The sequence below is a fragment of the Haloarchaeobius salinus genome (genome assembly GCF_024464185.1).
Classification (GTDB): domain Archaea; phylum Halobacteriota; class Halobacteria; order Halobacteriales; family Natrialbaceae; genus Haloarchaeobius; species Haloarchaeobius salinus.
Genome location: NZ_JANHAU010000002.1, coordinates 716,735 through 771,487, shown reverse-complemented (window position 1 = coordinate 771,487; position 54,753 = coordinate 716,735). Strand labels below are relative to the sequence as shown.

Sequence of the window (54,753 nt, the reverse complement as noted above, 5' to 3'; positions counted from 1 at the left end):
GGGGGCGAACGGGGACGAAGCCGGCGCGACGGGTGACGAGCAGGTCGCCGACGCTGGCAACCCGCTCCTCGACGAATCCGGCGGAGGCGACGGTGGGAGTATCATGGGGGCGGTCGGAGCCATGAGCACACCGGTCGAGGACCCGACGATGCGCACCGCGGACCCGGCGTTCTGGGTGGTCGCCGGCTTCGCGGTCGTCTCGCTCCTCCGGCGGCGGGTCCGGTAGCTCTCGACCGGTTTATCTCCCCGGCGGTCCGACCCGCAGGTATGGACGCAGACGTCTGCATCGTCGGCGGCGGAGTCGCCGGGCTGGCCGCGGGCATCTTCACCTCGCGGGCCGACCTGGCGACCGTCGTCGTCGACGACGAGGAGTCGATACTGCGGCGGAACGCGCATCTGGAGAACTACCCGGGCTTCCCGTTCGGTGTCGACGCGCGCCGCCTGCTGGAGCGGACCCGCGAGCAGGCCCGAATCGCGGGCTGTTCGTTCCGCGACGGGCTGGTGACCGACGTGGGAGCGGGTGACGACGGTGGGTTCACCGTGACCGTCGACGAGGACACGGTGTTCACGGCCGAGCGCGTCGTCGCTGCCTCGTGGTCCGACGCGTCGTACCTCGACGGGCTCGGCGTGGAGACGGAGACCCGCGGGAGCAAGACGTACGTCCTGGCCGACCGGGAGGGCCGGACGAACGTCGACGGCATCTACGCGGCGGGTCGGCTCGCCGACCAGTACCATCAGGCCATCGTCTGTGCGGGCCACGGCGCGACCGTCGGGCGGACCATCGTCCACGACTCCGACGTGAACTTCTACCACGACTGGGTGACGCCGGAGGGCTACTTCACCGGCAGGGGCCGCGAGGTGCCGCCGGGCTGTGCGGAGATCGACGACGCCGAGCGCATGGAGCGCGACGAGCGCGCCCGGGAGGCGCTCCGGCCGTACACCGAGATGCTGGACGACGAGCCGACGATGCACCCGAGCGTCGTCGCGGCCGACGACGAGGAGAACTGACGGAACACACATGAGCCGGGACCACGAAGCCGGGGCTATGCTGGACGGAGTGAACGTCGCGCTCGGCATCACGGGGTCGATAGCCGCCGTCAAGACCGTCGAGTTGGCCCACGAGCTGCGCCGGCGTGGCGCGAACGTCCGCGCGGTGATGAGCCACAGCGCGGAGGGCATCGTGCACCCCTGGGCGGTCGAGTTCGCCACGGAGCACGACGTCGTCACCGAGATAACCGGGAAGGTCGAGCACGTCGAGCTCTGCGGCCGCGAGGGCTGGGCGGACGTGCTCCTGATCGCGCCGGCGACGGCGAACACGGTCGGCAAGATAGCCGCCGCGGTCGACGACACGCCCGTCACGACGTGCGCGACGACCGCGCTCGGGGCCGACGTGCCGGTCGTCGTCGCGCCGGCGATGCACGAGCCGATGTACGACCACCCGGGCGTGCTGGAGGCGATGGACACCCTGCAGTCGTGGGGCGTGGACTTCGTCGACCCCCGCGTCGAGGAGGGCAAGGCGAAGATCGCGACGGAGGACGCCATCGCCCTCGGCGTCGCCCGGGCGACGGGCGACACGCCCCTTTCGGACCGCCACGTCGTCGTCACCAGCGGCGCGACCGTGGAGGCCATCGACCCGGTACGCGTGCTGACGAACCGTGCCTCCGGGCGGACGGGCCGGGCCGTCGCGCGGGCCTGCTACGTCCTCGGCGCGGACGTGACGCTGATCCACGGGGCGGTCGGCCCGCACGCGGTGACCGACGGCGACCCCGTTACCGGGGTCCCCTACGCCGACCTCGTGAGCGTCGAGAGCGCCGAAGAGATGACGGCGGCGGCGCTCTCGGCGGTCGACGGTGACGACGACGGCGGGACGGCAGCCGACGCGCTCGTCTCCGTCGCGGCAATCGGCGACTACACGGTCGACCCCGCCGACGAGAAGATCCGCTCCGGGCAGGACGAGCTCTCGCTGTCGCTGTCACCCACCGCGAAACTGCTCGACACGGTCCGCACAGAGCACCCCGACCTCCGCATGGTCGGGTTCAAGACCGAGACGAGCGGCGACGACGACGCGATGGTCGCGGCGGCGCGGGAGACGGCAGCACGGGCCGGCCTCGCGTTCGTCGTCGCCAACGACGCGAGCGTGATGGGTGAGGAGTCGAGTCGTGCGTTGCTGGTGCACGAGGAGGGGTACTCGGAGTTCGAGGGCGCGAAGTCCGTGCTCGGGCTGGAGGTCGCCCGGGCGCTCGCGGCGACGTTCCCCTCAGAGTAACAGCGCCGCGAGGACGCCGACGAGCACGATCGCGACGAGCAGCAGGCTCATCGTGAACGCCGAGCGCTCCCGGAGGTACTCGGAGGTCGACGCGACGTCGGCGCTCGCGCCGTCACCGGCCGTCCGCGCGACCGCGACGTTCGCGGTGGCGACGGCGGCCCGGTCGACAGCGGCGTACAGCTCGGTCGTGGCGACGACGAGCCAGCGCGTGCCGTACATGGCGAGCGGGTTGTAGAGGCTATCGACGTCGGGAACACGCCCGAGGCGCTTCAGGGGCTTCTTTATCAGGGCGAAGCCGACCAGTCCGATGACCGCCAGCACGAGTCCCTCGACGACGTGGTCGACGGTGTAGGTCACGTAGGCGTGGGAGACCACCGACTCGGAGGTGACGTCGTACGGGAGGATGGCGAACAGCGCCGAGTCGAAGACGCCGAAGCCGACACAGAGCGCGGCGACCGACACCATCGCGACGGTCTGCCCCCGGTTGGCGTCGGGGACGCTCCCGTCGTACTCCCCGTGGTAGAACGCGTAGTAGCCGAACTTGATGAACGAGAGGAACGTCCCGACGCCGCCGAGGAGCAGCAGCAGTTCGAGCGTGGTGAAGCCGCCGACGGCGAGCGGCCCCTTCGGGAAGTCGTAGTGACTGGCCGAGACGACGATGCCCTTGCTGACGAAGCCGTTGAACAGCGGGAAGCCAGCGATCGAGAGCGCCGCGACCGTGAACGTCCCGGCGGTGATCGGCATCTCCCGCGCGAGGCCGCCCAGCTTCTTCAGGTCGGACCTGCCCGTCCGGTAGATGACGACGCCGGCGGTCATGAACAGCAGGCCCTTGTAGAGGATGTGGTTGAAGACGTGGGCCATCGCCCCGGCCTGGGCGAGCGTCGACCCGATGCCGACCCCGGCGACCATGTACCCCACCTGCGACTGGATGTGGTACGACAGCAGCCGGCGCATGTCGTTCTGGAAGAGGGCGTACGTGGCCCCGAAGACCGCCATGATCCCGCCCATGTAGGCGATGGCGAGCTGTCCCTCGGGGAACGCACGGTACATCCCGTAGACGCCGGTCTTCGTGGTGTAGACACAGAGGAAGACGCTGGCCGCGATGTGCGGACGCGGGTACGTGTCGGGCAGCCAGGCGTGCAGGCCGACGAAGCCGACGTTGACGCCGATACCGATCGCCGCGAGGACGGGCGCGACGGCACCGGCCATCCCGTCCGGCGCGGCGGTGAAGAGGAACGAGTCGACCTCGACGTAGTGCCAGACGACCGCCCCGAGCAGCAGCGTGCCGCCGATGCCGTGGAGCAGTGCGTACCGGAAGCCGGCCCGGACGGCGCGGCCGCCGTAGTGCCAGACCAGCAGCGTGCTGGTGACGGCCATCAGCTCCCAGAAGAACACGAGCGTCAGCCAGTCGCCGCCGAACACCGCACCGAGGCTCGTGCCGACGTAGCCGAGCGCGAACGCCGTCTGGACCGAGTCGGCGTTGCTCGCCCACGAGTACAGCACCGCGACCGCACCGATGAAGCCGAAGACGAGCCCCATCAGCGTCGAGAAGGCGTCGACGTTGAACAGCACCACGTCGAAGCCGAACAGCTCCGTCGGGAGGTGCTGTCCATCGGCGACGAGCCAGACGTACGGGACGACCGCTCCGGTGGCGACGACGCCGACCGCGTGGCCGACCCGGCGGCTCACGAACGGCAGGACGAGCGCGGCGAGCAGCACCGGGACGAACGGCGGGACGACGGGGTCGACCATCAGACCACCACCCCCGTCAGTCCGGAGACGATCAGGTCGACGATGCGGAGGAACACCGCCTGCGTCGGGACCAGTCCGAGGACGACCGAGCCGGCCGCCGCGAAGAGGATGGGTCCGAGCATGAACCAGGTGGACTCGGAGCCGTTCGGTGCGCGGTGCTCCCAGTCGAGACTGCTGGTGGGGCCGTGCTCGGGGGCCAGCTGCTCGCTGACCTCGATATCGTCCTGGACGCCCTGGCCCTCGTGGTCCGGCGCGAAGCCGTGGTCGTCCGTGCCGTTGGCGTCCTCCTCGTCGGGCTCCCGTCCGCCGTCGGTCGCCGGCGTCTCGCCGCCGAAGCGACCGCCGAGGGGGCCCTCGACGACAGGCTTCGTGTCGCTCCGGCCGGGCGACTCGAAGAAGGCGGTGTAGACGACCGGCCAGAAGTACGCGATGTTGAGCACGCCCGAGACGAGCAGTGCGGCGGTGAACACGACCTGTCCGGTCGAGACGGTGCCGATGAGGATGTAGTACTTGCTGACGAAGCCGGCGACGAGCGGGATCCCCGCCATGCCCGCGGCGGCGACGGTGAACGCCCCCATCGTCAGGGGCATCCGCGCGCCGATGCCGGCCATGTTCGGGATGTCGTCGGTGTGGGTCTCGACGTGGATGGCACCCGCACAGAAGAACAGGGTGAGCTTCATGAACGCGTGGGCGGGGATGTGGAGCAGTCCGCCGGTCGTCGCCATCGGGTCGAGCACCGAGAGCCCGAGCACGATGTAGGACAGCTGGCTCACCGTCGAGTACGCCAGCCGCCGCTTGAGGTTCTCCTGTCTGAGCGCGATGACGCTCGCGACCACGAGCGTGAAGGCTGCGACCGACGCCAGCACCACGTCGAGGCCGAGCGCGCCGACGAGGTCGAGGCCGAACACGTCGAGCAGCACCCGCGCGATGCCGAAGACGCCCGACTTGACGACGGCGACGGCGTGGAGCAGCCCGGAAACCGGCGTCGGCGCGACCATCGCGTCGGGCAGCCAGGAGTGCAGCGGCATCAGCGCGGCCTTCACGCCGAACCCGCCGGCGAGCAGCGCGAAGGCGGCCCGGGCGACGGTCGGGTCGGCGTCGGCCAGCGCCCCGATGCCGCCGGCGGTGAACGCGGTCGTCCCGGTCGCCCAGAAGACCAGCACGGTGCCGGCGAGCACCGCGACGCCGCCGCCGAACGTGTACGCGAGGTACTTCCGGCCGGCGGCGCGTGCCTCGTCCGTCTCGTCGTGGGTGACCAGCGGGTACGTCGCCACGGTCAACAGCTCGTAGAAGACGAACAGCACGACCAGGTTCGACGCGAAGGCGACGCCGACCGCCGAGGCGACGCTACCGGCGAACGCCGCGAAGTAGCGGGTCTGTGCGTGCTCGTCCAGCCCGCGCATGTAGCCGATGCTGTAGAAGCTCGTCACCAGCCAGAGCAGGCTGGCAAGCAGGCCGAACAGCAGGGCGAGCGGGTCGACCCGGAGCGCGAAGCGTACGCCCGGGACGAACGTCCCGAAGTCGGTCACGTAGACCTGCCCGTCGAAGACGACGCCGGGGACCATGCTGGCGACGATGGCCAGGTTGGCCGCGGCCGCGAGCAGCGTCCAGCCCTCACGGACGTTCGGTCGACCGCCGGAGGCGAGTATCGGTACTGCCGCACCGCCGGAGACGAGCACCGCTGCGAGTGGGAGTAGTGAGTCAGTCATGCGAGGAGTCGTTCGATGGTTGGTTCGAGGAGCTGTCCGTACTCGAAGCCGACGACGCCGAGTCCGACCGCCAGCAGGGCCGCGACGACGACCGTCGCCCGCATGCCCGTGGAGACGCTGGCGACGTCGGCGACCGTCGCCCCGTCGGCCACCAGCCCCCGGTCGTCGGGCGCGCTCTCGGGAGCGTCGCGGAAGAACATCCGCTCGATGAGCCTCGCGAAGTACGCGAGCGTGAGCAGCGTGCTCAGGAGGATGACGACCGCCAGTGGCCACGCCTGGGCCTCGACCGAGCCCAGCGCGATGTACCACTTCGCGACGAAGCCGACCGCGGGCGGGACGCCGACCATCCCCAGCGCGAGGACGCCGAGGGCGGCGCTCCCGAGGGGGACGCGCTCGCTCAGGCCGTCGTACTCGTCGACGCTCCGTGCGCCGGTCGCGCTGGCGACGAGACCGGCGGTCAGGAACAGCCCGCCCTTCATCACCGCGTGGCCGACGAGGTGGATGAACGCGCCGGTGAGCGCGGTCACGTTCGCGACGGCGATGGCGACGACGACCAGCCCGAACTGCGACACCGACGAGTACGCGAGGACGCGCTTGATCTCGGTCTGTGTCACCGCGAGGACGCTGCCGACGACGATGCTGACCGCACCGCCGACCGCGAGCACCGTCCGGGCCGCCGGGTTCGCGAGCAGGAAGTCGACGGTGAACACGGTGAACACCATGCGCACGAGCGCGTACGTGGCCACCGTCGAGACGAGCGCGGAGATGAGCCCGCTGACGACCGGCGGTGCGTCCGCGTAGGCGTCGGGCTGCCAGGTGTGCAGCGGGAAGACGGCGATCTTGATGAACAGCCCGACGACGACCAGCGCGAACGCGGTCTGGACGAGCGTCGTGTCGTGCCCGACGGCCGCGAGTTCGTTCGAGAGGTCGGCCATGTTGAGCGTCCCCGTCGCGACGTAGGCGTAGGCGACGCCGAGCAGGTACAGCGACGCGCCGACGGTGCCGACGATGAGGTACTTCAGGCCGGCGATGGCCGACTCGGCGGTCCGCCCCCCGGCGACGAGCACGTACGCCGCGAGCCCCATGATCTCGATGAAGACGTAGAGGTTGAACGCGTCGCCCGTGACGCTGACCCCGGTGAGCCCGGTGACGAGCAGGAGGTACGTCGCGTAGAACGGGTTCGACCGGGGGCCGGCCCGGCGTGCGTAGGCGAGCACGCCCAGCGAGACGACCGCCACGAGGACGGCCATCGTCGCGGAGAGCCCGTCGACGACGAGTTCGATGCCGTAGGGGGCCTCAAACCAGCCGACGACGTACGTGACCCGCTCGTCGAACGCCCTCGCGGCGAGTGCGACGGTGAGCACGACCTGCCCGGCCATCGCGAGCACCGCGACGTGCCAGCCCGTCCGCTCGCGGACGAGCCCCGCGAGCAGGGCCGCGACCGAGCCGAGGATGGGCAGCGCGACGACCAGCGCCGGGAGGTCACTCATCGCCACGCACCTCCCGGAGCGTGTCCTCGTTCAGCGTGCCGTACTCGTCGTAGGCACGGACGATGAGCGCGAGCGCGACAGCCGTCAGGCTCACCCCGACGACGATGGCCGTCAGGATGAGCACGTGCGGGAGCGGGCTGACGTACGGACCCTCGCCGCCCACCACCGGCGGCTTCCCCCCGTCGACGAACGCCGACGTGATGAGGAACAGGAAGATGCCCGTCTGGAACAGGTTCATCCCGATGACCTTCTTCACGAGGTTGCGACTCGCCAGCAGCATGTACGTTCCCACGCCGAGGAGCAGGACGCTCGCGACGTAGTACGACCGGTCCAGGAACATCTCGATCACGCGTCCTCACCTCCCTTCGGGGGCATGCCGGCCGCGAGGGCGAAGAACAGCCCGATGCTGACGCCGGCGACGATGAGCCCGATGGCGAGTTCGACGAGTTCGACGCTGTACTTGCTGGCATCTTTGATCCCGTAGATCGGGTAGTCGAGGAAGCCCCCGCCGAGGGCGACCGAACCGAGTCCGATGCCGAGGAAGACGAGCACGCCGAGGCCCATCAGCATGGCCGGGACCCGCGTCCCCACCCAGTCGCGGGTGACACGGATGCCGAAGGCGACCCCGAGCATGATGACGACGGTGCCGACGGTGACCCCGCCCTGGAAGCCGCCGCCGGTGCCGTCCGCCCCGTGGAACATCATGAACGCACCGAACGTGAGGACGAACGGGGCGAGCACGCGGACCGTCGCCATGATGACGGAGCTCTCGACGTACTGCGGCCCGGGGATCCGGGGTACATCGTCGTCGTCGTCCGCCTCACTCATCCGAGCTCACCCCCTGTCGCAGCGCGACGAGGATGCCGACACCGGCGGTGTAGACGACGACGGCCTCCCCGAGCGTGTCGAATCCACGGTAGCCCGCGAGGACGGCGGTCACGGCGTTCGTGACGCCGATCTCCTCGTAGGCGTTCTCCAGGTAGTACGTCGAGACATCGCCCGTCGAGGACGGTGCCTCCGCCCCGACCGGGGGGAGCGCCCCGACGGTCGAGAGCAGCACGGCAACGAGCGCGACCGAGACGACGACGGCGGGGACGTCGATCCGTTCGATGACGCGCTCGCCCGTCGGTCGGACCGTCTTCGCGATGGTGATCAGGTAGAGCACGATGACGAGTCCGGCCCCGACTGCTGCCTCGGTCAGCCCCACGTCGGGGGCCTGGAGCAGCACCCAGATGGCCGCGAGTCCGAGGCTGTACGCCCCGAAGGCGATGACGGACCCGAGCACGTCCCGCAGGACGGCGGTGGCGACCGCGCAGGCCAGCACGAACGCCAGGAGCACGAGGCCGATCGCCGTGCTCATGACTCGCCCTCCTCGTCGGTCCACGGTTCGATTCCCTGGTCGTATGCGGCCCGGGCGACGGCGTGGGCCGCGGTCGGGTTGGTGATGAACATGAACAGCAGCAGGAGCGCGATTTTCACCGTCGTGATGTCGAAGCCGAACGCGACGGTGACGGCGGCGAACGTCAGCACCGCCCCGAGCGTCTCGCTCTGTGACGCGCCGTGGATTCGCGAGTAGACGTCCGGGAACCGGACGAGACTGACCGCCGCGATGAGCACGAAGAAGCTCCCGCTCCCGGCGAGCACGAGCACGGCGACCTCGCGCGGCGTCACTCCGAGAACACCTCCCGTTCGATGGTGAACTTCGAGAACGCGATGCTCAGCAGGTAGTTGAGCAGCGCGAACACCAGCGCGATGTCGAGCGCGCCGGGGTCCTCGAAGATGGCCGCGAGCAGCACGATGACGACCACGATGTTCGAGCCGGCGTTGTTGAGGGCGATGATGCGGTCAGGTATCGTCGGGCCGACGACGATACGGTAGACGGCGACGAGCGATGCCAGGACGAACGCGCCGGCAGTCGCCGTGAGCACGTCGGTCACCAGCGTCATCTGTCATCCCCCTCCTCCGCCCGTCGCATTGCGGGGGTGACCCGCCGGGCGGCCGACAGCCCGTAGAAGACGAATCGGACGGGCCGTTCCAGCGTACCGGCGAAGAGCCCCTCGCGGTCGGATTCGGTGAGGGAGTGGATGACGAGGTCGTTCTTCGTGACGCTGACGGTGAGCGTCCCCGGGGTGAGGGTGATGCTGTTCGCCAGCGTCGCCACCGCGAGGTCGGACCAGACAGCCACCTCGTACTCGACCAGTTCGGGCTCGATCGGGAGCTTCGGGTGCAGGACGATCCTGGCGAGCTGGACGTTCGCCTTCGCGATCTCCCAGAGCAAGAACGGCGTGTACAGCACGATCCGTCCCGACTGGCGGAGCAGCCGGACCGGGTCGAACGGGGCCCGGAAGGGGACCTGCCAGAGGACGCCCGCCGTCACCGCCGCCGTCGCGAACCCCGTCACGAGCTCGTAGGTGGCGAGCGAGCCCGCCAGCAGGAGGTAGAAGACGTACGACACGCCGAACAGCGCGAGGAACTGGCCGACCGTCGCGGGCGTCGTCAGCGAGCCGCCCCGGTGTTCACGCTCGACCGGTGCCTCCGCGATGTCGATCCCTCGACGCTGCAGCTCCGCCTCGATGGGTGGGAGCAGCGGTGACGTCCCACCCGGGTTGTAGTCCGGGTCGAAGACCACCGTGTCGACGTCGTTCTCGCGGACGTACTCGGCGAGTATGTCCGCGTAGTCGGTCGGGCTGAACAGGTACCGGTCGGCCCCGACGACCGCCGTCTCGACGATGACCTCACCGTCCTCCTCGTCGCCGATGTCCTCGGCGGCCCAGACGGACACCTGTTCGAGGAGTTCGGTCACCGCACCCGGCGGCCCGTCGTCCGAGAGCCGCTGGGAGAGGGGATAGACGAAGTGGACCGTCGGGCGGCCCTCGCCGTCCTCGCCGCGTTCGCGGGCGGTCCGGATGGCGTACGAGACCGTCCTCCGGAGACCGTCCGACTCCGAGACGGGGACCAGCAGTCGTGCTCCCGTCATCACGGGGTTCCGATGGCTGGTGGGTCGTTCCGGATGTGGATCGGCCGGGGCTGGACATCCCTACCACCGGGGTCCGCCGACGGCCGGGAGGGTCGAGCCGTCGGCTCGGACGGCCGTTGGCGTCGGCGGGGAGTCCAGTGTGGCGACGGAGTGCGAGAACGGGCGAGGCGACCGGCGGACGAGACCGTCTTCGTGAACTCCCTGTACATACCTACCTGAAGGTACCATGGCCAACTTAAGCGTAGTGGAATCCGTCGATTCCGTCGGCTTTGCCGCCACTTCGGAGCGACCCGTCGGCGGGGTCGACCACCCACCCGAACGGCGTTTCGTCGGGGTGGCCTGGTGGCACCCCGGTAGGGGTTCCCTACGCTCCCGTCCGCCGAACGGGGGCGGGACACTCCGGCCGCGGCGGGCAGTACGAAACGTTATGTACGCTCCGGTTACACGGTATGGTAAGATGTACGGCGGAGGGGACGAAGCGCGAGTATTCCGAAATTCGTCACGATATCCGCAGAACAATGTCTGAGGACCCCGCCGACGCAGACGACACGACGGCCCTGACGGACGGGGGGCTGTCGAAAGGCGAGATATTCGACGTGCTCCGGAACCAGCGCCGACGGTTCGTCCTCCAGTACCTCAAGCGCGCGGACGAGCCAGTCGAGCTCGGCGACCTCGCGACACAGGTCGCCTCCTGGGAGTACCGCACGCCCTGTGACGAGGTGAGTTCGGAGCAGCGAAAGCGCGTGTACACGACGCTCCAGCAGACACACCTCCCGAGGATGGCCGAGGCACACATCGTCGACTACGACTCGGAGTCGGGGCTGATCCAGCCCACGGCGCGCACGCGCGACCTCTCTATCTACCTCGAGATCGTCCCCGGAAGCGAGCTCCCCTGGCGGGAGTACTACCTCTCGCTCGGCGCGGTCAGCACCGCACTCTGTGCGGCGGTCTGGGGTGGGATATACCCGTTCTCGCTCCTGCCGGACGTCGCCTGGGCGACGCTCATCGCGCTGACGCTGACGGTCTCCGCCTCGGTCCACATCTACTACGAGCGCAACATGCGCCTCGGCGATCTGGAGGTCCCGCCGGAGCTCGACTTCGAGTAAGGACCACCAGCCCGTCCCGGTCGCTTCGAGAGAACTACCCGGGAGCGACTGTCTCACGGATTCGTGTCCACGCCAGTTGGCCACTTGGCTTATCATGCCCCATCGACAACTCACGACCGATGAACTTCAGGGGGATGCTGGCGGACGAGGACGCGCTGTCGCCTGTCATCGGCGTCGTCCTCATGGTCGCGCTGACGGTCGTGCTGTCGGCGTCGGTCGGCGTGTTCGTACTGGATATCGGGTCACAGGTGACCGAGCAGACGCCGAACGCGGTCGTCGAGTACGATTTCGACGTCGACGGTACCGGGGCCGAGACGATGACGCTCACGCAGGAGGGTGGCAACCCGGTCGAGGCGCAGTACGTCACCGTCTACGTCGACGGCGAGATCGCCTGGGAAGCCGGAAGCAACAGTTCGGATTACAACATCGTCGGGGCCGACGAGTGGGCCGACGGACTCGAGGGCGGTGACAGTCTCACGCTGACTACGGGGTCGAGCAACGTCTCGGTCGGTGACACCATCCGTGTCGTCTGGCAGAAGGGCGAACAGTCCGCCATCCTCAGCGAGCAGCAGGTCGGCTGAACGGCCGTGACACCCCGGCAGTCGGCGGTCACAATCGCCAGCTTTTATTGCTGGTTCGTGTAGCTACGACATGGACAGACTCAGCCAGTCCCTGCGCGATGCGCCCATCATCGAGAAAGACGGCTACCATTACTTCGTCCACCCGATAAGCGACGGCGTGCCGCAGCTCGACCCGGGACTCCTCCGCGAGATCGTCATCCGCATCATCCGGAAGGCGGACCTGGAGGAGGTCGACAAGATCGTCACACCGGCGGCGATGGGCATCCACATCTCGACGGCGGTGTCGCTGATGACGGACATCCCGCTGACGGTCATCCGGAAGCGCGAGTACGGACTGGCGGGCGAGGTGTCGCTCGCCCAGCAGACCGGCTACTCGGAGAACGAGATGTTCATCAACGACGTCGAGGCGGACGACCGCGTGCTCGTTCTCGACGACGTGCTCTCGACGGGTGGGACGCTCGCGGCGGTGCTCGGCGCGCTCGACGAGATAGACGCGGAGGTCGTCGACTGCGTGGCGGTCATCAAGAAGGTCGGCGGCGAGAACAAGATCGACGAGTCGCCCTACAGCGTGAAGACGCTCATCAACGTCGACGTGGTCGACGGCGAGGTCGTCATCGTCGACGAGGACGGCGACGACTAGTCGGTGTCGCTGCCGACGCGCGGGTCGAGCAGCGTGTAGGCGATGTCCTGGAAGAAGTTCCCGACGATACCGACGAAGGCGACGACCATCGTCACCCCGAGGATGAGCGGCATGTCGCGGGCCCCGACCGCGCTGAGCATGAGGCTGCCGAAGCCAGGGATGTTGAACACCTCCTCGATGACGAGGATGCCCAGCACGAGCACGCTGAGCATCTCCGTGAGGAACAGCGAGAGCAGCGGGATGGCCGCGTTCCGGAGCACGTGTCGGGCGACACGGAGCGGACCGGCCCCTTTCGCTCGGGCGATTTTCACGAACTCCATGTCGATGTACTCGAGGGACTCCGACCGCGTATAGCGGAGCTGCCCGGCGAGGAGCGCCGTCGTGAGCACGATGATGGGCAGCGCGAAGAACGCCTGCGTCGCGTTCGCGTCGAGCCAGGGGACGAAGCCGTAGGCGAGCGTGAAGTCGAACGACCAGAGCTGTGCGGACTCGAGCGGGAGTCCCGGGAACTCGATGACCTGGTGGTCCATCACGGCCGCGCTGAACAGTACGGAGGCCAGCCAGAAGTTGGGGATACCGAGCCCGACGTACGCGGCGGTCGTGACGAATCGGTCGCTGAACGTGTGCCGTCTGAACGCGGCGAACAGCCCGAAGCTGATGCCCGTGACCGTCGCGATGACGACAGACGGCACGAGGTAGAACAGCGTGTACTTCATGCTCTCGCGGATCGAGGTCAGCACCGGCTGCCCGGTCGAGTAGGCGATGCCCCAGTCACCCGTGGAGATGCCGACGACCCACCGCAGCCAGCGCTGGAGGATTGGGTCGTTCAGGTTCCGGGCCTCCCGGTACGCCTGGATGGCCTCGGTGACGTTCCCGCCGGTGGTCGAGGCACCGTACGCGACCGACCCGACGTTCGGATCGTTCGTGAACGCGATGACGGCGAACGCCGCCGTCATCACGATGTACGCGGAGACGACCGCGAACACACCCCGCCGCACGAGCCGCCAGACCATGCTCACGGCCGCACCACCGACCCGTGGCCCTGTCGTAGCATTCGAGATGGACTGTCGTACCAGAGCTAATAAATGCGGGGGACCGCCGCTGGAAATGTGGTCGAAATCGATAGACGTCGCCGCGGGGATATGTAAAGCCGCGATTTGAGCAACTATCACCTTTTTTGTTCACCTACGCGAATGGACCGAGCAGCATGGACTCTGGGTGGTACGAACGCGGTCGTCGACAGGTGGGTGGCGAATAGATGGCGACGAGTGACGCCGACGAGGGGGCACGGTTCGAGCAGGTCGACTGGGACGCCGTCGAGCCGTCGGGTGGTGGGCTCGGTCGGCGCTCGGCGCTGTTTCTCGTCAGTCTGGCGGTTCTCGCCGTGACGTTCTGGTACGACTTCGCCGTCGCGTCGCCGGACCCGCTGTTCCGCAACGTCGGGCTCGCCGAGGGGCTCCAGAGCCCGTTCACGTGGGACGTTCGTGGTATCGACTGGCTGTTCGCCGTCTCGCTGCTCGTGTTCGTCTTCTACGTGCTCTACCCGATGTACGAGAACCGCGACCGGACGAGGGCGTACTTCGACGAGCTGACGAACGACAGGGCCGCGACGTTCGCGCTCGGCTACGTGACGCTGTTCTTCTTCGGTGGGGTGTTCGGCCCGCTGTTGGTCGGCCAGCCGGACCCGGACCTCGCGGCGACCTCCCGCCCGCCGGTGTCGTTCGCGACGCCGCTCGGGCGCGTCGACCTGTTCTCGCTGCTGGTCGTCGGCTCGCTCGCTGCGCTGGCGACGTGGGCGCTCCTCGACAGACTCGGACGGGACCGGGAACTCGGCGGGTTCGGTGACGTCGCCCGCGTGGTCGTCCGTGTCGGGCTCGGCTTCCTCGCGACGTTCACCCTGTTCGGGACGGTCTTCAACGTGTTCTCGGTGGCCAGCTTCCGTGTCGCCGCCGGCATCGGTGCGCTCGTCGGGCTCGTGTGGGGGCTCCGCTGGGTGGTCCGCTCCGACCGTTCGTTCGGCAGCGAGCACCTGCGCGGGACCGCCGTCGTCCTCGCCGCGTTCCTGGGCGTCCTCGTTGTCGGCGTCGAGCTGCTCCAGCTCGTCGTCTACGACCTGCTGCAGTTCGACCCCATCGCCAGCGGGGTCAGCTCGACCTCCTGCCCGGCGTCCGCCGCAGCGCCCGGACGCGGGACCAACTGCTACGGCACCTGGGACTACCCGCTCGGGACCGCCCGCTACGGGCAGGGGATGATCCCGTTCGTGTTCAGCGGGATGCGTGTCTCGCTGCAGGTGGCGCTCGTCTGCTCGATGCTCATCGTCCCGCTCGCGACGTTCGTCGGGACGGTCGCGGGCTACGTCGGCGGCGTCGTCGACGACCTGCTGATGAGCTACACCGACATCCAGCAGACGGTGCCGGCCATCATCGTCTACATGATCACCATCCACGTCTACGGACGGAGCCTGTTCGTCCTCGTCGTCGTCTTCGGGCTGTTCTCGTGGGCCGGCGCAGCACGGCTCGTCCGCTCGGAGGTCATCCAGCGACGCGAGGAGGACTTCGTGACGGCCGCGCGCAGCGCCGGTGCGGGCCACTGGCGGATCATGGGACGCCACATCCTGCCGAACGTCTCGAACACCGTCCTGACCTCGGTGACGAGGCAGATCCCCAACCTCATCCTGGCCGAGGCGGCCATCGCGTTCCTCGCACTGAACAACATCATGCTCCCCTCGTGGGGGGAGACCATCTCGAGCCTGCTCCGGTACGTCCCCGACGGCTGGTGGATGTCGACCATCCCGGTCGTCGTCCTCTCGGTGACGGTGCTCTCGTTCAGCGTGCTCGGCGACGCCCTCCGCGACGTACTCGACCCACGGAGTGATTCCTGATGTCGCTACTCGAAGTGCGTGACCTCGAAGTCACGTTCGACACCGACTCCGGTACGGTCCACGCGGTCGACGGCGTCTCGTTCGACGTCGACCGCGGCGAGACAGTCTGCATCGTCGGCGAGTCCGGCTCGGGCAAGACCGTCACCAGCGAGTCCATCACCAAGCTGGTGAAGGAGCCGCCCGGGAAGGTCACCGCCGACCGGGTCACGTTCGACGAGCGCGACCTGCTGCAGCTCCCGAAGAAGCGCCTGCGGAAAATCCGTGGCGGCCGTATCGGTCACGTGTTCCAGAACCCGCAGGGGTCGCTCAACCCCGTCTACACCGTCGGCCGACAGGTCGCCGAGGCCATCCGCCTGCACGAGGACGTCTCGAAGGAGACCGCCCGCGAGCGGGCGGTCGACCTGCTCGACCGCGTCGGCATCCCGAAGGCGGGCGAACGCTACGACGACTACCCCCACGAGTTCTCCGGCGGGCAGAAACAGCGCGTCGTCGTCGCGATGGCCATCGCGGCCAACCCGGACCTGCTCATCGCCGACGAGCCGACGACGGCGCTCGACGTGACCATCCAGGCGCAGATCCTCCGCCTGCTGCGCGACCTGCAGGACGACCTCGACATGGGTATCCTGCTCATCACGCACGACCTCGGCGTCGTCGCCGAGGTGGCCGACCGGGTCGTCGTCATGTACGCGGGGAAGGTGATGGAGTCCGGCGGCGTGTTCGAGGTGTTCGAGAACCCCTCGCACCCGTACACGCAGGGACTCCTCGACTGCCTCCCCGGCCGTGGTGGCGGCTCGGACGGCATCCCGGGCTCGCTTCCCGACCCGAAAGAGCCGCCAGCCGGCTGTCGGTTCGCCGAGCGGTGCCCGCACGCCATCGACGACTGCCGCACCGGCGACCACCCGACACGCGTCCCGGTCGCCGGCGGCGACCACGACGCGGCCTGCATCTACTACCAGGCGGGCTACGACGCCTCCGTGGTCCGCTCGCCGGCCGACCGCGACGCCGACCCGGACGCCGGCGGCGGGACGTACGCCGACGGCGGCCGGATCGACCGTTCCGGAACTGATTCGGACGACCCCGACGAAGGTGAGAGCCGATGAACGACGACGCCGACCCGGTCCTCTCGGTCAGGGGACTGAAGAAGCACTACCCCGTCACGAAGGGGATCCTCCGCCGCGAGGTCGGCCGCGTGAAGGCCGTCGACGGCATCGACTTCACGCTGTACGAGGGCGAGACGCTCGGGCTCGTCGGCGAGTCCGGCTGCGGGAAGTCGACCGCCGCCACCTCCCTGCTCCGGCTCGAGGAGCCGACCGTCGGCGAGGTCATCTACCACGGCGAGGTGCCCGCGGACACGAACCGCGAGACCCCGCTCGAGAAGCTCCGTGGCGTCCGTGGCGACGACGAGCCGCGCGAGCCGAACGACCTCGTCGGCTTCTCGCAGTCCCAGTTGAAGCGGTTCCGCCGGAAGGCCCAGATGATCTTCCAGAACCCGACCAGCTCGTTCGACCCGCGGATGTCCGTCGGCGAGAGCGTCGCCGAACCGCTGCTCATCCACGGGCTCGACGACCCCGCGGAGCGCCGGGAGATCGCCGAGGACCTGCTCGAACGCGTCGGGCTCGACGCTGACGACTACGACCGCTACCCCCACGAGTTCTCGGGCGGGCAGAAACAGCGCGTCGCCCTCGCCCGGGCGCTCGTCGTCAACCCCGAGTTCCTCGTCGCCGACGAGCCGGTCTCCGCACTCGACGTCTCCATCCAGTCCGAGATCCTCTCGTTGATGCGGGACCTGCAGGACCGCTTCGGGCTGTCGATGCTCTTCATCAGCCACGACATGGGCGTCATCCGCGAGATCTGCGACCGCGTCGCCGTGATGTACCTCGGCGAGATCGTCGAGGTCGCCCCCACCGAGGAGCTGTTCCGCAACCCCCAGCACCCCTACACGCAGGCGCTGCTCGCATCCATCCCGACGCCGGACCCGCGCCAGCGCGGCCTCGGGATGGAGCTCACCGGTGACGTACCGAGCCCCGAGAACCCGCCGTCCGGCTGTCGGTTCCACACGCGCTGTCCGAAGGTCATCCAGCCGGACGACCTCGACCTCCCGCAGGAGCAGTTCCGTCGCGCGCTCGACTTCCGCCACCAGGTCGAGGGCGAGGACGTCGACGCCCAGGGCGCGACCGAGCTCGCCCGCGCCCGGAAAGCGGACGACGACGGCGAACCCACCCGTGACGACCGCCGCCGGGCGCTCCGCGCGGAGTTCGACCTCCCCGACGGGCTCGCCGACCCGGCCGCCGAGGAGAGCGTCGCCGCCGCCGTCGACAGCGTGCTCGACGACGACCTCGACGCCGCGGCCGAGCGCCTCGCCGGGACGTTCACGACGGTCTGCGAGCGCGAGACCCCGGCACTCGAGCGGACCGGCGAGAACCACGTCGCCGCCTGCCACCTCGTCGACGGCTCCGAGACGGCCGAGACCGCCACGACGGAGGTCGCCGACGACTAGCGGAGCCGTTGCAGTAGTCGCACCGCGAACTCCCGCTCGAACGTCTGCTCCGGCAGGTCCGCGAACCAGTCCGCCCGCTCGATGGCCTCGTCGTCCTCGCCGAGCTGCTCGCCGACCGCGGTCGTCGCCGGCTCCGCCTCGAACGCGACCGTCGTGAACGACCGCGTGCGCCCCTCGGATTCGTTGACGTTCTCGACCGCAGCGTGCGGCCGTACCGGTTCGACCGGGACGCCGGTCTCCTCTTCGAGTTCCCTGACGACACCCTCGGCGAGCGTCTCGCCCGGCTTGACGCTCCCGCCGGGCACCACCCACTGCTCGTCGTCGCCGTTGTAGACGAGGAGTATCCGTCCGTCGTCGTCGAGTACGACCCCGATGGCCACCCAGCCCGCCGTGAACGCCTCGTTGTCGTCCATCCCGGCGAACGTCTCCGCGTCGACCGTCCACGACCGGCGCTCTGTCAGCAGGTCGTCGTACCGGTCGCGGGGGTCCGTCACGTCCATACCCGGGTGTCGAGAGGGTGATTGCAAAGTCGTTCCGGAGGTCGATGCGAGCTGCGTTCGACACTCACGAACTCGTCGATACGCTCCTCGTTCGGTTCGCGTCAGAAAGTAGCGGGAGGTAGATTTGAACCACGGTCGCTCCACTCCGTTCCGCTCCCTGGCTCAGATCTCCTCCGGGCTATTTTCCGACTCACGGACCCGTCGCTTCGCTCCTCGTCGTTGTTCGTCGGAAAATAGCGGGAGGTAGATTTGAACTACCGATCTGCGGGTTATGAGCCCGCCGGAATCTCCTGGCTATCCCATCCCGCTACCATCACGTAACCCGGTCCACTAGTTAAGGGTTGTGTTTGGGTCGCCGTATGCGGGTTCGTCCCACCAGGCACCGCGACCGACAGGCCTTTTCATTTCGCGTGGACGCGCCAGGTGAACAGGCTCTCGGCCACGTAGTTGACGAACATGGCGACACCGATGCCGGTGACCTTCGAGACGACGAACCAGCCGTCGATGCTCGCGACGGTGAGTTCGAGGTCGATGACCCGGTAGACGAGTCGGAACGTCGCCAGCTGGACGGTGATGCCGCCGAGGCGGACGAGGTTCGAGCGGGCGAGCCGGCGGAGCGTCGCCAGCAGGCCGTCGTGACCCTGCCCGGAGAACGTCCAGCTGTCGTTGAGCAGGAACATGACGACGACCGCGACCTCGATGCCGATGAAGACCGCGAGCTCCGGGAAGACGCCGAGCTCCTTCAACGCGGTCGAGGTGGTCACGTCGAACAGCGCGCCGACGACGCCGACGGAGGCGAACTGGCCGAACCGGGTGCCGGAGACGAGTTCGGCGGCGTCGCCGTCGAGCAGGCCGGTCCTCCCGCCGTCGGTCCCGGTCTCGTCGGCGTCGGTCCGCCCCGCCACGGGGTCGTCCTCACTCATCGGTCTCGGCTCCGAGACGGTCGACGAGCGAGAGGCGGGTCGTGCGTCGCGAGGCGACGAACCGGTGGACGGAGCTGCCCTGGAGGCGCTTCACACGGTGGCGGGACCTGAGAAGCGAGACGCCGAGCTCGAGCGTCGTTCCGACCGGAGAGACGGTCGACTCGGGCTGGTCCTCCCAGGTGACGGGCACCTCGACGGGGTCGTAGCCGAGCGCGGCGGCCATGGCGACGAGCTCGATGTCCCAGGCGAAGCCGGGCTCGTACAGGTGGTCGCGGACGCTCGCCCAGGCCTCGGCGTCGATGGCCTTCGCGCCGCACTGGAAGTCGTAGAGCGGAACCGAGAGGAGGGTACGCGCGAGGAAGGCGAAACCGTCGCCGAGGTACCGCCGGGCGACGGTCTGGTGGGAGAGCACGGTCGCGTCGGGATGCCGACGCGAGCCGACGGCGAGTTTGGTCGTTCCGTCGACGATGGGCTGGACCACGTCGACGATGGAGTCGGCGGGCGTCGCACCGTCGGCGTCGGCGAACGCAAGGACGTCGGTGTCGAGCGCCTCGAACCCGCAGGTGATGGCGGCACCCTTCCCACGACGGCGGTCGACCGCGTTGACCGTACACGGCTCGTCCTCGAGCGCAGCGAGGGTCGCCGCATCGGGCGCGTCGAGCTCGATGCGCACCGTCGCCGGGTCGAGGTGGTCGTGGAGGGCGTGCAGGTAGTCGACGAGGCTGTCGACCACCGGATCGTACGCGGGGATGACGATGCCGACGGACCGGCTCATCTGTTCGAAACGCGTCCCCCAGGGGAGTAAAACCATTCGTTTCCGGCCGGGACGGGGCCGGCCATCGGCGGACGGCGGCATCCTGCCTCGTCACCGTGGGGTATCGGCGAAGGGAAAAGTCCTTACCCGCCGCCGCCTCGGTTCTCGAACATGGAGTACGGGCTGGTCCTGCTGTGGCTCGCCACCGTGGCCGGACTGGCCGCCATCGCCGCACCCCTCGCGTCGCTGGTCTTCGCCCCCCTGTCGGACCGGGGCGGGACCCTCGCCCTCCCCTTCGCGCTGGCCGTCGTCGGGGTCGTCAGCTACCTCGTCGGACAGGTGGCGTTCGGCTGGCCGGCGCTCGTCGCGTCGCTGCTGGTGCTCGGTGGCGGTTCGGCGTTCGCACTGTCGCGCGACTACGAGCCGGACTGGGGAGCCGTCGGGCTCGGGCTGACGGCCGTCGCCGTCGGCTTCGGGCTCGTCGTCGCCATCCGGAGCGCCGACCCGGGCATCTACGCCGGCGGCGGCGAGAAGTTCCTCGACTTCGGCCTGCTGAAGACGCTCGTCCGGGCCGACAGCCTCCCGCCGGAGGACTTCTGGTTCGCGGGCGACCGGGTGCAGTACTACTACGGCGGCCACCTCATCGCCGCCCAGCTCACACGTCTCACCGGCATCGCGCCGCGGTACGCGTACAACCTCGCACTGGCGACGTTCTACGGCGCGCTCGTCGGCGCGGCGTTCGGGCTCGCACGGAACCTCGCGGCCGAGCGCGACCTGCCCCGGAGCCTCGCGGGAGCCCTCGCGCTCTTCTTCGTCGGCTTCGCGAGCAACCTCGCGCCGGTCGCACGGCTCGTCGTCTGGCTGCTGCCGGAGAGCATGAAGACGTACGTGGACGAGAACCCGGCCGCACAGGACGGCCCGGAGGCGGTCCGGGCGTTCGGCCACACGTGGACGGACCTCGCGCTCGGCCCGGACCAGTTCTACTACTGGCCGGCGAGCCGGGTCATCCCCAACACCATCAACGAGTTCCCGCTGTTCGCGTTCCTCAACGGCGACCTGCACGCGCACATGATGAGCACGCCGCTGCTGCTCGTGACCGCCGCGGTCGGCTTCGCCTACTGGCTGACGCCCGCGGCGCAGGTGTGGCGACGACGCGCGTACGTGTTCGTGTGTGCGCCCCTGCTCGCTGGCCTGCTCGCGGTCGTGAACACCTGGAGCTACCCATCCGTCGCCGGGCTGACGACGCTCGTGGTGCTCTTTGCGGGAGCGCATCCCGGGTCGCTCCTGCCGGCGTCGATGTGGGAGCGACTCGAACCACACACGGACGGCCGCGTCGTCTCGGAGATCCTCCGGATGCTCGGCGCGGGCTGTGCGGGTATCGCCGTCGGGCTGCTCGGCGCGCTCGTCGCGTTCCCCTTCTTCACGGGCGCGACGAGCGGCCAGTCGCTCGCGCTGCTCCCCGGGCGTAGCGGTGCGGCCGGCCTGCTGCTCGTCCACGGCGCGTTCCTGCTCGTCTCGGCCGCGTTCCTCGCACCGAGAATCCAGCCCGACCTGGAGCCGGACCTCGGGATGGTCGCCCCGCTCACGGTCCTCGCCGCCGTCGCGGTCGCCAACGCCATCGGCGGCTGGATTCCGGTGCCGCTCGTACTGGTCGGCGCGGCCGGCCTGCTCGCGGTCACACAGGTCGAGGCAGACGAGCGCGGGCCGGCCGCGCTGCTGTTCGTCCTCGCCATCGGCGTCACCGTCGCCGCGACGGGCGCACTCGGCGCGCCGTTCGGCACGCTGGGCGTCTACGGTGCGACAGTCGTCGTCGCGGTCGGCGCGGCCGTGGCCGGCTTCGACACCGACACCCAGATCGTCGCGCTCGCCATCGCAGCGTTCCTCGTGCTCGCGGCGGCGGCCATCGCCGTCGACCTCGCGATACTCGCCGTCGTCTTCCCGGTGCTCGCGCTCGGCTGGGTGACGCTCCGGCTCGGCCGCGACCTCGGCTACGAGACGGTGCTGCTCGTCGCCGCCGTCGGCCTCGTGACGATGGTCGAGTTCGTCTACGTCTCCGAGCGCGCGGGCAGCGGGCGCTACAACACCGTGTTCAAGTTCTACATGCAGGTGTGGGTGCTCTGGGGCACCGCCGCGGGCGTGATGCTCGTCGACGTGGTCGCCCGGCAGTGGCCCGACTGGAGCATCGGCGAGCGCCTCGCGGCGCGACGCTCCGCGAGCGGGCAGCGCGCCGGCCAGGTCGCATCGGTCGGGCTCGCCGTCGTCCTCGTCGTCTCGCTCTCGGTGTACGGCGGGCTGGCGCTCAGCGGGCACTTCGAGGCCAACGACGCCAACACGCTCGACGGCAAGGCCTGGGCCGAAGGCACCTACCCGGACCAGGCGGCGGCCATCGAGTGGCTGGACGACCGCGAAGGCCGTCCCGTCGTCGTCGAACAGCCGACCAGAGAGCACGTCTACGGCATCAACACGCCCGCCACACAGCTGGTCAGCGGAGTCTCCTCGCTGACGGGGCTCCCGACCGTCGCTGGCTGGACGCACGCCTCGAACTACCACACGGAGGCGGGCTGGCAGGAACGCGTCGCCGACGTGCGGACGGTGTACACCCGCGACAGCTCGGCCCGGGCGAGCGTGCTGGCGCAGTACGACGTCGAGTACATCTACGTCGGCCCGCACGAGCGCCAGCACCAGACCGTCGACGACCTCGCGAGCGAGCCGTACATCTCCGTGGCGGAGCGCTTCGGCGACGTGGTGATCTACGAGGTCGACCAGTCGGCACTCGCGACGGCGAACCGGAGTCGCTGAGAAGAGGGGCGCTGTTCAGACGGCGAGTTCGCCCTTGGCCTCGATGACGTCGACCGCCTCGGCCTCGATGCGGTCGACCTCCAGGTGGTGCGGGATGAAGTTCCGCCGCATGAAGTCGTCGTGCTCGTCCTCGTTACCGACGACACACCAGAGCTGGACACGCTCGGGGCCGTGCCAGTCGCCGTTGCGCGTCACCGAGAAGCAGTGGACCTCCTCGCCGTCGTAGTCGATGATGGCGTCCTTCCGGATGCCCGGGTCCCCGTCGATGATGAGCCGCTTCATGCGCGTCGGTTCGGACAGCCCCACATTAAGGGTGTCGAAGCAGCCGACGCGTTCGCCGCCCCGCGATATGATTGGATAGTGAACCGTCGTGAAATTAATGGTGGTGGGGTGTGTACGCCGGGAGAACGGAGGGGAGGCCATGCACTCGACGGACACACTCAGCAACACGACAACGACCACCAAAGACGGGATCCGGGTAGAGAAGGGCATCCGGCCGGGGGATGGGGCGATGACGGTGAAGTACCGCATCACGTCGGAGCGTGCCGACACCGCCGCCGTCCGCCTCGAGGAGTCGCTTGGCCGGGGGTTCCCGTTCGAGACGCTCGATCTGGACGCCGCCGGGCACGGCGACTGGCTGCTCGAGAACGGCGAGGGCACGCTCGCCCTCGTCGACATCCTGCCGGCTGGAGACAGCGTGACGACGGGCTACGTGGTCGCGACCGCGGAGCTCGACCGCGTCCAGCCCGTGTTCGGGGAACCGCACATCGACATGGTCGACCCCGTGGACTCCGAGAGCAGGCGGTCACGCTCGGCTGGCGGCAGGACCGCGAACCGTGCACCCGAACTCACGGAGACGGCCGTCGCCAGCGCGCTGTCGAGCGATGCGGTCGCCGACGCGCTGTCTGCCGACGCCGTGGTCTCCGCACTCCCGCCGGAGGCCGTCGTCGACGCGCTCGTCGACGCCTTCGAGAACGGCGCGGTCGGCGAGCAGCAGGCCGAGCGACTGCGCGGGCACGTCGCCCCCGGGCAGGTCCGCAGCGAGGAGGTCCACTTCCGCCATCTGGAGGCCCGGCTCGAGGAGTTCGCCGCGTACGCCGACGGCCTCGCCGACCTCATCGACGAGCACGGCACGGCGACCGAGATCGTCGACGACCTGCACGACGACATCGCGGCTGTGCGCGAGACCGTCACCGCCGTCGAGGAGCACCTGACCGACGTCGAGGGGCGGTTCGAGGCCGTCGACGAGCGCTTCGGCGCGGTCGAGGACCGGTTCGAGGCCGTCGAGACCCGCATCGACGGCCGGGTCCACGACGTCGCCGCGGACGTGGCGACGCTCGACGAGGAGCTCGACCGGACGAACGCCCGTCTCGACCGCGTCGGTGGCCGTGCCGACGAGGCCGACGCCCGTGTGGACTCGCTCGCGGACGACCTCGCCGGGCTCCGGACCCGCGTCGCGGACATCGAGGAGCGCCACGGCGAGTCGATGACCGAGCTCGCCGACCACGTCGCCGAGCTGGAGGCCGACCTCGCGGCGACCGAGGAGTGGCGCGAACAGCTGGGCGAGGCGTTCCAGGACGACCCGACGGTCGACGCCGCGACCGTCGACGAGGGGGCCGGCGAGGCGGCGGCCGCCGAGGATGAGGAGCGTCCCGACGACGGCTCCGACGGTGAGACGGCCGATACGGGCGAGTGACGGCCACCGCCGGCGAACCAAACGGGTTTTAAAGTGCCGGAGACAACGTGGACCCAAGAGGCCGATATCTATGCAGATGCCACGACGTTTCAACACGTACTGTCCACACTGCAACGAGCACCACGAGCACGAGGTGGAGAAGGTCCGCACGGGCCGGAGCTCGGGCATGAAGAAGGACCAGCGCAAGCAGCGCGAGGGGAAGAAGGTCATCGGGAACGCCGGTCGCTTCTCGAAGGTCCCCGGTGGGGACAAGCCCACGAAGAAGACCGACCTCAAGTACCGCTGCAGCGAGTGCGGCAAGGCGCACCTCCGCCCGGGATGGCGTGCCGGCCGACTGGAGCTTCAGGAGTAAACCCATGGCAGGAGATTTCATCCGAGTCAAGTGTAACGACTGCGAGAACGAACAGATCGTGTTCGGGAACGCCTCGACCACCGTCAACTGCGCGGTGTGTGGCACCACGCTCGCCACCCCGACCGGTGGCAAGGCGGAGATCCCCCACGAGGTCGTGGAGACGGTCGAAGCACGATGAAGTACAGCGGCTGGCCCGAGAAGGGCGAACTCGTCGTCGGCGACGTCGACGAGATCGAGGACTTCGGCGTCTTCGTCGACCTCAAGGAGTACGAGGACAAGCGTGGCCTCGTCCACATCAGCGAGGTCGCCAGCGGATGGATCAAGAACGTCCGCGACCACGTCGGAGAGGGCCAGACCGTCGTCTGTAAGGTGCTCGACGTCGACGAGGACTCCCAGCAGATAGACCTCTCCATCAAGGACGTCAACGACCACCAGCGGTCGGACAAGATCCAGGAGTGGAAGAACGAGCAGAAGGCCGACAACTGGATGCTGCTCGCGTTCGGCGAGGACGTCAGCGACGAGCAGTACGCCTCCGTCGCCAACGAGCTGCTCGCCGAGTTCGGCAGCCTCTACGACGGCTTCGAGCAGGCGGCCATCCACGGCCCCGAGGCGCTCTCGGACAGCGACCTCACCGACGAGGAGGTCGAACAGCTCGTCGACACCGCGCGCGACAACGTCTCCGTCCCGTACGTCACCGTCACGGGCTACGTCGACCTCCGAAGCCCGAACTCGAACGGCGTCGACGACGTACAGGAGGCGCTGCAGGCGGCAGAGGGCAACGGCGAGGTGCCGGACGAGGTCGAACTCGACGTGACCTACGTCGGCTCGCCCGAGTACCGCATCCGCGTGAAGGCACCGAACTACAAGACCGCGGAGTCGGAGCTCGAGGCGGCCGCCGATCGGGCGGCGGTCGCCATCGAGGAACACGGTGGGTCCGGCGAGTACCACCGCGAGCGTCGTTCCGACGACGAATGAAGTCGGACATCCGGGTGTGCTCGGCGTGGCGCGACCGCCACGAACGCCCGGTGTACACCCTTTCTGCGACCTGTCCCGACTGCGGAGCCGACGCGATAAACAGCGCGCCGGCCCCGGTCGACCCCGAGGACAGCTACGGCGACTACCGACGCGCTCTTAAGCGCGCCGACCGCGAGTAGCGGGTATGGAGCCACTCGACATCGAGACCGTCGATTCGGCCGAACTCTCCGATCCGGCGTTCATCGAAGGACTGCCGGGCGTCGGTCACGTTGGCAAGCTGGCGGCCGAGCACATCCTCGACCAGTACGAGGGGACGCTCGTTCGGCGGCTCTACTCGCACGACCTGCCGCCGCAGGTCGACGTCGGCGACGACGGGATCGCCGAGCTCACCCACCTCGAGTTCCACGCCGTCGAGACCGAGGGACGCGACCTGCTGGTGCTGACCGGCGACCACCAGGCACAGACCAACGAGGGGCACTACCGTCTCGCGAGCGCGGTGCTCGACGTGGCCGCGGAGTTCGGCTGCGAGGAGCTGTACGCGCTCGGCGGCGTCCCCACCGGCGAGCTCATCGAGGAGTACGCGGTGCTCGGGGCGGCGACCCGGGAGTCCGTCGTCGAGGCGCTCGAAGAGGAGGGCGTCGAGTTCCGCGAGGACGAGCCCGCGGGCGGCATCGTCGGCGTCTCCGGGCTGCTGCTCGGGCTCGGCGCGCGCCGTGACGTCGAGGCCGCCTGCCTGATGGGGGAGACCTCGGGCTACCTCGTCGACCCCAAGAGCGCGCGTGCCGTCCTCGAGGTACTCGAGGGCATGCTCGGGATGGACGTGGACTACGCCTCGCTCGAGGAGCGCGCCGACGAGATGGAGGAGGTCATCGGGAAGATACAGGAGATGGAGCAACAACAGCAGGCGAACGTCCCGAGCGACGACGACCTGCGCTACATCGGCTGAGTCGAGCGCGCCCGTCGGACCGAACGGGTTCGGTCCGCTGTTTTCTTTACCGCGCAACACCTACGGCCCAGCGTGGGACTACAACCGCTCGCCCTCGGGCTCGAGTGGGCCGCGGCGCTCCCGTCGTGGGTGCTGGCTGGGCTCTCGCTCGGCCTCGTCTTCGGCGCGTTCTCGGCGGCGATGTTCGTCGTCGGCGAGCAGCTGTTCCCGAGCCCGCCGGGTCGCCGGAGCGACGACGACGAGCAGGGACAGGCACGCCGCCACACGGAGATCCGTCGCTACCTCGACGATATCGGCGAGCGCTACGCCGAGCGCCATCCCGTCGCCGGACACACCGTGGCGTTCTACCTGCCCGAACGGGACGTGGCGGTGACGTTCGACGCGCAGGCGTTCTTCGACATCCAGGGCGCGGGCATCGACGCGGTGCTGTGCGAGCACGAGATGCCAGGCCACCACCTCGGCCGGCGACTGCCCTTCGAGGTGCCGGAGCTGGAGTGGGAGCCGGCGAGCGAACCCGACACCGTCGAGCGTGCGTACCGGGCGCTCGGGCTCTCCCCCGCCGCCTCGACCGACGAGGTGCGCGACGCCTACCGCGAACGGGTGATGGAGGTCCACCCGGACCACGGGGGCGACGAGGAGGCGTTCCGGGAGGTCCGCGACGCGTACACGACGGCGAAGGAGCACGCGGACTGAGCACGACGCCCCCGATGCCCGCGGACGGTTACTTCGCGGTAAGCCCGTCGTAGGATGGCGTTAGGACTTTAACCGAGAACCACCTTGCAGTGGATATGAACTTCCTCCCGGCCGTCGTCGGGCCGACGGTGTTCGGGATGACCGCGACAGACCTGTTCGCCTGGGTCATGATCGCGGCGTTCCTCGTCGGCGCGCTGGTCGACGTCTTCGACAGGGAGACCGCCCGGTACGTCCTCGCGGTCACGTGGGGGCTGTTCGGCCTGTTCTGGCTGGCGGTGTTCCCGCACTTCGCGTTCGAGGTCAAGAGCTTCGTCGAGGGCGGCCTCGCGATCTTCGCCGTCCCGGCCTGCATCTACACCGGCTACCTCATCTACCAGGGCCGCGAGCGGCTGCACGTCCTCTCGCGGGCGGTCGGCGTCATGGGTCTCGTCTACTTCCCGACCCAGGCGATCCCCGCCGTCCGCGAGTTCCTCATCGAGACGGTCGCGGTCCAGACGCTCTGGGGCATCAACCAGCTCGGCTACCACCCCGAGTTCACGACCGGCCCGGAGTACGGCTACATGAACTACTTCTACTTCGGGCCGGACGCGTTCAGCACGTACATCGTCTACGCCTGCACCGGCATCGGCTCGATGGCCATCTTCGCGGGGCTCATCGTCGCCGTCGAGGCACCGCTCCGCCGGAAGCTCAAATCGCTGGCCATCGCCATCCCCGTCATCTGGGTGCTGAACATCGTGCGGAACGTGTTCGTCGCGGTCGCCGCCGGCCAGGGCTGGTTCGCGATGGAGCCCGTCCTCACCATCGCGGGTCTCGCCGGTGTCGAGCCCATCGAGGCGTCGTTCTGGTTCTCCCACAGCGTCCTCTCTCAGGTGGGCTCCGTCATCGCGCTCGTCGGCATCACCTGGCTGGTCGTCAAGGTCGTCCCCGAGCTGCTGGCCATCCTCGAGGAGGTGCTGTTCGTCGCGACCGGAACGGAGTACGACCTCGAGGACGCACTGGGCGTCTCGCCCGACGTGCGGACCGACGGCGGCGATGTCACGGAGTGAGTTCGTCGTCGGTGACCGGGGTGTCTACCTCCCGGCCGACGACGCGCTCGTCGTCGCCGACGTCCACCTCGGCCGTGCCCACGCCTCGAACGTCGAGTTCCCACTGAACGAGCGACGGGACACGCTCGACCGCCTCGGCACGCTGTGCGACCGCTTCGACCCCGAGACGGTCGTCCTCGCCGGCGACGTGCTCCACCGGTTCGACGCGGTGCCCGTGCCGGTGCGCGAGTCGCTCGACGCCGTCGTCGCCGCGGTCCGTGATGCGGGCGCGGAGCCGGTGCTGGTGCGGGGGAACCACGACCGCCAGCTCGACCGCGTCGCGAGCGAGCCCGTCCACGACGCCCACCGGCTGGATTCCGGCACCGTCGTCTGCCACGGCCACGAGGAGCCCGCCGTGACGGGCGACCGATACGTCGTCGGCCACGACCATCCCGTCCTCGAGGTCGAGGGGAAACGCCACCCCTGTCTGCTGTACGGCCCCGACGCCTACGACGGCGTCCCGGTGGTGATGCTCCCGTCCTTCACCACGCTCGCGCCCGGCGTCGTCGTCAACGGGATGCGCGCCGGCGACTTCGATTCGCCGCTGGTCCGTCGGGCGGGCGGCTTCCACCCGGTCGTCCGCGACTCGGACGCTGCCGAGACGCTCCGGTTCCCGCCGCTGGGCGAGCTCCGGCGAGTGCTCTGATCGCCCGGCTCCTCAGGGCTCCGGCTGTTCGACCCGCTCGCGCCAGAACTGCGGCCGTTCGAACCGGCCGTAGGTGGCCTCGTAGCCGAGCCGGTTCGCGAGCGGCGCGACCAGCGTCGCGAGCGGTTTCGCGACCGCCGGCGGCGGCGACGTGAACACCGTATCGTCGGACATCGCCGCCGCGAGCGCCATCGCCTGCAACAGCCCGGGCCGACCGTCGTCGTCGAGCGCCCCCTCGTGTGCGAGTCCGGCGAGCGTTCGGACCACGTCCAACGTCCGGGCCGCCGGACGCGTGGTCGTCAGCGTCGCGGCCAGGTCGTCGCCACCGACCGCGAAGCCGTGGGGGGTCTCCGGCGGGACGGTGATCTCGTCGCCGGGCGAGAGGTGGTGCGTCTCGCCGTCGACGTCGACGACGAACTCACCGCGGAGGACCGCGAACGACTCCTCGTAGCCGACGTGGTAGTGTTCGGGCGGCCCCTCGTTGCCGGGTGCGAACACGCCGAGCCCGGTGACGGACGCACCGTCGGTCTCGGCCGGCGTCACGAGCCCTGTCGTCCACTCGCCGGCGACAGGGTTGGAGAACAGCGGGGTGACCCGGTCGTGGAGGTGGTCGGCGAGCGGGCCGTCGGTATCGTACTTGAAGCCAGTGCCGGGGATCGGGTCGCCGTCATCGAGTCGGCGGCCGGTCTGCGGGGACATGACGGTATCGTCACACGCTATCCCGGATAAACCTCCGGTCGATGTCAGTTCGCGGGAATCGACGGTCCGCCTAGCCCAGGTCCTCGCGGACCGCCGTCGCGGCATCCTGCCCGCTGGCCATCGCACCCTGGATCGACGACCAGCGCGTGTAGTCACCGGCGAGGTACACCGGCCCGGCCGGGTCGCGCGTGTCCGGTAGGGAGTCCGTGAAGCCGGGCGGTTGCTGGAACTGTGCGAACGGGATGCGGTCGGTGTGTTCGAGCGAGAAGTCGCCGAACCGTCGCTCGGGGTACCACGACTCCAGGGTCTCCTTCACCAGCGCCGCCAGTTCCTCGTCGCTCTCCGCGCGTTCGCCGAGGAACGTCGCGCTCAGGAGTCGGACACCGTCGGGTGCGTACTCCGGTGCGGCGGCGGTGTGGTCGGCAATCTGGTTGGGGCCGTCCTCCGCCGCGTTGAGCATGAGCCGCGTGCCGGCGTCGAACTCGTCCCGGTGCGAGAGCGAGAACCACTGCGTGACGCAGGCGTGTGCCGTCCGCGGGATGGCCGAGACATCGGTCAGCTCCCGCGCAGCCGTCGGGTCGGTGGCGACGACGACCGCGTCGACCGCCAGGTTCTCGCCGTCGACCGCGACCGTCGCGTCGCCCTCGTCGGGGTCGACCTCCGTGACGGTCGCACCCGTCCGCACGTCTACGCCCGCCGACTCGGCACGCTCGCGGAGCTGTGCCGATATCTCGCCCATCCCACCGGCCGGCACCGCCGTCTCGCCCTCCGAGAGCATCTTGAACGTGTACTCGAAGACGCGCTTCGAGGTCGAGAGCGACCGGTCGAGCGTGATGCCGCCGTAAAAGGGTGCGGCGAAGTTGTCGACGAACTTCCGCGAGAAGCCACGCGAGACGAGGGAGGACTCGATGTCGGTGTCTGGTCCCTGGAAGATTGCCTCCGCCGAGCGCCCCGCGAGCTCCCGTTTGAGCTTCAGCGTCCGGAGCTTGTCCGTGACCGTCACGTCCCGGTTCAGCAGGGACTCGGTCAGCGCCGACGGGTCGCGGAACGGGTCCGAGAGGATGGAGCGGTGCCCGGGCCGGCAGATGCACGCCCCCGGGGCGAACGTCCGGAGGTCGAGCGCGTCGAGGTCCAGTTCCGCCTGCACCGCGGGGTACGCGGTGAACAGCACCTGGAACCCCCGGTCGAAGGTGAACCCGTCCTCGTGGGTCGACCGGACGCGCCCGCCGACCGTGTCCTCGCGCTCGAACAGCCGCACGTCGGCACCCGCGTCCGCGAGTCGGCGGGCGGCGACCAGCCCCGCGAGGCCGCCCCCGGCGACGATGACGTCTGCGTCCATACCACGTCCTTCGGACACCGTGCTGAAAACCGCGGTGGTCCCGGTGCTGGCGTCCCCTTCCGCCGTCGCCCGGTCTGCGGCGCGGGGCCCGAGAGGCCAGGACCGTCCGCGGGTCCGGTGCCGTCGGCGGGGAGGACCTGGACGACGGACACCGACATGGACAGGGCTTAGGCCACCCCGTTCCAACCCCGGTTCATGGAGACGACCGAGGCCTTCGTCGGACTGGACTGCGTCGACTGCGGCGAGCGCTTCGACGCCGCCGAGGCAACGCACCGCTGTCCGGACTGCGGCGGCATCCTCGACCCGTCCTACGACTACGACGAGGTATCGCTCTCGCGTGACGAGCTGGCCGACCGGCCGTTCGAGACGATGTGGCGGTACGCCGAGCTGCTGCCGTTCACGCCCGAGTCGGCGGTGACGATGGACGAGGGGGCGACGGCGCTCGTGGAGTGCCCGACCCTGGCCGACGAGCTCGGCGTCGCCGAGGTGTACATCAAGGACGAGGGCCGGAATCCGACGGGGACGTTCAAGGACCGCGGCCAGACCGTCGCGATGACGGCGGCGGCCCAGCACGGCGCGACGGACGTGGCGCTCGCGTCGGCCGGTAACGCGGGACAGGCGGCGTCGGCGTACGCCGCCCGCGCCGGGCTCGACTCGCACGTGTTCCTGCCGGCCCGCTCCGGGTTCACGAACAAGGCGATGGTGAACGTCCACGGCGGCGACATGACCGTCGTCGGCGGGCGCATCAGCGACGCCGGCGCGGCGTTCGCGGACGCCATGGCCGACCCGGAGAACGAGCACTGGTACTCGGTGAAGACGTTCGAGACGCCGTACCGCCACGAGGGCAAGAAGACGATGTACTACGAGATCGCCGAGCAGCTCGACTGGGACGCCCCCGACGCGGTGGTGTACCCGACCGGCGGCGGTGTGGGGCTCATCGGGATGTACAAGGCCGCCGAGGAGTTCGAATCCCTCGGGCTCACCGACGACGTGCCGGGGTTCTACGCGGCGCAGGCGACCGGCTGTGCGCCCATCGTGGCGGCGTTCCAGGAGGGCAAGGACGTCCACGAGGCGTGGGAGCACCCCGACACCATCTGCGGCGGCATCGAGATCCCCGACCCGGGTGCGAGCCCGTGGATCCTCGACGTGCTCCGCGAGTCCGACGGCGGCGCGGTGGCGACGGACGACCCCGACATCCTCGACGCGGCCATCACCGTCGCCCAGCACGAGGGCCTGGAGATGGGCGCGACCTGCGCCGCCGCGGCGTCGGGCGCGTGGGAGCTCGCCGAGGAGGGCGAGTTCGACGAGGACGACACCGTCGTGCTCGTCAACACCGGCACGGGCAACAAGGACGACGACATCCTCCGGAGTCATCTGATGGGCCAGGGTATCTGAGGGCCGCTCGCGGACGGCGACCACCGACGTCGCGCTGCTGCAACCGGGCAACTTTTCCTTTAGAGCCGTCTAATCCTCGGCAAGGATGCTTTCGGACGTGATGGAGGACTATCTCAAGGCGATCTACATCCTCCAGAAGCACGGCGACCCACCCGTCTCGACCTCCGAGATCGCGGAGTACCTGGACGTCACTCCGCCGACGGTGACGAGCATGGTCGAGAAGCTCGACGACCGGGGGCTCGTCGAGCGCGAGAAGTACAAGGGCGTCGAGCTGACCGACGAGGGCGTCACCGTCGCGCTCGAGGTCCTGCGGCACCACCGGCTGCTGGAGGCCTACCTCACGGAGCACCTCGACTACGACTGGTCCGAGGTGCACGAGGAGGCCGACGTGCTCGAACACCACATCTCCGAGGAGTTCGAGCGACGAGTCGCGGATGCACTCGGCAACCCCACCGTCGACCCCCACGGCGACCCCATTCCAGACGCCGACCTCTCGCCACCGGCGGACGCCGAGCACACCAGGCTGTCTGACCACGAGCCCGGGACGACTGTCGAGATATCCCGAGTCAGCGACCGCGACGAGGACGAGCTCCGCTACCTGAAGGACGCGAACATCACCCCCGGCACGGTCGTCCGCATCGTCGACGTGGCCCCCTTCGGGATGGTCACCGTCGCGGTCAGCGACGGGGGCCGACAGAGCCTCCCGGAGGAGATCGCCGACTCCATCCGCGTCAAGCGGGTCGAGACCGGCACCGTCTCCGCCGAGGAGGTGCCCGAGGCGTGACCGGCTTCGCGGAGATCGTCGTCGTCGCGTTCGTCGCCCAGCTCGCCGTGCTGCCCGGCGAGAAGGTGCAGTTCATCATCGCCGGGCTCTCGACGCGGTACCACCCCCTCGTCGTCGTCTCCGCCGCGGCCACGGCGTTCGCGGGCTGGACCGCCCTGGAGATCCTCTTCGGGGAGTTCCTGCTCCGGGTGCTCCCCGGCGTCTACCTCGACGTGTTCACCGGGGGGCTGTTCCTCGTCTTCGCCGTGCTGCTGTGGCACTCGATACCGGAGGACGGCGACCGGAGCTTCGACAGCGTCGGGGACGGCTCCGTCGAGACCGACGGTGGCGTCTTCGGGTCGGCCGGGGGGCTCGACGAGACGCGGACCGTGTTCGGCCACGAGATGCCCGCCAGCCTCGCCGCGTGGTTCCCGATCTTCGGGATGATGGCCGCCGGCGAGTTCGGCGACAAGACCCAGCTCGTCACCATCGGCCTCGCCGCCCAGTACGGCGCGACGCCGGCCATCTGGACCGGCGAGATGCTCGCCATCGTCCCGGTGAGCCTCGCGAACGCCTACTTCTTCCACCGGTTCGCCCACCGAGTGAACCTCCGGAAGGCCCACATCGCCTCCGCCGCGCTCTTCGGCTTCTTCGGGCTGGACACGTTCCTCGCGCTCCTGACGGGCTTCTCGTTCTGGGAGACGTTCGTCGGTGTGGCCACGGATGCCGTCTTCGCCGTCGTGAACTGGCTCGGTGGCGTCCTCCCGCTGGCCTTCGACGCGGCCCCGCTGCTGCCGTAGCCTTCGCCGCCTCCGGTCGGTTTTTGTAGCACACTCGCGTACGGCCGCCGATGGCATCGACGCTCGCCTCGCTGTTCGCGGGGCTCCTGTTCGGCTTCGCACTCGCCTCCCCACCGGGACCGATGAACGCGATCATCGCCGAGGAGAGCGTCCTCGGTGGCTGGCTCTCCGGCGTCCGTGCGGGCCTCGGTGCGTTCACCGCCGACGCGTGCTTCTTCGTGCTCGCGTGGCTGGGCGTCGTCGCCTTCGTCGAGACCGTCCCGGCTGTCAAGGGCGTCATGGTCCTCGCCGGCGGCGTGCTCATGTGCTACTTCGCCTACGGCGCGGCCCGGGACGCGATGAGCGAGACCGACTTCGTCGACGTCGACCCCGACGACGACCGCAAGGGCTTCTCCAAGGCGTTCGTGCTCGCGCTCACGAACCCCTACCAGATCGTCTTCTGGCTCACCGTCGGCGTCCACATGCTCGACGACCGCGCAATCGACGTGTTCAGCCACGTCCCCTACGTGAGCGAGTCGCTCGCTGGTACGGTCGTCGTGCAGGCGGGGTCGCTCGCGCTCGTCGTCGGCTTCTTCGGCGGCATCCTCGTCTGGGTCACCGGCTTCCCGGCGACGCTCGTCGCCGTCGGCAAACGGGTCGACCGCTTCGCGCCCGTCGTCGCCGGCGCGAGCGCGGTGGTGCTCGCGCTGTTCGGCGTCTTCTTCCTCGTCGACGCGGTGCAGACGCTCGCACCGATGGTCGTCTAGCCGTTCCAGAGTCGGCGCGACCCGGGGGGAGTACGGCGGGTCTGTCCGTCTCAGAGGACGGGGTCGACGTCGCCGAGTTCCATCTCGGCGACCTCCAGCTCCAGCCACTCGCGGAACCACTTCACGCGCTTGAGCCGCTGGTGTGCGATGCTCTCGGCGGTGTCGCTCTCGATGCGGTCGGCGGCGTCGTGCCCCCGTTCGAGCACCCGGTCGACCATCTCGGCGGCGTCCATGTGCGTGCGTGCCTCGTAGCCCATCCGGAGCAGCATCAGCGCCGTGCCGTTCGCGCCGACCTTGTCGAGCACGTCGGCCTCGATGAGACACTGCGTCTCCAGCGAGAGGTCCGAGAGGTCGCCCTGGTACGAGTGGTTCTCGATGGCGCGACACACCTCGTCGACGAACGACGACGGGAACTCGCCGCGGGTCTCGAGGTACTGCCGGGCGACCCGGGCACCCTCCTCGGCGTGGACGTCCTGGTCGGCGTCGAGCTTCGCGATGTCGTGAAAGAGCGCGGCGACCCGCGTCACGTCGACGTCAGCGCCCTCCTGCTTCGCGATCTTCGTCGCGAGGGCGACGACGTTGAGGATGTGGTTGAAGCGGTACTCCGCGGAGTGCCACGGGTACCAGCGCATCCGGCCGCCCTCGTCCTCGTTCTCGACGCTGGCGAGGAGGTAGTCGTGCACGAACGCCTGCATCTCCTCGTACTCCTCGTCGGTGACCCGTGATTCCTTTATCTCGACACCCATAGAGAATCCCACCAGATTAGACGGTCCGTAGTCATTGTTACCCGTACAAACGGCGCTACAACTCTTAGGCGTTACGACAGTGCCGATTAAGTGTTCGGAGAGCCTCGCTCCGGACGTGACAGAAGCGCTCTACCTGACAGATTCGTCCACCCGTCGCTTCGAGGCGACCGTCGAGCGCGTCGCCGGCGACCGGGTGGTCCTCGACCGCACCTGCTTCTACCCATCGGGTGGCGGCCAGCCCGACGACCGGGGCACCATCACCGCCGACGGCACCGGGTGGGCCGTCACCGACGTCGCGAAGAAGGACACCATCTACCACACGCTCGACGGCGACCCGCCGGAGCCGGGCACCGCCGTCGTCGGCGAGCTCGACTGGGACCGCCGCCACGCCCACATGCGCTACCACACCGCCCAGCACCTCCTCTCGGCGCTCCTGCTCGACGAGTTCGACGCGCCGACGACGGGCAACCAGGTGTACGAGGACCGCGCCCGACTGGACTGTGCCTACGACCGCTTCGACGAGGACGACCTCGCGACCATCGAGGACGGCCTGAACGGACTCGTCGCCGAGGCGCTCCCGGTTCGCTGGTACGAGATGGACCGCGAGACCGCCGAGGCCGAACTCGACACCGACCGCACCCGCATCGACCTCCTCCCCGACTCGATCACGGAGCTCCGCATCGTGGAGATCGGCGGCGACGGGCCCGCCGGCCCCTGCGACCGGACCGACGCCGCAGCAGTTCCCTACGACCGCACCGCCTGTGCCGGCACCCACGTCGAGTCGACGGCGGACATCGGTACCGTCACCGTCACCGGCCGGGAGACGCGTGGGTCCGACGGCGAGCGCATCCGGTTCGAGCTGGCGTAGGTCGGTCTCGGCCGAGGCTCCCCGGCCGGCTGGCGTGCATCGAGTTCACCACACACCCGACTCCTTATGCCGCAGTCGCACGCACCGACGGACGTGAACGTCAGGAACGTCCTCCCGCGCGACGCCATCCCCAGCGTCGACGACCCGACCTACGAGCCCGTCGCGGAGTACGACGGCGAGCCCGACGACGAGGTGGTCGTCGTCGACGGCGAGCCGGCCCGCGCTTATCCCGTCCGCTACCTCCACTACCACGAGATCGTCAACGCCACCGACGCCGACGGACGGCCCGTCGCCGTCACCTGGTGCCCCCTCTGCGGGAGCGCCGTGGTCTACGAGCGGACGGTGGCGGCGGACGGTGGCGACGAACCCCGGACCCTCACATTCGGCGTCTCCGGCAAGCTGGCGGACGACGACCTCGTGATGTACGACCGGGAGACCGACAGCGAGTGGAAGCAGAGCCGCGGCGTCGCCATCGACGGCCCGCTCGCCGGCACCGAGCTCACCGTCCTCCCGGCGGCGATGACGACCGTCGAACGCTTCCGCGAGGCGAACCCGGAGGGCGAGGTGCTCGCCCCGCCGGGCGGCGAGAGCGAGGCCGCCAGCGACGACGACGACCCCGCGCCCATCGACTACGACGCCGCGCCGTACGAGCGCTACTTCGACATGGACGGCTTCGGGCTGGCCGCGCACCGCGGCACCGACGACGAACGCGACTGGGACCGCACGGACATCGAGCCGAAGACCGTCGTCCTCGGGCTCACCGTCGGCGACGACGCCCTCGGCTTCCCGCTTCCGCGCGTCGAGGAGAACGGAAGCGTCGCCCACGCGACCGTCGGCGACCGCGACGCGGTCGTCTTCGCCACGCCCGACGGTATCCACGCCTTCGAGAACCCCGGCTTCGTGTTCGAGCGCACCGTGGAACCCGGCACGTTCGTCGCCGACGACACCCGCTGGGACGGTGCGACCGGCGAGAGCGACGACGGCCGCTCGCTGGAGCGACTGCCGAGCCGTCGGCTGTTCGCGTTCGCCTGGCAGGACGACCACGGTCCCGACGCCTTCTACGGGGACGAGTAGTCCGCGACCGCGAGCGTTCGACGTCGCGCTATTCGTCGTCGCCGTCTTTCATCTGCTGGAGCTGCCCGACGAGGTCCTCGTTCGACATGTCCCCCTGGTCGAACGAGACCTCGCCCTCGTGGTCGTGCTCGTGCACGGTGACCGCGTCGTCTTCATCGATGTCGTTGTCCTGGTCCTGCTGTTCGGATTCGTCGTAGCTCCCAAAGCCCATTGGATTCGAAGGGACGCCCCCGACGTATGAAAAGGGTCCGTTCTTGGCCCGACTGGGAAGACGGCATCGTCGGCCCGACTCACCCGACCGCCGCAGGTGGGACTCACGCGGGCGTCGAGACGGCGTCGGTCCCACCGCCGCGTTCGTCCCGGCGACGGTTCCGGTAGACCAGCGCGGCGAAGCCGACGCCGCCGACCGCCCGCGCCACGATGCCGAAGTCTGCAGCCGGCACGACGAGTGCCGAGAGGGGGCCGATCAGCAGGGTCGGTGCCATCAACAGCAGGGCGGTAGCCGCGAACGCCGCCCGCTCCAGCCGCGACACGTCGGTGTAGAGGTAGCCGATGACCGTCGCCGCGAGGGCGACGACGCCGACGAACACGCCGACGATCGGGACGACGACCTCCGGGAGGAAGAAGCCGAGGTCGGCCACGTCTCCCGCGTTGATGACCCGCATCTCCTGGCCGTTCCCGGTGGGGCGCAACAGGAGGATGCCCGGCGAGAAGACGAACGCGAACGGGACGATGGCCTTGTTCAGCGACAGCGAGAACGCCTCGACGCCGGTGTCGAACGGGTCCGACTTCGCGACGCCGGAGGCCGCGTAGGCGGCGACGGCGACCGGCGGCGTGATGTCGGCGATGACGCCGAAGTAGAGGATGAACAGGTGGGCCGCGAGGATGGGGACGCCGAACTCCTCGATGGCCGGCGCGAGCATCGAGACGAGAATGATGTACGTGACCGTCGTCGGCATCCCCATCCCCAGGATGATACACGAGACGGCCGTGATGAGCAGGAGGACGACCAGCGAACCGCCGGCGAGCGAGAGGATGAGCGCGGTGAGGTTCGGCCCGAGCCCGGTCGTCGCGATGACGCCGGGGATGATGCCCGCGGCCGCGACGGCGACGACGACAGCGGTTGCCGTGCGCGCCCCGCCATCCATCGACCGGACGATGAACGCCCCGTAGCGGAACGGTCCGCTCCCCGCCAGTCCCGGTCGCCGGAGCGCGTCCGCGATATCCGACGCCACCGCCTCGACCGAGTCGTCGTACTCCAGCAGCGGCGCGTCGTGTCGGGGGCGGGCGAGCAGCACCGCCAGGCTGGCTCCGAGGAGAATCCACCCGGCCGACCCGAGGATGACCGGCACCGGTGCCGCGCCGTTGGTCCAGGCGACCGCACCCCGGACCGCCGCCAGCAGTGCGACGGCCCCGACCAGCGGGAGCCGGTTCCGCCGGCCGTAGGCCGCGACGAACGCCGTGAGGGCCGCGATGGCGAGCACCGTGAACCAGGCCGACCGCGCGACCGACAGCCGTTCGACGATGAGGTAGTAGAGCAGGAGCCCGAGCGGGACGAGGTAGAACCAGCCGTGCTTCAGGTGCGGAACCACGTCGACGAGGTCAACGCCGTCGACGCCCCCGATCCCCTGGCGGGAGGCCTCCAGGTGGACCATCACCCAGACGCCGAAGAAGAACACGATGGCGGGGACCGACGCCGCCACGATGACGTCCGCGTAGGGTGTGAGCGTGTACTCGACGATGAGGAAGGCGGCCGCACCCATCACCGGCGGGAGGATCTGCCCACCGGAGGACGCGGACGCCTCGACCGCCCCGGCGAAGGCGGGGCGATAGCCCGAGCGCTTCATCAGCGGGATGGTGAACGCGCCGGTCGTCACCGTGTTCGCGATGGACGACCCCGAGATGGTCCCCATGAACCCGGACGCGAGGATTGATGCCTTCGCCGGGCCGCCCTTCCGCCGGCCCGTGAGGCTGTACGCGAGGTCGATGAACCACTTGCCGGCCCCCGACGCCTCCAGGAACGCCCCGAACAGGATGAAGATGTAGATGAACTGCACGGATACGAGCACGGGCACGCCGAGGATACCCTGGTCGGTGTACCAGAGGTTCCTGACGATGGTCGACCACCGCGCCTCGGCCGTCGAGAGCACGCCCAGGTAGGCGATGTCCTGCGGGATGAGGTAGGCGTACTTGGCGTAGACGACGAACGAGCCGACGATGACCATCAGGTAGAAGCCGAGCGCCCGGCGGGTCGCCTCCAGGACGAGCAGGACCGCCGCGACCCCCAGCAGGTACGCCAGCGACGACTCCCCGAGAATCGGCAGGGTGTTCAGCGGCGAGAGGAACGTGTACACCTCCCCGATGGTCCGTCCGGCGTCGAGTCCCAGCGCACGCATCCGCAGTATCTCGCGGAACTCGGTCAGGTAGTAGTACGCCGTCAGCAACGACAGCCCCATCAGCAGGTAGTCGAGCGGCGTGATGCGGTCGTTCCTCGGGTCGCCGAGCAGCCAGCTCACCGCGCTCGCGAATCCGTCGACGGCGGCAGTGACCGGGGACTCCTCGCCAGCACGCGCACGCACCGCCGGCTGAACACGGGCCACCCGGCGCGAGACGAACCCCTGCCCCGTCGACGGCGGGTAGATGGCGAAGGCGAGCACGAGCGCGAACACGACGTGGACCGCGTTCACCTGCAGCTGCTGGAGCGTCGCCAACTCGAACTCGCCGTACAGCGGGAGCGAGACGGCGAACTCGAAGCCACGTGCGGCCAGCCACATCTGGTAGGACGAGAAGAGGATGGCGACGAGCGAGACGACGACCGCGACCCAGCCGGTCAGCGTCCGTCGGCGTTCCAGTTCCTTCAGCAGTTCCTCGCGCTCGACCTCGCTCAGTTCGTCGGTCGTGGTGTCTGTTGTCGGGTCGGGCTCGTCAGGCATGGTTAACTGAGCCGGGGGAGGACGCTTCGACGTTCGACGGAGAGGCGCACCGAGCGCCCCGACGACAGCGCGACCAGATCGTAGGTGGTCCCGTCGACGCGGAGCTCGTGCCCGGCGATCTCACCCGGGCTGACGACGACTCTCTCGTAGGTGCGATCCGGGTCGAAGACGAACCAGCCGTCGCGGGTCGTCACGTTCGCGTCGGCCGGGAGGCCCCAGCCGTACGACTGGAAGCGCATCTCGACGTTGTCGAGGGCGCTGCCCCGAACGACGTACCGGTCCTCGACCGGCGTGCGCTCGACGCTGTGGGTGTACGCGAGCGTCACCGGTGCCCCCTCCTCGACGGGGACCGTCAGGAGGTGCTCACCGGTCGACGCGTCCGAGACGACGAGGACGCGCTCGGAGGGGAGCCCGGCCACGAGGCCAGCGACGAAGACGGTCAGCACGACGCAGACGACCACCGCCAGGGGGACGGCCAGACGCCGGTCCATCGGCTCAGCCGAAGTACGCGGCTGCGCCCTCGTGGAGTTCGATGGACATCCCGTCCTGGGCGGTTTCCCGGGTGATGAACTCCGACTTGATGCTCAGTTCGCCGGTGTTGTCGAAGATGGCGGCGGTCACGGACTCGACGGTCGACGCCGCGAGGTCGGACCGGGTCGCGATCATCGCCTGGACGGACACCGTGCCACGGTCCTCCCCGACGCCGTTGTAGGTGCCACCGGGGATGGTGTCCTCGGCGTAGAACGGCGCTGCGTCCAGCACGGCCTGGAGGTTGTCGCCGGTGATCTCGACGATCTCGATGTCGCTCGAGGTCGCCAGGTCGGCGATGGCACCGACCGGCCAGCCGCCGACGACGAACGCCGCGTCGATGTCCCCGTTCCGAAGCTGGTCGGCCGCCGTCGCGAAGCCCGCGTTCTGCTCGTCGTACTCCTCGATGCCGAGCACCTCCAGGATCTGCGTCGCGTTGACCTGCGTCCCGGAGCCCAGGTCGCCGGTGTTGATGGTCGCACCCTCGAGGTCCGCCGGCTGACTGATGCCCGTCCCCGCGAGCGTGACGATCGTGATGGTCTCGGGGTAGAGCGTGGCGACCCCACGCAGTGTCTCGACGGCGTTCCCGACGAACGCGTCGATACTCTCGCCGTTGCGCGCGAAGTACGCCACGTCGTTCTGGATGAGCGCGAAGTCGGCGCTGCCGTTGGCCAGCGACCCCACGTTCTCGACCGACGCGCCGGTCGACTGTACCTGGAGCGTGAACTCCGTGTTCGCCTCGACGATCTGCTTGAACTCGTTCGAGAGCGGGAAGTACGTCCCACCCGTGCCCCCGGCGTGCCAGGAGAGACGCGTCTCGCCGGTTCCGCCACCGTCGTCCGTCTCCGTGGCCGTCCCGTCGCCGTTGCCGTCCTCCGTCTCGGTCCCGTTCGGCTGGTCCGTCCCGTCACCGCCGTTGCCGTTGCCGAGACAGCCCGCGAGACCCGCCAGTCCCGCGAGTCCGGCCCCTCTGAGCACTCTCCGTCTCTCGATGTCCTGATCCATGTCGCAGGAGTTCGCCGGTCGGTTACTTACTCATATACCGCTTACTCGCGGCGACCGACGGCAGCGCTGGAACGTGCGACCGTAAGGTGGGATTACCTCGGCCCAGGTGGCCCGAAAACTTCGACAGAACTTGTAGCAGTCCCGGGCGGATTCGAACCGCGAGGACTCGAATCCTCTCGTCCTCTGGGTTCGAACCGCCGGGGAAGTTCCGCGCTCACGGAGTCGTTCGCGCGAGAATAGTCCCGGGCGGGGCTGACCTTCCGAAGTTCAAATCTTGACAGCGAGCAGGCTAGGTGAGTCGGGTGGTGACTCAGAGATTTACTGCTCGGGTATCCTTGCAACCCATTGGAGCGAGACCTTGGGCAAGATCTGATTAAGATTTCCGCCACTATTGAGGCCGTGTTTTTTCGTGTGGTTGTCACAAAACCCGATCTTCAATGCCCAAGCCTTTTCCGCCTCTCTTTTGAGATCGTTAGACCCTTTCATATCCCATGCCTGCTTTGGCTGAGCCATCTTTTCTGTCCCCTCTTTTGGTCCAGAGGGTTCCGCTGTTTCGAGTATTCCTTTGCCACATATCCCGCACTTAATTGGCTCTTCTTCACGCATGTTGATTGGAAGTTCAGACCGCCGCATTGTGAATCTAACCCAGATGTTAGTCGTGACCTGGTCCGTGATACGAGATCTGCATGAGTTGCCGAGATCTTGTTGTCATTTTCTCACCAATATATATACACGTGGCCTGAATCAGTGGCGGTATTGTGACCGATTCCGAGAATTCACAGCCCGATATTTGGGTTGAAAAGACGGCGATTCATGGGGAATGGAAGAAGCCAGGTTCATCAGCGTATAGTCTCGGCAGTGCCATTGTTTCCCCACAGGAGGCGGCGGGAGGCCAGGACTTCTACTGGCCACTCAGAGAAGCAGACGCGGGCGATATCGTCCTTCATTTATTACAAGAAGACTACACAATAGCGGGAGCCTCCATCGTTGACTCCGAGCTGATTACCGATCATGAGTTCCCGGATTATATTTTGGAGCGCTGGGAACCGCAACAGCAGGAACAGGGCGGCTATTTGCGTCATCTTCGGGAATTCACCCGTTTCGATACGCCCCTCGATCTGAGCGCCGATTTGTTCGATGATCCGCAGTACAGAGATAAACTATCAGATATCAGGGAGAATAACAAAAACCTGTTCTACACGAAGCGGCTTAGTCTCGCTCAGGGCGGTTATTTAACCGTAGTTCCGGACTCACTCGCTGCAGTGCTGTCGGATGCCTCTGGTGACATCAGGGAGTACTTGGAGGCGCACGATTATCTGACAGACCCGTTCCGTGACGTTACCTTTTGGAACATTCGAGCCGGTAAGAGCGGCAGCCTCTGGGACGAGTGGAACGACGAACCGGGGCCAAAGATCACCATTGGTTGGGATATCGGACATCCTGACGAAGTTGATTTTACTGATGAGGAAGAAGTAAAGCAGCGGATAGCAAACCAACATGGAGGAGGCTCATCAGTCACCCCCTGGCGGCAGATTCGCCAGTTCGTTATTGGTGAGGTTCCAAGCATGGAACTCGGCGATTTTGTTGTTATTCATGGGGACGCGTCGATCCAGGCAGTGGCTCGTGTGGGTGATTTCATATATCAGGAGGACGGTCTACCCAGCGCTCAGAGCCACGCTTACTGGAGGATGGTCGATCATCTTGCGACGACGTCCAGCGACACCGGGATCAAAAAGAGATCGCTACCCGATCGGTTTCGACAGGGCGGGCAGGAGAGCGTGTACTACACCCAACCCCACCTGACGATTGAAGAACTCAACATCACGCCGTCTGGCTTCGTTGACCTACTCACAGTGCTAAGCGAGCGCGACGGAGTTGAGGTTCCCCCCGAAGGAACAGCACTACTCGCTACGAACGTAGACCGAAATGGGGACTCGTCTCTTCTCCCAGGACGGCACAGAGTACTCGAGCAATGGCGAACAGTTGCTCGTACACAATCGGCAGGCGAAGAATTCGATTTCGCGAATCACGACCGCACAAGAGACATCACCTCTCGTGCGGACGAATTCATTGCGAACCCATCCGAGGAGAGATTCAAAGCGATGTGGGATCGCATGCACTCAGCAGTCCAACGCGGGAACGCAGCAGGGCGATTAAAACAATGGGATGGGTCGATTGAAGATCTCGCAGAGCTCATCAAGGAAATCCGTGACGCTGACGAATTCGACGAGTCCTGGACTGATACAAGTCGTCTCGGTGGTCAAACCACAGTCTGGGAACTATTCGGGTCACTACATATCGACGAGTATCCAATCATCAACGCCGCGACGAAGGAGGGGCTCTCCTTCTTTGGATATCAAAAGCCGACATCCTACGCCGACGGTCTCGCGGCGTTCAACGACTTCATGAACACGTACGAACAGGTCGTTGGGCATGCAACCGACGAGGCAGATCACGGAGTCGAGGTGCCGATTCGGCTGGAAATCGACCAACTATTTAACGTCATAGATAAGGCCGATGAGCAGAGCATCAAGGCTGAGACATCTGAACCCGCACGCAAACTGTACAAGCTCATCCTCGATCTACAAGCCGAGGACGCGCAATCAACAGGATCCACGAACGGAAAAGAAGGCTCGACCCAATACTTCTGGATCAACTCCGCCAGCACAGGGTGGTATCAGGAAGGTGGAGAGGCGTTCTACAAGACCACACAAGCCGATGGAACGGAACGGCGCAATATCGAGGCGTACGAGCGAGCCCAGCCTGGCGATCAGGTTCTCATCTACCGGAACGCTCCAAGACGAGCGATCGTCGGGAAGGCACACGTCACAGAAGGCCTCCACGAGGAGGAGGTCGAATCGTACGACAGTCCAGCCCAAGGGATCACGATTGAATGGGACTACTCGCTCGAAGGGGTCGGGTGGGATGATATCGAGCAGCTCCCGCAGCTCGAAGGAAACCCCGTGGTCGAGTCGAACAACCCTTATGTCGTGACCGAGCTCTCCAGAGCAGCGTATGAAACACTCCTCCGGCTCGCTGAGGCGGGTGGACCCGCCCACTACTGGGTAACCGCAAAACCGGAGCAGTGGGACGTCCAGTCGATGGACGAAGGCGACGAGGTGTTCTACACCGCCACCAATGAGTCGGGCCGCACCCGAAATCAACAGGAGGCCTTCGAGGCGGCTGGCCCAGGCGACCGGGTCCTATTCTATGCATCGTCGCCGATGAGCGCTGTGGTCGGCGAAGGGACCGTTGTAGAGGGGCTTCACTCGAACCAACCCGAGTACCGAGACGAACCGGTCAATGGAATCACGATTCAGTATGACGGGCCAGTCGACCCTGTCGACTGGGGTACCGTGACGTCGATGCCGGAGTTGGCGGACACGGCACTCGTGCGAACGAATGGCAGGGGGGCGATATTCCCGCTGTCCGCCACCGCGTTCGAGGCGATCTGCTCGGGTGCTCCAATCGAGGAGCGGATCGAGGCCCTGCAGGACCGACTCAGTCCCCTGTCGGTATCGGTTAGCCTACCCGATAGCCTCTATTACGAAGAGGAGGCGGAACTCCGGCGGCAGATCCAGGCTTCGCTCAACTCCGGGAAGCACATCATCTTCACCGGTCCCCCCGGAACGGGGAAGACGAAGCTGGCCAAACACGTCTGCGAGCAGGTCGCCGAGTCACAGGGCGATGTCGTGGACGACTACCAGTTCACGACGGCGACAGCCGAGTGGACGACCTTCGATACAATCGGCGGTTACGTTCCCAACCGAACCGCTGAGGGGGACGAACTGGTCTTCCAACCGCGGATCTTCCTGGACTGCTTCCGCAGGGACGGCGAGATCAGAAACGAGTGGCTGGTCATCGACGAGATCAACCGCTCGGACATAGACAAGGCGTTCGGCCAGTTGTTCTCTGTTCTGTCAGGGGACTCGGTCCAACTCCCCTACGAGCGGGAGGAACCGGTCGAAATCGCGTCGCTCGAGGAGGGCGTTGCACGCGAGCGGCTGAAGTCGGTCGTCACGAACGAGGATATCTTCCCGGTTACGCCCGCTTGGCGACTCCTGGCCACGATGAACACCTATGATAAGACATCGCTCTACGAGCTCTCGTACGCGTTCATGCGCCGGTTCAACTTCATCCACGTCGGGGTTCCACCGCTCGAGGATGACGGTCGAGTGCGTACCTCCCTGCTGGACCCGGATGGCGAAGACAACTACGCGGAGGCGTGGCTCGACGCCGACGACTCTCTCCGAGACATTCTGGAGGCGACGTACGAACAGGTCGCCGTCGTCTGGCACAGGGTGAACCAACACCAGACCATCGGCCCCTCCATCGTACGAGACATCCTTGGGTACCTCGCTGCAGCGGGCCCTGAAGTGACCGACGACCCTGGCCCCGCCCTCACCGACGCAGTCGTCGCGCTGGTGTTCCCCCAACTCGAAGGGATGGCACCGCAGGAGCAACGAAGCCTCATCAGCTCCCTGAGTGCGACCGACGTACGGACCGAGGCGGGCGCGGTCGCCCTCACGCTCGACGGCGACCGGCTGGAACGGAAAGCCGAGGACTTCTTCGACCTCCCGCCACGCTCCGATGAGTAAGCTTGGCCGCAGTGCGCTGGTGGACGGAGTTCAGGAGGAGTTGGTCACGTACCTCCGGAACGGGACGGTCAACCAGCGCGCACTGACTCGACACCTCGACATCACCGATCTGAACATCGAGAACCTCGACCGGCTCAAGCGGATCCACTTCTGCCTTAGCGACGAGGTCGTCGAGTTTGTCACGGAGCTTCAGGGCCGCCTCCGGCGCGTCAAGACCGCCAACCAGCGTGAACGCGAGGTCACGCGCGGAGAGGTCCGGGGCGGGATCGATTGGCCGGCGACGACGCGGCTGCGGTACGCCGACCAGTCCGGCGATCGGACCCGGTTCGCCTGCAAGACGCCGTACACCGAATACAATATCGACGAGAACCTGGTTCTGAAGAAGCTCCTCTGGACGATCCACTCGACGGTGAGCGAGGACATCGCCGCGATCGACTACGACTGGCGGACGGACGCGTGGCCGGACGACCGCGTCGCGATGCTCGACCGGGTGTACGCCAGGAACGTCCATCTGAACCGCATCCGAGACGGCGCTGACATCCAGGTCACCCACCGGATGCTCAACACCGCCCGACGGTCGCGACAGACGCTGTATACGAAAGCGTTCAAACTGTACGACCGCTACCGCCGCCTGCTATCCGGGGCCTACGACGACCCGGACATCTCCGACCTGTTGACGGACACTCTCGTGGTGCCCGAACGGATACCGCGGCTGTTCGAGCTCTTCTGCGTGTTTCGGCTGCTCCGTGGGCTCCGCACGGAGGCGCTCCGGCTCCAGCCAATCGAACCTGGGGCCGAGCAGCTCGCCGTATTGGAGGATGACCAGCGAACAGTCGATATATACCACGACAGGAGCGGTAGCCTCTCGTTCCACGTCCCGCTGTCCGAACTCGACGGCGTGGAGGCGGACTACGCTGAACGGGTCAGGCACGCACAACGCCGACACCAGCGGTTGACCGAGGCGTTCCTCGGGAACAGCACGGAACCGTCGCTGTTCCACGGGCGTCCGGATCTCGTCATCGAGGTTTACGACACCAGCGACAGGGAGCTTCCAACGGCGGTCGTGCTCGGCGAGATCAAGTACAGCGAGAGCCAGCAGACGTTCACGCACGGACTGGAAGAGCTACTGAAGTACATCGAGTTCGCCCAGAAGGACGGCCACGGCTACCTTTCCGAGCGAGGCGTGGAGATCCACGGGCTCCTGCTGACGGACGATATCGACGTGGATGAGCCCTCCCCGCTGGATGGCCAAGTCACGCACATTTCTGCGGTGAACCTTGGGTCGGATTCGCTCCCGACCCACTGGATCCCCGAGAAATCGCAGTAGAGCCATTCTCGTGCACGAGTTGCCGAGATCGTAAGCAACGCGTTTCCATCGTATTTATTTTTTGTCAGGAATGGCAAACGTAACCGACATCCACAACTTCGACGACCAGTTCCAGTACCAACTCGACAAGCTCGATGGGGCGGACATCGACGACCGCGACAGGAAGGCGATCAAGGACCTGATCCGCTACCAGGACACCCAGCGCGGGCTCGCGGCCAGTACCAACGTCAACAACTGTTCGGACCTCCGACTCAGCGCAGAGCGCGCGGACACGCCGCTCGTCGACATGGACAGGGAAGACGTCGACGCGCTCCTGTTCGAGTACAAGCACAACTACGACATGGCGGAGGGCACGCTCCGGAACTATCGCAAGGCCTTCCGGAAGTTCTTCCGCTACCACGACCGCGAGTGGGCCGAGGACATCGAGATCGGCGCCATCCCGGACCGTGAGGTGGACGCCGACAAGACCCTCGACGAGGACGAGATCGGCCGCCTCCGTGAGTCGGCCGACCACCCGCGCAACAAGGCCCTGCTGGAGATGCTGCTGGACACCGGGCTCCGGATCAGCGCGGTCGGGACGCTCCGCGTGCAGGACGTCGACCTGAACGGCCGGGCCGGCACGGTCACGCTCAACCAGGAGGCGGTCGGCCGGAAGGGTGCCAGCGGGAAGCGGCCGCTCACCTGGAGCAAGCCCTACGTCGCCAACTGGCTGGACGTCCACCCCCGCAGCGATGACCCGGATGCGCCGCTGTTCCACCGCCTCACGAAGCCCAATGGAGGCTGGGCCAGCGAGGGTGATGGGGACGATGGCGCGCTCACCTACTACCACCTCCAGCGCATCCTCAAGCAGATCGCCGAGGAGGCAGGCGTCCCGCGCGACAAGGTCAACCCCCATAACTTCCGGAAGACGGCGATTACCCAATGGATCCGCCAGGGCTTCTCCGAGCAGGAGATCAAGCACCGCGCGACCTGGGTCAAGGACAGCCGGCAGTTCGAGACCTACTCGCAGGTCACGGACGAGGAGATGAACCAGCAGATTCTCGAACAGTACGGGCTCGCCGAGGAGGAGACTGAGCGCAACAAGCCAGACATCGACGACTGCCCGCAGTGCCAGACCACCCTGCGTGGCGACCCACGGTTCTGCCCCGGCTGTGGGCTCGCGCTGAGCCAGAAGGCCGCCCATGACCTCGACCAAGCCGAGGACGACATCTTCGAGGACGCGGCCGAGGCCAGCGACGAGGACGAGGTGGCGATGCTCCGCGATCTCCGGGAGCTCGTCGAGGACCACCCGGAGGCCGTGGACGCAGCCCTCCAGGCTGTGGAGGGCGGGGCTGATGACTGAGGCGTCTAGCACAATCGACGCAGAAGAGCTGCGGGCGCGCCTCCCCGACAAGTGGCGGGTTGAGACCGACGCAGAAGGAGTGTATGGGTACGCGGACGGACACGCGCCGGCAGTGTTCCTGGGCCCGAAGGGGGTGCCGGCCTGCTTCAGCATCCACCCCAACAGCGGCCTCTGGGCAGCGATTTGGAAGAGTCCCCACGATCTAGGTGACGACCCTCGCTCGGTATCCGAACGAGTAATTGGCGTCCGGGAGCGCTGCGTCGAGTGGGTTGTCAAGAAGGTCGCGGCTTCCGAGGGGCGAGCCTGTGAGTGACCACTCTGGCGATCTCGGCGAACTCTCGGAAGAGGAGACGTTGGCGCGGCTGACTACCGAGGAGAAGCGCCGGCTCGCCCGGTCCGCAATACTGGAGTTCCCCCACCTGGACCACGGCATGCTCGACGAGTGGCTGCGCGGTCACAGCGCGGACAGCGCCGTTGTTGGCGGCTCCCTGCGGGAGAAGACGGACGCCCTGCTGGACCACTGCGAGACGTTGGTCCGGTCGGGTGAGGACCCCGAGGCGTTCGACAGGTTCGTCTACGGCCAGGTGTCTCCCGTGAGCCTCGAAGCCGCGGGAATCGACCCCGCGGAGATGGCGGCTCGCAAGCCGCTCGAAGTATGGGATGGCGTATACGACGGGGCGTGACACCAGCACAGGGGTGGGCCCCGCGTTTGACCCGGGGCAGGGAGCGAGTCGGGGGCCGATCCACCGTGGCCGCGGGTCGCCGTCACAGCTGTCACGGCGATGCAGGCCACTTCTTGTGCTTTTTCAAGCATACAGACAGGCAAGGCTTGTAGACAAAGCCTGTGACGCGCGTGACGGCGCTCCTCGTGTGAAGACACCGCCGCGTCTGTGCGCGCCAGCGCAGCGGCTGAAACCGCAGGCAGAGGCCGACATCGTTCCGAACACGGGCTCGCGCGGCCGCGCTTAGAACCCCCGTCACCGCGGCTCTGGCTCGGCGAAGCGCTTGGGGAATCTTCGGAACACCGTTCAACAGCGCTGAACATGCCTGAAACGGAGCGGAAGGCTGATGCCCGAATCGCGGTGTCCAGCGAGACGCGAAAACTGGTTCGAAACCAGAAGCGCGGCGGCGAGACCTACGACCAGGTCCTCCGGAAGATGGTGAGCCAGTACGACCCGGATGCTACCAGTCGAGAGGAGCGGGCCCGCTAAGTCGGGCGTTCAGACAAAGCCGGACAGGCCGCCCGACTCAGAATCCGGTTCCTCGCCGTCGCCGTCGTCACTGTCGGCACTGCCCCCGCGCTCGTCGCCGGCGAGACAAACGCCGGTGTAGACCCGCGGCCGGTCGCCGTCCACGCGCCGCTGGCTCTGTCCGATCGCGGGGTCCTTCGTTAGTTCTCTTGTTAGTTCCTGATCGGAGAGGTCTTCGTAGCCGTTATCGAGGCAGAACATCGTGAACTCCTCCTGAACTCGCCGCTTGGGCTCCACCACGTCCGGGTCTTTCACCAGCCGGGTATACTTGAACCGCTCGACGGGACTGCCGAACTGCTCCCACCGCCGCCTTACCTCGTCGGGGCTCGGCGCATCGGTGAACCCATCGTTCTCGCGTAGCCTGTCGAGCCCGTCCAGCGCCCAGTTCAGGACACCCGGGAGCTCTTCCATCAGCCCGTCCAGGAGCTCTGTCTTCGGTGTCTGCTTTTCTGGAGGCACGCTCTCGGGGAACACGATTGTGAGCCATCGGTTCCAGAAGGCCTCGTCGTCAACGGGTCGCTTCGGAGCCCGGTTGGCAGCGAACAGATGCCTCGTCTCCGGTTTGAACGAGTAGGGGTCTCTTCCCTTCTGCTCGGCGGTGACTGTGTTGCCGTCGATGATCTCCTTCAGGACGCCGAGGCGCTGGAGACGCTCCGCGTCGACGTCGTGCCGGATGTTTACGGGCTTGTCCGCGAGCTGGTGAACACCCCACCGCTCGCTTGCGAGATACTGCGGCGTCTGCGCGGCGTTCGCGCCGTTGCCGAACAGTCGCTCGACAACTTCGAGGAACACGGTCTTGCCAGCGTCGGTCGGGCCGAAGATCATCAGCGCCTTCTTGAGCCAGGGTTCGCCCCCGGCGAGGCAGTAGCCCACGAACTCTTGGAGTTGGTTGCGGCCCGACTCACTGCTGACTACCTGTTCAAGGAACGCCCGCCAGCACGGACAGCCGGCCTCGGGGTCGTACTTGACAGGCAGCCGGTGGAGAGCGTAGTCGTCAGGCCGGAGATCTCGGAGAGTGCGCTCTCGGAGATCCAGCAGCCCGTTCCCGACAGCCACAGTCCCGTCGGCGACCCCGAGGTCGCTCACCGTCACGGCGTTGGTCGCGTGAACCTGGCCCTTCAGCTCCCTGAAGAGCGCGGTTGAATAGTCGCTGGTCATCATCTCTCTCGCCTTTTCGCGGAGCACCTGCTCGCCGTCGTCGTGCCAGACGCCGTCGTGGCAGGCATACAACTCGCTGGTCTCGCGCACCGCCAGCAGGTCCTCCTGCTCTCGAATCAGCTCCCACCCTGTGTAGGCTCGCTGTGCGTTGTTACTGAGCGATTCCCGCTCCGCTTCCCACTGAATCCGGAGGGCATTGCGCTCTGGCTCGTCGTGGTCGTCCTCGGCAGATGTCTCGTCTGTCATCGCCAGCCTACCCCGCCGTCACAGTTCCAGCATCCTCTGCGGAGCGCGGGGTCTGTGGAAGCCGTGTCGCACAGTTCGCATCGGTAGACGAGCCTGTAGTCGCCATTTCCATCTCGGATTGCGTGCGGGCCCGTGACGCAGCGATCGAGAGGGAACTCGGCCGGACGGAGTGGCCTCATCTCTGTCCCCCCTGTCGGCTCCCGTCCTCGCGTTCCCAGGCGAGGAGCGCTTCGGCCAGCCTCGCGTTCTCCTTCTCGCTGCCCGCGTATGCTTCGAGTTCGTCCCGGTGTTCCGTCACGAACGCGGCGAGCGCCCGGTGGTGGGCACTGGGCTCAGACGCCATCGTTGCTGCCCTCCAGCTCACGACCGGCTTCGGGATCGCACTGCTCTGCCATGCGGCGGAGCACCTCGTCGAACGTCTCGCCGCCGCGCTTGAGAGCGCGGACCTCCTCCTTGGTTTCCGTGCGACAGTATATCTGTGTCCTGTCGTTCCGTATCGGTTTGTCGTGCATCGCCGTTTGTTACTCTTGGACGCTGTTCTGAGGGGCCCCCACTGACTGACAAGCACACAAAGCACGGCGGCTCGTGAGGGATGACCGCTTCTCGCTGGCGCTCTCTTGCGCTCTGCTCGCGTCTCAGGCACGAATGGGCCGAGCCCACGCATCGAAGCGCGGGCGCCAGCGCGAGCCGAGCGAGGCAGCTTCGCGCTCCATGCTCGTGCTGACACGAGTCGCCGCTCGGAGAGGGACCGACTCAGCGTTTCCATCCTGCCCGCACTCATCTGCTCCGTCCCGAGCGGTGGGCTAGCACCTCGCACCGAGGGACGGCCGCCAGTCGCCGTTGAGATCGGTGTGGATCTCATCGGAACGAATCCAGCCCCGCTTGTTCGCTGTCAACCGCGCGTTGTTCCTCGGACGACGCACTGGCGCCAGACTGCCGGCTTCGGGTACGATTATTGGTCCTCGGGATGCGTTCGCCGTCCTGAACGCCGTATGTGGCGAGCGCTGATTGGGGTACATCCCCGGCATGGCCCGCCTGAGCGGACAGCACGCTCCGCACCGATTCTGGCCCTATCTCTGCAATCGGCCGGTCGTCGAGTATCGCGTACGACTCGTGGTTCTCTGTGTCTGTACACCCGGTTTTGTTGCAGTCAGTGATCTCGGAGCCCGGGCCAACGAGATATTTCCCGCCGCCATAGATCTCGCCCCAGTTCAGCGAGACGTTCCGGGCGCCCCCCGTGGCCGCCCTGATCGTGGCTGAGGCTCCGCGGACGCTCTTGAAGTAGTGGTGCTCGCCGCCGTGCGGGGTGCGCACCGTGAAGGTCGCCGGCAGACCTTCCAGCGCACGGGTATCGGCATGCCCGTTGTAATCGTCGATGTCGAACCCCAGCAGCCCACGGCCGCAGTAGACCCCGTAGTTGCCCGCGACTGCATCGGGGGACAGTCGGGTGTGGTCGTAGGACTGCTTTCGTCCGTCCGTGACGTCGATAAAGCGCTCACTGTGGAGCCCGGCCTTTTCGAGCCGTCCGGCTACGGTCCGTCGCTGCTCCGTACACTGGTTACTAGCTGCACTACCGCGGGCATGGTTTTGTTTGCCCATACACCATGTATTGCGTGAACATACGAGGGCCCCCGTGAGGTCACCGTTGTCTTGCGATTTCCAACCGTGATTCGGATTTACGCGCAGATGGCAATCAAACTGTCAGTGTGTTGCCGTTCAGCCTGAGCCATTCACGGCGCTCCTCGTAGTCAGGGATGAGAGCACCGACCGTGTTCCAGAACGAGTCCGAATGCTCGTCGTGCAGGGAGTGCGCCAGTTCGTGCGCGAGGACGTAGTCCTGGATCCGGACGGGCGCCAGCACCAGCCGCCAGTTGAGGCGGACAACGCCATCATCGTACTCGCCCCACCGGCTTTCCATCTCTCCGACCTCAACGGGCACATCTTCGAGCCCCAGCCGGGACTCGAACCGCGACCCCCGGTCCGGGAGCTCTTCCGCTGCGCGATTGACGAACCAGTCGACGATCGCCTGGCGCTTCCGTCGCACGCTCACCCCGTCCGCGTCTGCATCGAAGCGGTGCACCCGCAGCGTGAACGTCTGCTCGTCAAACGACAGCTCGGGCTCCGGGACGTCCGCCTCAACGACCTCCAGGGGATACTGCCGGCCGCGATACTGGAGCTTCTCGCCGCTCAGGTACTCCTTCGGGTACGGAGGGCCTTCCTGCTCTTTCAACCCGTAGACCTTCTCCAGCAGCCACTCTTGCCGTGAGTCGAGGACCGACTCGACGTCGTCGTGCGTCGCGGTCATCGGCGCCCGCACCGTCACTTCCAGCGACTCGTCGATGGAGAGGCCGATCGTTTCCCGGTCCTCGGACCACTCCACGGTGTAGGGGACGCTCGTCTGCCCGATGTGGTGGTGGCGTTGCAGGCGTTCGCTCATTGGTAGTGCGCGCGCGCCAGCTCGATCACGCGGTTGGTCAGCTCCCGGCGTTCGTCGGCCGACAGGTCGATGTCAGAGCGATACAGCTCGCCGGTCACCTTCTTGCGCATCTTGTTCTGGAGGTGCGAGCGGTCCTTCCACTCGACCATCGTCACGAACTGCTCGACAGTCCCCACAAGGTTGCCGGTGAGCTGGACGAGGTCCTCCTGCTCGGTGTCGTGTTCGTCCAGC

The 54,753-nt window shown here is 67.6% G+C and carries 59 protein-coding genes and 1 tRNA gene (2 of these 60 only partly in view); 31 read left to right on the top strand and 29 right to left on the bottom strand.

All coding sequences use genetic code 11. The annotated features are described in order from the left end of the window. The 3 genes in view from NO345_RS10540 to coaBC are tightly spaced (at most 41 nt apart) and all read left to right on the top strand, a layout consistent with a single transcriptional unit that may run on beyond the window. On the top strand, positions 1–226 hold the end of the coding sequence (locus tag NO345_RS10540; protein ID WP_256299001.1) for an NEW3 domain-containing protein. Its footprint begins 1,139 nt before the window's first position; 226 of the gene's 1,365 nt are visible here — the last part of the coding sequence; the start codon falls outside the window, past its left edge; its stop codon occupies positions 224–226. 41 nt (positions 227–267) lie between these two features. After that, positions 268–1,008 carry an FAD-binding protein gene (locus NO345_RS10535; RefSeq protein ID WP_256298999.1) on the top strand — a complete coding sequence of 247 codons (741 nt, stop codon included), beginning with the start codon at positions 268–270 and terminating at the stop codon, positions 1,006–1,008. 37 nt (positions 1,009–1,045) lie between these two features. Then, entirely contained in the window at positions 1,046–2,266 is a 1,221-nt protein-coding gene (coaBC, locus tag NO345_RS10530; protein ID WP_256298997.1) for a bifunctional phosphopantothenoylcysteine decarboxylase/phosphopantothenate--cysteine ligase CoaBC, read from the top strand. On the opposite strand, the gene NO345_RS10525 is transcribed toward coaBC, so the two are convergent. The 9 genes from NO345_RS10525 to NO345_RS10485 are packed head-to-tail and all read right to left on the bottom strand — an operon-like array spanning position 2,258 to position 10,194. After that, positions 2,258–4,018, bottom strand: a complete 1,761-nt coding sequence (locus NO345_RS10525) for a Na(+)/H(+) antiporter subunit D (protein ID WP_256298995.1) — start codon at positions 4,016–4,018, stop codon at positions 2,258–2,260. The genes coaBC and NO345_RS10525 overlap by 9 nt on opposite strands. After that, complete coding sequence (locus tag NO345_RS10520; RefSeq protein ID WP_256298993.1) at positions 4,018–5,727, bottom strand: cation:proton antiporter; 1,710 nt, start codon at positions 5,725–5,727, stop codon at positions 4,018–4,020. The genes NO345_RS10525 and NO345_RS10520 overlap by 1 nt, the downstream gene beginning before the upstream one ends. Then, entirely contained in the window at positions 5,724–7,217 is a 1,494-nt protein-coding gene (locus NO345_RS10515) for a monovalent cation/H+ antiporter subunit D family protein (protein ID WP_256298991.1), read from the bottom strand. Before NO345_RS10515 ends, NO345_RS10520 begins: the two co-directional genes overlap by 4 nt. Beyond that, complete coding sequence (locus tag NO345_RS10510) at positions 7,210–7,557, bottom strand: sodium:proton antiporter (RefSeq protein ID WP_256299581.1); 348 nt, start codon at positions 7,555–7,557, stop codon at positions 7,210–7,212. Before NO345_RS10510 ends, NO345_RS10515 begins: the two co-directional genes overlap by 8 nt. A gap of 5 nt (positions 7,558–7,562) precedes the next feature. Then, positions 7,563–8,045, bottom strand: coding sequence for an MnhB domain-containing protein (locus NO345_RS10505; RefSeq protein ID WP_256298989.1), 483 nt, complete (start codon positions 8,043–8,045; stop codon positions 7,563–7,565). After that, positions 8,038–8,577, bottom strand: coding sequence for a DUF4040 domain-containing protein (locus NO345_RS10500; protein ID WP_256298987.1), 540 nt, complete (start codon positions 8,575–8,577; stop codon positions 8,038–8,040). Before NO345_RS10500 ends, NO345_RS10505 begins: the two co-directional genes overlap by 8 nt. Then, on the bottom strand, positions 8,574–8,888 hold the full coding sequence (gene mnhG, locus NO345_RS10495; RefSeq protein ID WP_256298985.1) for a monovalent cation/H(+) antiporter subunit G: 315 nt from the start codon (positions 8,886–8,888) through the stop codon (positions 8,574–8,576). Before mnhG ends, NO345_RS10500 begins: the two co-directional genes overlap by 4 nt. Then, entirely contained in the window at positions 8,885–9,163 is a 279-nt protein-coding gene (locus NO345_RS10490; RefSeq protein ID WP_256298983.1) for a cation:proton antiporter, read from the bottom strand. The genes mnhG and NO345_RS10490 overlap by 4 nt, the downstream gene beginning before the upstream one ends. Further along, on the bottom strand, positions 9,160–10,194 hold the full coding sequence (locus tag NO345_RS10485) for a monovalent cation/H+ antiporter subunit E (protein WP_256298981.1): 1,035 nt from the start codon (positions 10,192–10,194) through the stop codon (positions 9,160–9,162). Before NO345_RS10485 ends, NO345_RS10490 begins: the two co-directional genes overlap by 4 nt. Positions 10,195–10,712: 518 nt before the next feature. Between NO345_RS10485 and NO345_RS10480 the strand changes: the two genes are divergently transcribed. From NO345_RS10480 to hpt, 3 genes are all read left to right on the top strand, one after another. Then, on the top strand, positions 10,713–11,300 hold the full coding sequence (locus NO345_RS10480; RefSeq protein WP_256298979.1) for a DUF7344 domain-containing protein: 588 nt from the start codon (positions 10,713–10,715) through the stop codon (positions 11,298–11,300). A gap of 119 nt (positions 11,301–11,419) precedes the next feature. Then, on the top strand, positions 11,420–11,881 hold the full coding sequence (locus NO345_RS10475) for a type IV pilin domain-containing protein (protein WP_256298977.1): 462 nt from the start codon (positions 11,420–11,422) through the stop codon (positions 11,879–11,881). Between the two features lie 70 nt (positions 11,882–11,951). Next, positions 11,952–12,521 carry a hypoxanthine/guanine phosphoribosyltransferase gene (gene hpt / locus NO345_RS10470; RefSeq protein WP_256298975.1) on the top strand — a complete coding sequence of 190 codons (570 nt, stop codon included), beginning with the start codon at positions 11,952–11,954 and terminating at the stop codon, positions 12,519–12,521. Here hpt and NO345_RS10465 read toward each other — a convergent pair. Next, entirely contained in the window at positions 12,518–13,534 is a 1,017-nt protein-coding gene (locus NO345_RS10465) for an ABC transporter permease (protein ID WP_256299579.1), read from the bottom strand. The genes hpt and NO345_RS10465 overlap by 4 nt on opposite strands. Positions 13,535–13,779: 245 nt before the next feature. Here NO345_RS10465 and NO345_RS10460 point away from each other — a divergent pair, with 245 nt between their 5' ends. The 3 genes from NO345_RS10460 to NO345_RS10450 are packed head-to-tail and all read left to right on the top strand — an operon-like array spanning position 13,780 to position 17,899. After that, a complete protein-coding gene (locus NO345_RS10460) occupies positions 13,780–15,402 on the top strand; it encodes an ABC transporter permease (protein ID WP_256298973.1) in 1,623 nt (540 codons plus the stop codon). Continuing rightward, positions 15,402–16,502 (top strand): ABC transporter ATP-binding protein, encoded by a 1,101-nt coding sequence (locus NO345_RS10455; RefSeq protein WP_256298971.1) that lies wholly within the window; start codon positions 15,402–15,404, stop codon positions 16,500–16,502. The genes NO345_RS10460 and NO345_RS10455 overlap by 1 nt, the downstream gene beginning before the upstream one ends. Beyond that, a complete protein-coding gene (locus NO345_RS10450) occupies positions 16,499–17,899 on the top strand; it encodes an ABC transporter ATP-binding protein (RefSeq protein WP_256298969.1) in 1,401 nt (466 codons plus the stop codon). The genes NO345_RS10455 and NO345_RS10450 overlap by 4 nt, the downstream gene beginning before the upstream one ends. Here the strand turns inward: NO345_RS10450 and NO345_RS10445 are convergent. The 4 genes from NO345_RS10445 to NO345_RS10430 all read right to left on the bottom strand — a co-directional run bounded on the left by NO345_RS10445 (position 17,896) and on the right by NO345_RS10430 (position 20,097). Continuing rightward, positions 17,896–18,399, bottom strand: a complete 504-nt coding sequence (locus NO345_RS10445) for an NUDIX hydrolase (protein ID WP_256298967.1) — start codon at positions 18,397–18,399, stop codon at positions 17,896–17,898. The genes NO345_RS10450 and NO345_RS10445 overlap by 4 nt on opposite strands. 234 nt (positions 18,400–18,633) lie before the next feature. Continuing rightward, a tRNA-Met gene (locus NO345_RS10440) sits at positions 18,634–18,708 on the bottom strand. A gap of 92 nt (positions 18,709–18,800) precedes the next feature. Then, positions 18,801–19,322, bottom strand: a complete 522-nt coding sequence (locus tag NO345_RS10435; protein ID WP_256298965.1) for a GtrA family protein — start codon at positions 19,320–19,322, stop codon at positions 18,801–18,803. Then, the gene (locus NO345_RS10430; RefSeq protein ID WP_256298963.1) at positions 19,315–20,097 is read right to left on the bottom strand and encodes a glycosyltransferase; all 783 of its coding nucleotides are present in this window, start codon (positions 20,095–20,097) and stop codon (positions 19,315–19,317) included. The genes NO345_RS10435 and NO345_RS10430 overlap by 8 nt, the downstream gene beginning before the upstream one ends. A gap of 150 nt (positions 20,098–20,247) precedes the next feature. On the opposite strand from NO345_RS10430, the gene NO345_RS10425 reads away from it, so the two are divergent. Next, positions 20,248–22,875 (top strand): DUF2298 domain-containing protein, encoded by a 2,628-nt coding sequence (locus tag NO345_RS10425; protein WP_256298962.1) that lies wholly within the window; start codon positions 20,248–20,250, stop codon positions 22,873–22,875. A gap of 15 nt (positions 22,876–22,890) precedes the next feature. On the opposite strand, the gene NO345_RS10420 is transcribed toward NO345_RS10425, so the two are convergent. Next, positions 22,891–23,157, bottom strand: coding sequence for an HAH_0734 family protein (locus tag NO345_RS10420; protein WP_256298961.1), 267 nt, complete (start codon positions 23,155–23,157; stop codon positions 22,891–22,893). Positions 23,158–23,296: 139 nt separating this feature from the next. Here NO345_RS10420 and NO345_RS10415 point away from each other — a divergent pair, with 139 nt between their 5' ends. The 9 genes from NO345_RS10415 (at position 23,297) to NO345_RS10375 (ending at position 29,268) form a co-directional block, all read left to right on the top strand. Then, positions 23,297–24,571 carry a hypothetical protein gene (locus tag NO345_RS10415; RefSeq protein ID WP_256298960.1) on the top strand — a complete coding sequence of 425 codons (1,275 nt, stop codon included), beginning with the start codon at positions 23,297–23,299 and terminating at the stop codon, positions 24,569–24,571. Between the two features lie 70 nt (positions 24,572–24,641). Beyond that, positions 24,642–24,923 (top strand): 50S ribosomal protein L44e, encoded by a 282-nt coding sequence (locus tag NO345_RS10410; protein ID WP_256298959.1) that lies wholly within the window; start codon positions 24,642–24,644, stop codon positions 24,921–24,923. Positions 24,924–24,927: 4 nt separating this feature from the next. After that, entirely contained in the window at positions 24,928–25,101 is a 174-nt protein-coding gene (locus NO345_RS10405; RefSeq protein ID WP_256298958.1) for a 30S ribosomal protein S27e, read from the top strand. Then, entirely contained in the window at positions 25,098–25,898 is an 801-nt protein-coding gene (locus NO345_RS10400) for a translation initiation factor IF-2 subunit alpha (RefSeq protein ID WP_256298957.1), read from the top strand. The genes NO345_RS10405 and NO345_RS10400 overlap by 4 nt, the downstream gene beginning before the upstream one ends. Then, on the top strand, positions 25,895–26,077 hold the full coding sequence (locus NO345_RS10395; protein WP_256298956.1) for an RNA-protein complex protein Nop10: 183 nt from the start codon (positions 25,895–25,897) through the stop codon (positions 26,075–26,077). Before NO345_RS10400 ends, NO345_RS10395 begins: the two co-directional genes overlap by 4 nt. A 5-nt stretch (positions 26,078–26,082) precedes the next feature. After that, on the top strand, positions 26,083–26,844 hold the full coding sequence (locus NO345_RS10390; RefSeq protein WP_256298955.1) for a proteasome assembly chaperone family protein: 762 nt from the start codon (positions 26,083–26,085) through the stop codon (positions 26,842–26,844). A gap of 72 nt (positions 26,845–26,916) precedes the next feature. After that, complete coding sequence (locus NO345_RS10385) at positions 26,917–27,537, top strand: J domain-containing protein (RefSeq protein ID WP_256298954.1); 621 nt, start codon at positions 26,917–26,919, stop codon at positions 27,535–27,537. 95 nt (positions 27,538–27,632) lie between these two features. Then, positions 27,633–28,583, top strand: a complete 951-nt coding sequence (gene artA, locus NO345_RS10380; protein ID WP_256298952.1) for an archaeosortase A — start codon at positions 27,633–27,635, stop codon at positions 28,581–28,583. Then, positions 28,570–29,268, top strand: coding sequence for a metallophosphoesterase (locus NO345_RS10375; RefSeq protein ID WP_256298950.1), 699 nt, complete (start codon positions 28,570–28,572; stop codon positions 29,266–29,268). The genes artA and NO345_RS10375 overlap by 14 nt, the downstream gene beginning before the upstream one ends. A gap of 12 nt (positions 29,269–29,280) precedes the next feature. Here NO345_RS10375 and NO345_RS10370 read toward each other — a convergent pair whose 3' ends face one another. Continuing rightward, the gene (locus tag NO345_RS10370; protein WP_256298948.1) at positions 29,281–29,967 is read right to left on the bottom strand and encodes a cupin domain-containing protein; all 687 of its coding nucleotides are present in this window, start codon (positions 29,965–29,967) and stop codon (positions 29,281–29,283) included. Between the two features lie 70 nt (positions 29,968–30,037). Continuing rightward, positions 30,038–31,306, bottom strand: coding sequence for an NAD(P)/FAD-dependent oxidoreductase (locus tag NO345_RS10365; RefSeq protein WP_256298946.1), 1,269 nt, complete (start codon positions 31,304–31,306; stop codon positions 30,038–30,040). Between the two features lie 195 nt (positions 31,307–31,501). On the opposite strand from NO345_RS10365, the gene NO345_RS10360 reads away from it, so the two are divergent. The 4 genes from NO345_RS10360 (at position 31,502) to NO345_RS10345 (ending at position 35,010) form a co-directional block, all read left to right on the top strand. Further along, on the top strand, positions 31,502–32,701 hold the full coding sequence (locus NO345_RS10360) for a threonine synthase (protein ID WP_256298944.1): 1,200 nt from the start codon (positions 31,502–31,504) through the stop codon (positions 32,699–32,701). Positions 32,702–32,786: 85 nt separating this feature from the next. Next, entirely contained in the window at positions 32,787–33,485 is a 699-nt protein-coding gene (locus NO345_RS10355) for a metal-dependent transcriptional regulator (protein WP_256298942.1), read from the top strand. Then, the gene (locus tag NO345_RS10350; RefSeq protein ID WP_256298940.1) at positions 33,482–34,264 is read left to right on the top strand and encodes a TMEM165/GDT1 family protein; all 783 of its coding nucleotides are present in this window, start codon (positions 33,482–33,484) and stop codon (positions 34,262–34,264) included. Before NO345_RS10355 ends, NO345_RS10350 begins: the two co-directional genes overlap by 4 nt. Positions 34,265–34,314: 50 nt before the next feature. Further along, complete coding sequence (locus tag NO345_RS10345) at positions 34,315–35,010, top strand: LysE family translocator (RefSeq protein ID WP_256298938.1); 696 nt, start codon at positions 34,315–34,317, stop codon at positions 35,008–35,010. Positions 35,011–35,060: 50 nt separating this feature from the next. On the opposite strand, the gene NO345_RS10340 is transcribed toward NO345_RS10345, so the two are convergent. Next, positions 35,061–35,756, bottom strand: coding sequence for an HD domain-containing protein (locus tag NO345_RS10340; protein WP_256298936.1), 696 nt, complete (start codon positions 35,754–35,756; stop codon positions 35,061–35,063). A gap of 115 nt (positions 35,757–35,871) precedes the next feature. Here NO345_RS10340 and NO345_RS10335 point away from each other — a divergent pair, with 115 nt between their 5' ends. Both NO345_RS10335 and NO345_RS10330 read left to right on the top strand, forming a co-directional pair. Continuing rightward, positions 35,872–36,624: an alanyl-tRNA editing protein gene (locus NO345_RS10335; protein ID WP_256298934.1), complete on the top strand. Its 753-nt coding sequence runs from the start codon at positions 35,872–35,874 to the stop codon at positions 36,622–36,624. Between the two features lie 93 nt (positions 36,625–36,717). Beyond that, positions 36,718–37,698, top strand: a complete 981-nt coding sequence (locus NO345_RS10330) for a DUF3179 domain-containing protein (protein ID WP_256298932.1) — start codon at positions 36,718–36,720, stop codon at positions 37,696–37,698. A gap of 28 nt (positions 37,699–37,726) precedes the next feature. On the opposite strand, the gene NO345_RS10325 is transcribed toward NO345_RS10330, so the two are convergent. The 5 genes from NO345_RS10325 to NO345_RS10305 all read right to left on the bottom strand — a co-directional run bounded on the left by NO345_RS10325 (position 37,727) and on the right by NO345_RS10305 (position 42,770). Next, positions 37,727–37,909, bottom strand: a complete 183-nt coding sequence (locus NO345_RS10325) for a DUF5786 family protein (RefSeq protein WP_256298930.1) — start codon at positions 37,907–37,909, stop codon at positions 37,727–37,729. Between the two features lie 103 nt (positions 37,910–38,012). Then, positions 38,013–40,631: a TRAP transporter permease gene (locus NO345_RS10320; RefSeq protein WP_256298929.1), complete on the bottom strand. Its 2,619-nt coding sequence runs from the start codon at positions 40,629–40,631 to the stop codon at positions 38,013–38,015. A gap of 2 nt (positions 40,632–40,633) precedes the next feature. Continuing rightward, complete coding sequence (locus NO345_RS10315; RefSeq protein ID WP_256298927.1) at positions 40,634–41,122, bottom strand: DUF1850 domain-containing protein; 489 nt, start codon at positions 41,120–41,122, stop codon at positions 40,634–40,636. 4 nt (positions 41,123–41,126) lie between these two features. Next, positions 41,127–42,164: a TAXI family TRAP transporter solute-binding subunit gene (locus tag NO345_RS10310; protein WP_256298925.1), complete on the bottom strand. Its 1,038-nt coding sequence runs from the start codon at positions 42,162–42,164 to the stop codon at positions 41,127–41,129. Between the two features lie 318 nt (positions 42,165–42,482). Then, on the bottom strand, positions 42,483–42,770 hold the full coding sequence (locus tag NO345_RS10305; RefSeq protein WP_256298923.1) for a hypothetical protein: 288 nt from the start codon (positions 42,768–42,770) through the stop codon (positions 42,483–42,485). Between the two features lie 152 nt (positions 42,771–42,922). On the opposite strand from NO345_RS10305, the gene NO345_RS19805 reads away from it, so the two are divergent. The 6 genes from NO345_RS19805 (at position 42,923) to NO345_RS10275 (ending at position 50,642) form a co-directional block, all read left to right on the top strand. Then, positions 42,923–46,762, top strand: coding sequence for an EVE domain-containing protein (locus NO345_RS19805; RefSeq protein WP_256298922.1), 3,840 nt, complete (start codon positions 42,923–42,925; stop codon positions 46,760–46,762). Continuing rightward, positions 46,650–48,089, top strand: a complete 1,440-nt coding sequence (locus NO345_RS10295; protein ID WP_256298920.1) for a hypothetical protein — start codon at positions 46,650–46,652, stop codon at positions 48,087–48,089. The genes NO345_RS19805 and NO345_RS10295 overlap by 113 nt, the downstream gene beginning before the upstream one ends. Before the next feature lie 70 nt (positions 48,090–48,159). Beyond that, complete coding sequence (locus NO345_RS10290; protein ID WP_256298919.1) at positions 48,160–49,431, top strand: site-specific integrase; 1,272 nt, start codon at positions 48,160–48,162, stop codon at positions 49,429–49,431. Further along, entirely contained in the window at positions 49,424–49,744 is a 321-nt protein-coding gene (locus NO345_RS10285) for a hypothetical protein (RefSeq protein WP_256298917.1), read from the top strand. The genes NO345_RS10290 and NO345_RS10285 overlap by 8 nt, the downstream gene beginning before the upstream one ends. Next, positions 49,737–50,114, top strand: a complete 378-nt coding sequence (locus NO345_RS10280; RefSeq protein WP_256298915.1) for a hypothetical protein — start codon at positions 49,737–49,739, stop codon at positions 50,112–50,114. Before NO345_RS10285 ends, NO345_RS10280 begins: the two co-directional genes overlap by 8 nt. A gap of 360 nt (positions 50,115–50,474) precedes the next feature. Continuing rightward, complete coding sequence (locus NO345_RS10275) at positions 50,475–50,642, top strand: hypothetical protein (RefSeq protein WP_256298913.1); 168 nt, start codon at positions 50,475–50,477, stop codon at positions 50,640–50,642. Positions 50,643–50,651: 9 nt separating this feature from the next. Here NO345_RS10275 and NO345_RS10270 read toward each other — a convergent pair whose 3' ends face one another. From NO345_RS10270 to NO345_RS10245, 6 genes are all read right to left on the bottom strand, one after another. Beyond that, positions 50,652–52,085, bottom strand: a complete 1,434-nt coding sequence (locus NO345_RS10270; RefSeq protein ID WP_256298911.1) for a DNA primase family protein — start codon at positions 52,083–52,085, stop codon at positions 50,652–50,654. Positions 52,086–52,260: 175 nt separating this feature from the next. Beyond that, the gene (locus tag NO345_RS10265; protein ID WP_256298909.1) at positions 52,261–52,428 is read right to left on the bottom strand and encodes a hypothetical protein; all 168 of its coding nucleotides are present in this window, start codon (positions 52,426–52,428) and stop codon (positions 52,261–52,263) included. Continuing rightward, entirely contained in the window at positions 52,418–52,597 is a 180-nt protein-coding gene (locus tag NO345_RS10260; RefSeq protein ID WP_256298908.1) for a hypothetical protein, read from the bottom strand. The genes NO345_RS10265 and NO345_RS10260 overlap by 11 nt, the downstream gene beginning before the upstream one ends. A gap of 346 nt (positions 52,598–52,943) precedes the next feature. Continuing rightward, complete coding sequence (locus NO345_RS10255) at positions 52,944–53,684, bottom strand: bifunctional DNA primase/polymerase (RefSeq protein ID WP_256298906.1); 741 nt, start codon at positions 53,682–53,684, stop codon at positions 52,944–52,946. A 94-nt stretch (positions 53,685–53,778) separates the two neighbouring features. Then, complete coding sequence (locus tag NO345_RS10250; protein WP_256298904.1) at positions 53,779–54,522, bottom strand: M48 family metallopeptidase; 744 nt, start codon at positions 54,520–54,522, stop codon at positions 53,779–53,781. After that, positions 54,519–54,753, bottom strand: partial view of a type I restriction endonuclease subunit R gene (locus tag NO345_RS10245; RefSeq protein ID WP_256298902.1) — the 3' end only. Its footprint extends 2,729 nt past the window's final position; 235 of the gene's 2,964 nt are visible here — the last part of the coding sequence; its start codon lies beyond the right edge, outside the window — the gene reads right to left on this strand; its stop codon occupies positions 54,519–54,521. Before NO345_RS10245 ends, NO345_RS10250 begins: the two co-directional genes overlap by 4 nt.

What these genes read in the sequence shown, in the direction of transcription:
- NO345_RS10535 (WP_256298999.1), top strand. Translation starts at nt 268, where the DNA reads ATGGACGCAGACGTCTGCATCGTCGGCGGCGGAGTCGCCGGGCTGGCC.
- coaBC (WP_256298997.1), top strand. Translation starts at nt 1,046, where the DNA reads ATGCTGGACGGAGTGAACGTCGCGCTCGGCATCACGGGGTCGATAGCC.
- NO345_RS10525 (WP_256298995.1), bottom strand. Translation starts at nt 4,018, where the DNA reads ATGGTCGACCCCGTCGTCCCGCCGTTCGTCCCGGTGCTGCTCGCCGCG.
- NO345_RS10520 (WP_256298993.1), bottom strand. Translation starts at nt 5,727, where the DNA reads ATGACTGACTCACTACTCCCACTCGCAGCGGTGCTCGTCTCCGGCGGT.
- NO345_RS10515 (WP_256298991.1), bottom strand. Translation starts at nt 7,217, where the DNA reads ATGAGTGACCTCCCGGCGCTGGTCGTCGCGCTGCCCATCCTCGGCTCG.
- NO345_RS10510 (WP_256299581.1), bottom strand. Translation starts at nt 7,557, where the DNA reads ATGTTCCTGGACCGGTCGTACTACGTCGCGAGCGTCCTGCTCCTCGGC.
- NO345_RS10505 (WP_256298989.1), bottom strand. Translation starts at nt 8,045, where the DNA reads ATGAGTGAGGCGGACGACGACGACGATGTACCCCGGATCCCCGGGCCG.
- NO345_RS10500 (WP_256298987.1), bottom strand. Translation starts at nt 8,577, where the DNA reads ATGAGCACGGCGATCGGCCTCGTGCTCCTGGCGTTCGTGCTGGCCTGC.
- NO345_RS10490 (WP_256298983.1), bottom strand. Translation starts at nt 9,163, where the DNA reads ATGACGCTGGTGACCGACGTGCTCACGGCGACTGCCGGCGCGTTCGTC.
- NO345_RS10485 (WP_256298981.1), bottom strand. Translation starts at nt 10,194, where the DNA reads ATGACGGGAGCACGACTGCTGGTCCCCGTCTCGGAGTCGGACGGTCTC.
- NO345_RS10480 (WP_256298979.1), top strand. Translation starts at nt 10,713, where the DNA reads ATGTCTGAGGACCCCGCCGACGCAGACGACACGACGGCCCTGACGGAC.
- NO345_RS10475 (WP_256298977.1), top strand. Translation starts at nt 11,420, where the DNA reads ATGAACTTCAGGGGGATGCTGGCGGACGAGGACGCGCTGTCGCCTGTC.
- hpt (WP_256298975.1), top strand. Translation starts at nt 11,952, where the DNA reads ATGGACAGACTCAGCCAGTCCCTGCGCGATGCGCCCATCATCGAGAAA.
- NO345_RS10465 (WP_256299579.1), bottom strand. Translation starts at nt 13,534, where the DNA reads ATGGTCTGGCGGCTCGTGCGGCGGGGTGTGTTCGCGGTCGTCTCCGCG.
- NO345_RS10460 (WP_256298973.1), top strand. Translation starts at nt 13,780, where the DNA reads ATGGCGACGAGTGACGCCGACGAGGGGGCACGGTTCGAGCAGGTCGAC.
- NO345_RS10455 (WP_256298971.1), top strand. Translation starts at nt 15,402, where the DNA reads ATGTCGCTACTCGAAGTGCGTGACCTCGAAGTCACGTTCGACACCGAC.
- NO345_RS10450 (WP_256298969.1), top strand. Translation starts at nt 16,499, where the DNA reads ATGAACGACGACGCCGACCCGGTCCTCTCGGTCAGGGGACTGAAGAAG.
- NO345_RS10445 (WP_256298967.1), bottom strand. Translation starts at nt 18,399, where the DNA reads ATGGACGTGACGGACCCCCGCGACCGGTACGACGACCTGCTGACAGAG.
- NO345_RS10435 (WP_256298965.1), bottom strand. Translation starts at nt 19,322, where the DNA reads ATGAGTGAGGACGACCCCGTGGCGGGGCGGACCGACGCCGACGAGACC.
- NO345_RS10430 (WP_256298963.1), bottom strand. Translation starts at nt 20,097, where the DNA reads ATGAGCCGGTCCGTCGGCATCGTCATCCCCGCGTACGATCCGGTGGTC.
- NO345_RS10425 (WP_256298962.1), top strand. Translation starts at nt 20,248, where the DNA reads ATGGAGTACGGGCTGGTCCTGCTGTGGCTCGCCACCGTGGCCGGACTG.
- NO345_RS10420 (WP_256298961.1), bottom strand. Translation starts at nt 23,157, where the DNA reads ATGAAGCGGCTCATCATCGACGGGGACCCGGGCATCCGGAAGGACGCC.
- NO345_RS10415 (WP_256298960.1), top strand. Translation starts at nt 23,297, where the DNA reads ATGCACTCGACGGACACACTCAGCAACACGACAACGACCACCAAAGAC.
- NO345_RS10410 (WP_256298959.1), top strand. Translation starts at nt 24,642, where the DNA reads ATGCAGATGCCACGACGTTTCAACACGTACTGTCCACACTGCAACGAG.
- NO345_RS10405 (WP_256298958.1), top strand. Translation starts at nt 24,928, where the DNA reads ATGGCAGGAGATTTCATCCGAGTCAAGTGTAACGACTGCGAGAACGAA.
- NO345_RS10400 (WP_256298957.1), top strand. Translation starts at nt 25,098, where the DNA reads ATGAAGTACAGCGGCTGGCCCGAGAAGGGCGAACTCGTCGTCGGCGAC.
- NO345_RS10395 (WP_256298956.1), top strand. Translation starts at nt 25,895, where the DNA reads ATGAAGTCGGACATCCGGGTGTGCTCGGCGTGGCGCGACCGCCACGAA.
- NO345_RS10390 (WP_256298955.1), top strand. Translation starts at nt 26,083, where the DNA reads ATGGAGCCACTCGACATCGAGACCGTCGATTCGGCCGAACTCTCCGAT.
- artA (WP_256298952.1), top strand. Translation starts at nt 27,633, where the DNA reads ATGAACTTCCTCCCGGCCGTCGTCGGGCCGACGGTGTTCGGGATGACC.
- NO345_RS10375 (WP_256298950.1), top strand. Translation starts at nt 28,570, where the DNA reads ATGTCACGGAGTGAGTTCGTCGTCGGTGACCGGGGTGTCTACCTCCCG.
- NO345_RS10370 (WP_256298948.1), bottom strand. Translation starts at nt 29,967, where the DNA reads ATGTCCCCGCAGACCGGCCGCCGACTCGATGACGGCGACCCGATCCCC.
- NO345_RS10365 (WP_256298946.1), bottom strand. Translation starts at nt 31,306, where the DNA reads ATGGACGCAGACGTCATCGTCGCCGGGGGCGGCCTCGCGGGGCTGGTC.
- NO345_RS10360 (WP_256298944.1), top strand. Translation starts at nt 31,502, where the DNA reads ATGGAGACGACCGAGGCCTTCGTCGGACTGGACTGCGTCGACTGCGGC.
- NO345_RS10355 (WP_256298942.1), top strand. Translation starts at nt 32,787, where the DNA reads ATGCTTTCGGACGTGATGGAGGACTATCTCAAGGCGATCTACATCCTC.
- NO345_RS10345 (WP_256298938.1), top strand. Translation starts at nt 34,315, where the DNA reads ATGGCATCGACGCTCGCCTCGCTGTTCGCGGGGCTCCTGTTCGGCTTC.
- NO345_RS10340 (WP_256298936.1), bottom strand. Translation starts at nt 35,756, where the DNA reads ATGGGTGTCGAGATAAAGGAATCACGGGTCACCGACGAGGAGTACGAG.
- NO345_RS10325 (WP_256298930.1), bottom strand. Translation starts at nt 37,909, where the DNA reads ATGGGCTTTGGGAGCTACGACGAATCCGAACAGCAGGACCAGGACAAC.
- NO345_RS10320 (WP_256298929.1), bottom strand. Translation starts at nt 40,631, where the DNA reads ATGCCTGACGAGCCCGACCCGACAACAGACACCACGACCGACGAACTG.
- NO345_RS10315 (WP_256298927.1), bottom strand. Translation starts at nt 41,122, where the DNA reads ATGGACCGGCGTCTGGCCGTCCCCCTGGCGGTGGTCGTCTGCGTCGTG.
- NO345_RS10310 (WP_256298925.1), bottom strand. Translation starts at nt 42,164, where the DNA reads ATGGATCAGGACATCGAGAGACGGAGAGTGCTCAGAGGGGCCGGACTC.
- NO345_RS10305 (WP_256298923.1), bottom strand. Translation starts at nt 42,770, where the DNA reads ATGCGTGAAGAAGAGCCAATTAAGTGCGGGATATGTGGCAAAGGAATA.
- NO345_RS10290 (WP_256298919.1), top strand. Translation starts at nt 48,160, where the DNA reads ATGGCAAACGTAACCGACATCCACAACTTCGACGACCAGTTCCAGTAC.
- NO345_RS10285 (WP_256298917.1), top strand. Translation starts at nt 49,424, where the DNA reads ATGACTGAGGCGTCTAGCACAATCGACGCAGAAGAGCTGCGGGCGCGC.
- NO345_RS10275 (WP_256298913.1), top strand. Translation starts at nt 50,475, where the DNA reads ATGCCTGAAACGGAGCGGAAGGCTGATGCCCGAATCGCGGTGTCCAGC.
- NO345_RS10270 (WP_256298911.1), bottom strand. Translation starts at nt 52,085, where the DNA reads ATGACAGACGAGACATCTGCCGAGGACGACCACGACGAGCCAGAGCGC.
- NO345_RS10265 (WP_256298909.1), bottom strand. Translation starts at nt 52,428, where the DNA reads ATGGCGTCTGAGCCCAGTGCCCACCACCGGGCGCTCGCCGCGTTCGTG.
- NO345_RS10260 (WP_256298908.1), bottom strand. Translation starts at nt 52,597, where the DNA reads ATGCACGACAAACCGATACGGAACGACAGGACACAGATATACTGTCGC.
- NO345_RS10255 (WP_256298906.1), bottom strand. Translation starts at nt 53,684, where the DNA reads ATGGGCAAACAAAACCATGCCCGCGGTAGTGCAGCTAGTAACCAGTGT.
- NO345_RS10250 (WP_256298904.1), bottom strand. Translation starts at nt 54,522, where the DNA reads ATGAGCGAACGCCTGCAACGCCACCACCACATCGGGCAGACGAGCGTC.